The following is a 43,679-nucleotide window of genomic DNA, read 5'->3' as shown; positions in this document are numbered from 1 at the left end:
GTAGGATTGGCTGTATCTGGGGACACTATAACCGTCAAAGAAGCCGGTTTGGTGTTGGTCATTGGGGTTATCCTGTGGATCTATGGTATAATCTTAACCAAGGTCAGCAATTCCTAAGGGGGTCAAATGGACGCTTTCACATTAGGCATGTTGGGGTTGCTCATTTTTTTCACTGTCGTCACTGGCGGCAGTCTGTATCTCTACCATGAGAAACAGAAGGAAAAAAAGCATCACAACGCCTAAAGAGTAACTGCGACAATGAACGTAAAGGCCAGCAATAGCTGGCCTTTTTTTATACTTGCAGTTTGAGGTGTTACATGTCACGATAAGGTAAGTGTGACATGTAACGGAAAAGGTGATTTTTTGAAAGTATCCAATGAAGATGCTCAGGCTACGGCGATCTATCTCCTCAGAGCTGCTTCGCGCCCAGCTTTCTGGCGTGACGTCCCATTCGATAAGAAACTTGAAGCCGTGGACAGCCTGAACAGCATAGGGCGATCACCATCAGAACTCACTGAATGGATTAATAAATACCTGACAGCAGAGCAAATCAATAAACTCGGGACATCAATTAGGCAACGTCGCAGAAGGGGATATGGTGTTGGTAAAAGCATAACTATAAGCGATAAAGCCCACAGGATTTTGAAGCGGTTGTCAGAAGTCGATGGTTGCAGTTTGTCAGAAGTGATCGAGAAACGCCTAGCCCGAGCTTATAAAAATACATGGGACCATAAATAGAGTGACACTAGGGGTTGCATTTTTAAAACCCGTGATAGCATCTAAATGAACCCAAACGAATAGGGGGGCTGGCGGCGATGCCGACCATTATCCCGACAATGGAGAAATAGACCATGATGACATTGACTACCGTCTCGAAGAAAACTTCAAATAATTCAGCCCTTGTATTCTGGCGCGTTGGTACAAAACGGAAAGGCATCCTTGATGTCCATATTGATTTTGACCACGAAGAAGCGGATCTTTTGGCTGAGCTCGTAGCCATTCGCTATCTGGCGCTGGACAAACAGGTTTTTTGCAGAGAGCCAGGTGCTGGTGCTGGTTACAAGCTGGTGGTATCCAAAGGTGCAATCAAGAAGCTGGCGCTGGGCAAATCCACCAAGGCTTTTGCTTTCAAGTTTGCGGCTTGCCTCACTGGGCGTTTAAAGGGCGCTACTATTGAAGTCTCGCAGAGCATGGAGTTTATGGATGAGCCGGGAGAGGGCAACATTGAGCTCCTCGATGTGGACAAGCAAGCCTATACCCAGACCCATGACGAAATATCTACACCTGCCATTGGCCCCGTCCTGGTTACTCAACATGCCATCGATCAGTATCAGGCCCGGATAACCTCTGGAGACCCTAAAAAACCGTGGGCCTCACTTGTTGGCCGCCTCCAGCATCCAGAGTTACAGGTTCAGCCCTTTGACGAGAAAGTGGCTCGCCATAAAGCCAGAAAGTATGGCCGCGTAGATAACGTGGAAGTCTGGGGCCATAGAGATTCCAAGTTCAAGTACCTGATGGTGATCAACGACGACAACCAAAAACGTGTTCTTGTCACAGTGTTTGAGCGAAATGAGTAACCTGCTTCTCATTTGTTCTGAATACACAACCTCTCCAAATCACGTATTCATACCCTAAAAGGGCAATAACGCAGTCGTTGATAACGACTCTCCCACCTGAAAATAGCTCCAGCATAAAAACTGGAGCTGTAAATGAGATCGAGACCTTCCCTTTTACTGATGCGAAACCTGCGGTCATTGGCCGTTGTGGTGCTCGCAACTTTGCCATGCGTTGCTTTTGCACAATGGCGGGTTGTAGCCGTGAGCACCGAAGTAGACAAAATGCGCTTCAACACCATCATAGACGCGCATTCCTTCATGAAGAATTATCGCTCTGGTGAGGAGCAAGGGAAGGGAACGCCAGTTGGGGATGCGCTTTATCCGGTTGCCAGTTATGGTGATGGCCGTTATGTCTCCAGGATCTGTTTTAAGTATCTAGGTGCTACTGGCGATTATGACCCCACTACCTGCACTGGCGACCCAGCTACGGTCTACTGGCGCTCAACCTATGTTCTGCCGGGTGAGATGGATAAAACACCGTTCCTGGACAGGGATCTCGGCTTACCAACAACGACCATGTGTGTAGGGAACCCTATCCATCTTGGCACCGGCAACAAGTTCCAGGCTGAACTGGATTATCAAAGCGGAGGCTCCGACCCTTTCACATTCACCAGATACTACAATAGCCACCTTCCTGATGAAGAGCTCGGCGGCTGGCGGCATACCTACTCGCGGAGCGTCGAGGTCAACGCCTCGAAGTACGGTGAGAACATGGTTGTCCTGCACCGGCCAGAAGGGCAACAACTCGCGTTCTACAACTCGTCCTCTGTCTGGGTGCCAACATGGAAAACCGATGATACCTTGACGAAGGATGCTACCGGCTGGCGCTACACTCAATCTGACGGGGTAGTCGAGGCCTATGATGAAACCGGACGACTGACCGGCATCGAGAAGCCCAACGGCAATCACATCACCCTGAGCTATCTGAACGGAGAGCTATCCTCGATCACTGACGGCTTTGGCCGCACCATCCAGTTCCAGTATCAAGATGGCCGCATGGTCAGTGTCACCGATCCTGCTGGTGGCAGTATTCAGTACCAGTACAACAGCGCTGGCAAGCTGGCGGAAGTGATCTACCAGGACAATACGAGCCGCAGCTATCTCTACGATGACCCGAATGCACCGGGTTTGCTCTCTGGGCTGGTGGACGAGAACGGCAACCGTTTCGCCACATGGGGATATGATACTCAGGGGAGAGCGGTTCTAAGCGAACACGCCGGGGGCGCAGAGAAAACTCAGGTAAGCTACAACGCTGACGGAAGCGTCTCTGTCACCAATGCCCTCGGCCACGTTCAGCGATACACCTACAGTCGCCACAATGGGATGCTCAAGCCTGATGTGGTTGAGGGTGCGCCGTGTACCGGCTTTGTGGGCGGCAAGGAAACCTACGTCTACGACAGCAAAGGCCTCGTCTCCAGCATTACTGACCGCGCTGGGCAGAAGCGCACGTTCACCCATAACGACCGGGGATTGGAAACCACCCAGATAGACCAGGACGGGGGTAAGGTTACGACCGACTGGCTTCCTTCCAAGTCGCTCCCGGCAAAAATCACAGAACCAACCAGGATCACTGAGCTCACCTACGACACTCATCTCCGGGTGATAAGCCGCAAGGTCACTGATCGCAGCTCGGGCGCTTCCCGGACATGGACCTACACCTATGCCCCTGTTGGTACAGGAAAGCCGAGCCTGTTGGCCTCGGTTGATGGTCCGCGCACCGACGTCAGCGATGTTACGACATTTGACTACGATGACCAGGGCAACCTGATCCGGACAACGAACGCGCTGGGGCAGGTGACGCAGTTTGGTGACTACGACGCGAACGGTCGCGCCGGGACCATTCAGGGTGTCAATGGTGTAACCCAAACCCTCACCTATGACGCCAGAGGAAGACTTGTCAGCTCCACTGGGCCAGAAGGAACCACGGTCTACAACTATGATGCTGTGGGCCTCCTGAGTTCGCTGACCAAGCCAAATGGTGCAACCGTCAGCTATGAGTACGACGCTGCACATCGGCTGGTGGCGGAAACAGATGCACAGGGCAACCGGCGCGAGCTTGAGCTCAATGACCTCGGGAACCCAGTAGAAGAGCGACTGCTCGATGCGCTGGGCCAGACCCGTTGGATAGAGCGCCGGATCTTCAACGAAATCGGCTGGCTCTCCAGTGTCTCCGACGCCTATAGCAATCAGTCATCGTTTTCCTACGATGTGGTGGCAAACCTGATACAGGAGACCAGTCCCTCTGGTAACACACACTCCTACAAGTACGACGGCTTCCATCACCGGACACAAACGACCGATCCCCTCGGGAAGGTCACGCAGGTGCTCTACAAGGATACCGGCGATGTTTACCGTGTCTCCGACCCTCGTTCGCGCCTGACCTACTACAGCTACAACGGCTTTGGCGAAGTGACCCAGGTCCGGAGCCCGGACACCGGCACCACCGACATTACCTATGACGAAGCCGGTAACGTGGCAACGCGCAAAACGGCCAAGGGGCAAACCACAAGCTACAGCTATGACGCGCTGAACCGGATCATCGAAACCTCCAGCGATGTCGCTGGCGAATCGCCAATTCTGTACGGGTACGACGAAGCAACCTCACCATACGGCATAGGCCGCTTGACCTCAGTCGATGATGGCAACGGTGTCCGGAGATTTGGCTACACCCCCGAAGGATGGCTGGCTTACGAAACCTGGGAAACCCACGGGCAGAGCCTGACTACCCAGTACCAATACGATGGTGCAGGCCTCGTCACGAAGATCACGTATCCCAGTGGCCGTGAGGTCTCCTACACCCGTGACTCAGCCGGTGACGTCATCGAGGTGACAACGACACAAGCAGGCACCACAACAAACCTGGCAAGCCAGATTGAGCGAGCGCCCTTTGGCCCCGTCACCAGTATGGTCAGAGGGAACGGCATTTCAGAAAGCCGCACTCTGGATCTCGATTACCGTGTCACCGGCATCGACGCTGCTAGGGTGCATTCGCTGGTCTATCGGTACACGCCAGACTCGTTGATTTCAGCCATAGACGACAATCTCAGCTCATCAGTCAATCAGTCACTCGGTTATGACGCGGTTGGCCGCATCACCTCTGCTGAGGGGATCTATGGCGTTTTGGGCTATGGCTATGACGCCACCGGCAACAGGACCTCGATCACGACCGATGGCCTGAGCCAAAGCTACACCATCAACTACATGAACAACTGGTTGGTGAAGGCCGGGCAAACCTCCAGAAGCTATGTTAAGCAGATCCACGATATTGGCCGCAGCTTCATTTTCCTCTCCGTCATCTCGACCGGCTAATACTGATTCAACCCAAGCCTCAAGGCTCGGATGTCCCTCAGCGAGCTCTATTTGACGGCACTCGTTCTCGATCAACCCTGTGATTGCTTCGTTGAGCGTTCCGCCATAAGTCGGCATGTTGAGAACAACTCCAAATCCGGGGATTTCTTTTTGGATTGGCTTCGCATCCTTGGGAGCTGATTTCAGCCACAGGAAAAACCAGATCCCAGAGCTTATGTCTTCCGGCTTGACCTGGTTGGCCGCAAGGAATTTGGAAACCTCGTTACAGATGATGCCATCTGGCGCTGCCATCTCGTAAATACCCGCCATCAGATCTTCAAGGCTCTTATACATATTATCTCTCGCACCTGTACATGATGTTTTCACTATCGTTGTTAAGCGTTTTTTCAGCAAGTATGTTCCAGCGAGACATCTTATACCATTCCATCTAAATCTGTAAAATTACCGTATTACCGTAATTATGATAATTACGGTAAATAAATTTAAGTTCTTCTTGCTGTTGTTCTACTTATTAAAATGTACCTTTGAAAAAGTAGAGTTTTTGGAATAGGATAGGTGGTGCTGAATGCCCACTTTTTACAAGGAGCGCGACCAGTGATTTTTGATGTAAGAGCGACCTTTGAAGTGGCACTCCAGACGGACACCCACCTGGTACTTATCGATCTGGATCAGGGAGCATCAGTTACGAACGATGCTGATGCAGTGATCGCCTGGTTGGCCGCAAACCTCGAAGGTGGAATTGGAAAACGTAAGGTGTACTACCGGGACACCGATGGACGCTTTGATGAGCTCAAGGTTAATGCCGGTGCTTTTGCCGGATTTGCACCTTGTAGCGAAGGCCAGCAGACCACCTTGGCTGGGATGCTCGGCCAGTAACTTTGTGTGGAGAACTCGATGTTAAACAAAAACAAATTTGAGAAAGTTTTAAAGAGAATCCTCGATAAGAACTTTGAGCGCTGCTCTATTTGCAGGAAACCATTCCCTGGACCGTGCCATACTTTTGCTGGTTTGGATTCGGACAATAAAGTTCAGAACGTAGGTTCTTGCTGTCGGACCAGTATTGTGGACTTGCGGCATGGAGGTGTGTATACGACCGCTCCTGTAGATACTCAAGAGGGGCAAAGTCAGGCGCATGAGCTACTCGCAACACATCCTTGTAAGGGGATGATGGGGCATGCTTAGCAAAAAAGTCTTTTTCATTAGTCAAGCGGAGGCCGAAAGACTGGAGCCGGTTCCCGGTGCGGCCATGATCTCCATAACTGACCCAGACAAGTCCCCTGCCGCTCTCGGACAGTGGGGGCAGTTGTACCGCGATAGCTTCTATGACGGCGGCTATTCTGAGAACACCATCCACACGATGAAGGCAGCGTTCCGGATGAATTACGCCTCTTACATTGACTCATCCCAGGCTGAAAAGCTGTCCACCTTCCTGGATGGATTGGTTGGTAGCGGTATCGATCAGATCTTCGTTCATTGCTATTACGGAGAATCCAGAAGTGGCGCGGTAGCGCTGTACCTCCAGAACAAACATGGATTCACTCCGAATAAGCCGATCACCAAGCCCAACCGAACAGTTTACGAATTGCTGTGCAATCCAACCAAGTTTGAACCACTGATGCAAAGCTACGAAACGCAACATATGGAGGAGGAACTACCTCTTCACCTCAAAATATGGGATTTTCTTCTCGTTGCGGTCGGGCTTAGGAGGTGACTTTGCACGACACAAACAATGACAAGGAAGAGCTAGTTTCACATGCGAAAGTAAATGTTCCGGCAGAACAAAGCATTCGCGGTGAACTGTTGCCGTCATCGAGCTCGCTCCGGAACATCCAGGACAACCCCGCCGTCGCCTATCTGGTGAGCCTCGGGTCAAAGCGAAGCAGGCAGACCATGAGCTCATTCCTCAACATTGTCGCCAAGATGATCGGGTTTCAGAACCTTCGTGACTGTGCATGGAGCTCAATGAGGCGGCACCACATATTGGCGGTGCTGGAAATGCTGGGGGATGCAGGGAAGGCTCCGGCAACGATCAACACCTACCTGTCAGCGCTCAAAGGGGTGGCTCTTGAAGCCTGGACGATGAAGCAAATTGATACGGATAGCTTCCAGCACATTAAGCAAGTCCGTTCAGTACGTGGATCTCGACTTCCTAAAGGGCGGGCACTTGAACGCCATGAGATTCGCAGCCTCTTTTTCACATGTGAAAGTGATTCAAGCGCCAAAGGGCTTCGGGATGCGGCCATTCTCGGGGTGCTCCTCGGGTGTGGCTTGCGCCGCTCGGAAATCGTTGCGCTGGACATGGGAAGCATGATCTACAAGGACCGCGCTCTCAAGGTTCTTGGCAAGGGCAACAAAGAGAGAATGGCGTATGTGCCTGGTGGCGCATGGAAAAGACTGGATAAGTGGGTTGAAGAGGTTCGAGGAACGCATGAAGGGCCTTTATTCCCGAGGATCAGGCGGTTTGATGATGTGACTGGAGAGCGGATGTCGGATCAGGCCATCTACCACATCTTGGAGACCAGAAGAGTTGAAGCCGGTCTGGAGATGTTTGCGCCCCATGACCTGCGACGCACCTTTGCCTCCTCGATGCTGGATAACGGTGAGGATATTGTGACCGTGAAGGACGCAATGGGCCACTCAAGCATTGCAACTACCCAGAAATATGACAGACGCGGCGATGAGCGTTTGAAGAGAGCGAGCCAACGCCTCGATATAGCGGATTAACAGCATGAATGATGAAGAACTCGAACTTGCCAGAGCCGAAGCCATGAAAGCCGATAGGTGCTTTTCAAAAGGACGGCTCAGGGACGAATTTCGGATGAAGCCTAAGCCAGGAGTAGAGCCAGTTTCGTTCTACAAAAACGGGTATGGTGGCCAATTTGGAGTGTACCGGATAGCAGATTGCCAACCAATGCGGAGAAGGGGTTGTTCACCGGCATCACAAAAGCAAATAAGGGCGCAATCCATCCTTTCGGTCAAGGCAAGAATGCGTAGCAACCTGGCAAAGGCCTCTGTCATGGCACAAAGGTGGGTCGCTCTGGAACCTCTGGTTCTCGATACCGAGACGACCGGACTTGGTGAAAGAGACCAGGTGATCGAGCTGGCTGTTACTGACATCAGAGGCGCGGTTCTCCTCTGCACCAGATTACGGCCAACCGTGGAAATAGACCCTCAGGCAATGGGTGTTCATGGCATCACCGAGACTGAGCTGTCGAATGAGCCTACGTGGACTCAAGTTGCGCCAGCTCTCGCCCGGCTTTTGTCGGGCCGTCATCTGGTGATATTTAACTCCAGTTTCGACAGTAGGATGTTGAGGCAAACAGCCAGTGCATTTGGAGACCAACTCTCTTGGTGGCAAGAGCAGAACTGTCTGTGCGCGATGAAGCTGGCGGCTGATGCCTTTGGCTCAACCAACCGGCACGGCACAATCTCACTTGCGGATGCCACCTGCGAGGCAGGTGTGAGCTGGAAAGGTCGAGCCCATTCAGCAGCGACCGACGCTATTGCCACCGCCGACTTGGTGACAGAGATAGCCAAAGTCCAACGTGACCTCGTGGTCCAGCTCCAGGAGCTTCAAAGCAAAGGTAATTTGGAATGACAGAACAATCCTACGGCGAAAGCCTCAAATTTTTCTCAGACTGGCAGAAGGACCCCGCGAAACGCACCGGCCTGAATGTGCAACACACGCTAACCAGAGGTGAATATCCTACGGTCAGCATCGAGATTGCGCCGATCAGGGCATCGGGGTCCAGCCCAGACTGGAAAAGCAAGATCACGGTGCAGCTCACTCGCGGCGAACTGACGGCGTTTTGCAGCGTTCTCTTTGGTTTGCGTAGCAAGGCTGAGGGTTCCTATCACGGCGACGCGAAGAATAAGAGCTTTGCGGTTTACAACAACGGCAAGGCCGGTGTTGCGATCATCCTTAGTGAGCGAGGAAACCAGCTCCAGAATTTCATCAATGATGACGACCGAATGGAGCTCGCAGTCTTCGCAGTTCGCCAGCTTTCCAACGCATGGAAAGTTACCCCTTCTGATGCCATCGCGCTGCTACGCCAATCAGCGTGGATGGACCGAAATTTGTCCTAATCGAGCAAATCTAGGCACCCTAAAAGTCGTCCTATAACCACAAAGTTAGACCATCATGCAAAGTGGGGTATAGAGGGTGCCAGCCCCACCCCAGCAGTCCCCCTCAGCCACATTTCTGGCTTGCCCCGCGCTTTTCTTCTTTCTCTCTTTTTCTCTCTCTTTCTCAATCTAATCTCACACACGAAGGTCAAACAGGGCACCCGCCGACGCGAAGCGGAGGCGTATTCTTGCCCCTCCCCCTCATTGCATGATGGTCTAAATCTGTCTACTATGTAACCAATGAACTGTTAGAACAAACCCACACATAGGCGGCAGCATGGCTAAAAACTTCATATCAGAACAATTCTCGGCCATGTGCCGCGACTTAACGAACCTGTCCTCTCTTATCAAACGACTACCGCCACGGTACGCAAAAGTTGCGGCCATCCCTCCTACCGGAAAAGGAATGGAGAACGAGCCCGTCAACAAGATTGTCGTAACTGAACAAACTGGGCGCGAAGCTCTTGAGCTGGCAGCGCACAGCTACAGAGATCTTCACATCAACCCAGACTATTCGCAGAAGTCTGCCAGGCGCACCGTGGGGGTACTCTGGTTCTCCCCTTCCAGGATTGGTGTAGCTGACGAAATTGCGGCGACGGTTGAACGCATCAACGCGGCCAAAGCTGGTATCGAGGAGTTCATTATCTCGACGTACCCCACCAGGCAAGAGAGGTTTGAAGCACTTCGAGCGGACTGCCCTGGTGTCATGACTCTCCACCTTTACAGACAAATTCGGTGCTATACCAATGGCGACATCGACTCTATCCGCTTCACCTGGCAACGGAAGGACTCCTTGAAGAAGCCCGTAAAAGAGGAGCTTTTGCAACGCATCAGAGAGGAGCTGGAGCGATCTGGGCCAGACTATCAACTTCCCCTGGAGCAGCTTATCCAGAAGATCGCCAGCACCCCGGAGCCTTATCTCCGGGAGCGAAGGGAAGTAAAGGTTCAACCGGTGGCAAACGTCATGGCCGCAGGGGTACTCAAAACCGTTACCGCGCCAATGCCCCTGATCGTGCTCCAGGATAAGGATGTTCAGCTCAAATTGCTTCGTAACTTTGACGCCTCAGAACAACGCAAAACTCGATCTGATAAAGCGGCATCGGAAATCCTTGGCACCTTCGGTGGAGTCACTATCGAATCCTTCCCTGGATGAATCAGCGTGACCGCGTAACAAGGCTTTTCCGCAGCCGGAAGGGCTTTGTCCCACACAAACAATTCCAATCGACAGCAGCATGATATATAATTATGATAATTACCGTATTATCGTAATTATCGTAAACATTACAAATTAAAAGGAACGTTCTCATGGCAAGAAAATTGGTTGAGTTTGACGATGTAGCGGCTGCGGCCCAAAAGCTCAAGGACGCCGGTAAACGCCCAACGGTCATCGCTATCAGAGACATCATTGGCAAGGGGAGCTTTACCACCATTTCAACGTATCTCAAACAGTGGTCAGAGGAACACTCCCTCGATGAAGAGCTGGTAGAGGTAGTCCTTCCAGAATCGGTTATGAGCGATGCTGAGCTCTTCCTACAGAAGATCTATACGGTAGCCAAAGCAAGCGCCGATGAACAGCTTGAGCGCGAGCGTGAACTGCTACGACAGAAAGAAATTGAGTACCAGGAAGATATGCAGCAAGCCGTGGACATGGCAAATGATGCCACCGAACGGGCTGAGCTACTGGAAGAACAACTTGAAGCTCTCACCAACAAAAAATCAGAGCTCGATGCGGCCCTTGGTAAGGCAGAAAACTCGCTATCCCTCAAGTCTGCGGAGCTAGAACGCTCACTGGCTGACATTGATAAGCTGGAAAAGCGGATCGTTGAGTTGGAGGGCAAGCTGGAGGCGAAAGCCGCAGATCTGACCCGAGCACAGGATCACCTGGAGCAAGCTAAAAGCGAAAATCGCTCTTTGAGCCAAAAATTGGCAACTACAGAGGGTGAGTTGGAGGAGCAAAAAGGCAAGAGTATAGAGCAGACAGAAAAGCTCCGGGCCGCTCAGGAACAAAAAACATCGTTGAAAGAGCAGCTCGAAAATGTACAGGCCAAACTGGCCCAATCACAGGACTCCCTTGCCACAGCCAAAGCTCATGGCGAATCCGCTGAACGAGAGTGCCAGCGCCTATCTGGAGAGGTAGAAAAGCTGGACGCCAAATTATCCAGCGCCGAAGCAGAAGCTCGCGCTCTTGTTCAAGACAAAGGCATGATGGCTGGTCAGTTGCAGGAAAAAGACCAGCAGGCCAAGAGCCTCGAACAAAGACTCAATGATGCACTGACCAAAATTTCTGGGTTGGAGCAAGAGCTCGCTAAAGCTGGTAAGGGAGGGAAAAAGAAAGAGGAAAACTGATGGCGCGAAAGGCTAAATATTCAGAAGAGTGGCGACACAGAGCTGCGGCTCTTCAAACCAAGATTGAGGAGGCTATGACACTAGCCACCTCATCTATTGGCGACTATCGCTGGTTACACCGTCTCCATAGTTGGGTTACGGAGGTGGCTCAAGGTAAAGCCCCAGACTGGTGGACAGATCTGGATTGTGAAGTATCCCTCCCCCGAGAAGAAAAGCGGATCAGTACGTTCCTCTCGACACAAAAGAAGCGCATCACTCTCCAGATGTGTTTGTCGTAGGGGGCCTCATGAAACAACTTCCTCCTGACACACCAGAACAATCACTGATCACTCAGTACAAAGGGCCTCGCCTTGTCGTTAAGGCCTACGCTGGAACGGGTAAAACCACGACACTGGTGAAGTACGCCCACAACAACCTCGATTCACGTATCCTCTACTTGGCATACAACAGGGCTATCCGCGACGAGGCAAGAGAAAAGTTTCCTGCAAACGTAGACTGCAAAACGTCCCACCAGCTTGCCTACGCCACTATAGGAAGGGGCTACCAGCACAAACTCTCCGGCAACCTAAGGCTCACCGATATTGCCCAAGCGGTGAATACCAAGAACTGGACGTTTGCCAAAGATATTCTCGATACGCTCAACGCCTTTATGTGTAGTGCAGACATGCGGATTCTTTATACGCATTTTGCTCGCGCCGATACGGGTAAAGTGCTTACGTCCAAACAGGAGAGATACCAAATCCAGGTGGTCGAAGGTGCTGAGCTCATATGGAAACGGATGACAAACGTTCAAGATCCGTTCCCGACCGTACACGATTGCTACCTCAAACAGTATCAGCTCGGGATGCCGAATCTGTCTCGCCGGTACACCACCATTCTTTTTGATGAGGCACAAGACGCTAACCCCGTAACAAGTAGCATCGTCCTACAGCAGAACTGCAAGGTAATCCTGGTTGGAGATCGCCACCAGCAGATCTATAGGTTCAGAGGCGCAAACAACGCCCTTGATAGCAAAGAGCTCATGAACGCCGACCAACTCTATCTCACTCATAGCTTCCGCTTTGGCCCCAACGTTTCGCTGGTGGCAAACGCCCTTCTTGAACTCAAAGGTGAAACACGACCTGTTGTTGGCCGGGGACCAGCAGATCAGGTACTCATGTTTTTACCAGGTGACGTGGGCCACCGCGCAATACTTCACCGAACCGTCATGGGGGTTATAGAGACGGCGCTCTCTGCGACCGAATCCGGAGCGCAGGTATTCTGGGTCGGTGGAATCGACGCTTACCAGATCAATGAGCTCCAGGATTTGTACTGGTTTTCGATGGCAGAGCCAGACCGGGTAAAGAATAAGAAACTGCTTGATGAGTATGAAGACTACTTCGAGTATCAAGAAGTAGCGAAGGCGACCAAAGACCCTGAGATGATGAGGGCTGTCAAGATCATCAACAGCTACGATGAAATCCCTGAACGACTCACCACTCTACGACGCAATACAGTCAAAGAAGAGTTTGGGGCTGACATTACGGTCTCAACAGCTCATCGGTGCAAAGGGTTGGAGTGGGACTTTGTTCAGCTCTATGACGACTTTCCGGATGTCCTGGACCCAGAGCTCGACCCAATGGCCCGTGACGATGAAATAAACCTGCTCTACGTTGCATCCACCAGAGCGATGCGAATCCTTGCGTTGAACAGCGCTGTCGAGATGGTTATCCGCTACATCACCCAAAAACGCATGGTCGAGAAGCAGATGAAGATGGCCGCAGAAGCGACAGAAGTTGAAGAGGACACGACCAAATAGTTTGGTCAATTCTTTCACATGTGAAAGTTGACAAATAAAACGCTCTAAGCGCCCTAAATGGGCGCTTACACCTGCCTAATTTCACGCCTCCCACCTCTACCATATCGAGCATGGGAAAATACGTGCGTGAGACTATGAAAAAATCACCTTTGAATTTACTGCTCCTTGCAGCGCTCACGCTGGGGGCATCACACCAGGCTTGGGCTCAAGATGGCACAAGACCTGGTTTTTATGAGCGAAAGGAAGAGGGTTGGTTCTGGTACAAGGAAGAGCCCAAAGAACCAGAGAAAAAACCCGAAAAGCCCAAACCAAAGCCTGTGGCAGAAGCGAAGCCTACACAGCCTAAGCCTGCTGCTCCGCTTCCGAGCGGCCCAGAAATGTTCTCAGCGGAATGGTTCCGGGAAAACTTACCCAAGTACAAAGACCTTGCTTGGAACAATCCTACCGTTGAAAACGTCAGGACGTTTCTCTACTTGCAACGATTTGCGATAGATCGCTCTGAACAATTTTCCGATGCTACAGAGCTGGCGGTCGTAGGTGATCCTTTCTTGGATGAAATTACTCGACGTCCTGCTGCCACGTTTGCCTCACAACAAGTTGATCGTGACGCTGGTAACGCCAAAAACATGCTACTCAAAAGCGTAGCCGAACGCGTAGGGATATTCTTCTTCTACAAGTCCGACGATGACTACAGTGACTTGCAAGCACCGCTCATCAAGATGTTGGAACAAGGAGAAGGATTCTCGATCATTCCTGTATCTATGGACGGCAAACCACTCCCCAGTGGGCTTTTCCCCCATTACAAAACCGATGAAGGCCATGCCAAACAACTTGGTATCGTAACTTTCCCTGCTGTTTACCTCGCATCTCCAGACGGTCAGTTCGCTCCTATAGGACAAGGGCCAATGTCTCTTCCTGAGCTGAATCACAGGATTTTGGTCGCAGCAAAACGCAATGGTTGGGTCACAGACGAAGAGTTTAACCGTACACGTCCGGTACTCAACCTAGAAAACAACATAGCCGAACGCTTGGCCTCACCAGAGCTGGGCTCTGACCTCAAACAACTATCTCAAGCGAGCGGCGATAAAGACAACTTTGTGCCACCGGAACAACTCATGAAGTACATCCGGGACAAATTACAGGAGAACTAAGATGGTCACGCACAAGACATTAAAAAGGAGCCTGCTTGCCCTGAGTGTGGCGGCCAGTCTCGTCATGGCACCGACAGGGGCGATAGCCGCTAACGGCCTCCAATCACAGATGGACAAACTCTTCAATGAAATGAGCAACACAACACCACCTGGGGTTTATGAAAGCCAACGACGTGGCGTTTTAGCTGGTGGCCGGTTCACTGCAAAGACACGAATCTTCGACGAGAACCTGGTGAGCTTTGCCCCTCCATCATGGAAAGCTGGTTGCGGTGGTGTAGATCTGTTCGGCGGTTCGCTTTCCTTCATTAACGCGGATCAAATTGTCCAACTCCTTCGGGCTGTAGCAGCCAACGCCAAGGGCTATGCCTTCCAGCTTGCGCTCGATAACGTTTTCCCGGACGGAGCGAAGTGGATAGAGAACTTCCAGAAGAAAGTGCAAGCGCTCAACCAACATCTGGGCAACTCCTGCCAGCTCGCTCAAGGTTTCGTGAACGACCTAACCAGCGGCATGGACCTTAAACACAAAACTGATGCTTCTATAACCGCGACAACTTCCGGCCTGTATGAAGACTTCTTCGGGTCCAAGCAGGAAACCAGCGGCAAGAGTCCTCTGGAAGAACTGAAAGCCAACAAACCTGACGAATACAACAAGATGATTGGCAACATCGTCTGGAAGCAACTCAAGAGCAACAACGCCAACACCTGGTTCCAGTACGGGGATAACACCCTTCTTGAAGCGATCATGTCTTTAACCGGCACAGTCATCATTGGTGATCTGGTAAACGACCCGAACTCAACCGGCACTGGTGCGAAAACAACCCCTCTGACGACCCTACCAGGTAACAAGATCACCTTGTCAGACCTGATTTCAGGCGGTTCTGTTGAGATCTATTCCTGTGATTCTGATACGACCAACTGCCTGAGTGCTGGCTCCAGCAATAAAACTGTCGTGCTCAAAGGTATCAAGAACCAGATCACCGATATGCTGTTAGGAACAAGCTCTACACCTGGTGTGATCTACAAATACGCAACGAACTCTGGAACCTTAACCGACCCAGAAAAGGCCTTTGTTTCTAACCTCCCCGGAGGGATTGGCACCATTGTTCGTAACTTGTCTGTCCTTTCACAGGACGGCGCTAACCTGTTCGCAACAGAGTCATCAGGAGCGATAGCCCTGACCATGATGTATAGCTTCTCGGAAGAGTTCTTCCGCGCAGCTCGCATTGCGATGGCTAACAGCAAATCACCCTACAAGAAAGAGGCACTAGAGCTTCTCGCGCAATCGCAACAGCAAATCCGTGCTGAATACACAATCCTGTCCTCTCAATACGGCGATCTGGCAAGCCAAATTGAGAAATACAACAACCTACTGGACAACATCCGCAAGCAAAAATACATGCTGGCAACTTTGTCCAATCCTCCTAGCACGAACTAAGGAGCTATTGGAATGGGATCTTTTTCAATCCACTCTATCGGTGACTCTGCTTTTCTGGAGCAAATCCTGATTGCAGTATCAATGATCACCGGCACCGGGGATTTCGAGAAGATGGTCAGTATTGGCCTGCTTCTTGGGGTCTTGATGATCTGTATTCAGTCCGTCTTTCAGGGCGCAAAGCAAATCAACCTCCAGCAAGTGCTGGTAGGTTGGATTCTATATGCCTGTTTCTTCGGCCCAACCACAACTGTGACTATCGAGGACGCTTATACAGGGCAGGTTCGAGTCGTCGCCAATGTCCCTATTGGGGTAGGCTTTGCTGGAGGTGTCATATCCAACGTGGGATACACCATCACCAATTTGTTTGAAACTGGATATGGGGTAATCGTACCCAATGTCACGGAAAGCCACTTTTCCGAAACACTGAAACTGTTGAATGACGTCAGACGGCGAGCCTATGACACAGGAGTTTTTACTGCGCTTAACTCAGCAAATGGAGGCGGCTATGTTGACGTGAGGCGTTCCTGGAACAATTACATTCGGGAATGCACGTTAACCAAAGTCGATCTCAACCTAATGTCCCTTGATGAGTTGATGAACCGTTCAACTGACTCAGCTTTGCGATTCAACTCACAGCTCTACGGAACTAGGTTGTATTTGTCTACAGCAAACCCTGACGGCGCTGACTACACATGTACTGACGGATGGGTGGCTATTAGCACTGCAACCGCCAACCTAAGCAGCCCGGTTGTTGTTGATGCTCTTAACAGCCTACTGGGTATTGACACGTCAACTGGAGACAACGCTCTAACGAAGCTGACCGATTCGCTTCAAGCGATGGGTGCCACAACTACGTCATCAATCGACTATCTGAAAGCCGCCGTTCTGGAGCCCCTCTATTATGAAGCCGCAGCAGGACGTTATCAGGACCTCCAGGATTATGGCTCTGCATTGATGGTCAACCAGGCTATTCAGCAACGGAACACACAGTGGGCCGCAGAGCAGTCGATGTTCATGACCGTCGTCCGACCAATGCTGACGTTCTTTGAAGGCTTTATTTATGCTATAACCCCGATCATTGCTTTTATTATCGTGATGGGCAGCTTCGGCCTCCAGTTAGCCGGGAAATATGTACAAACCATCCTCTGGATTCAGCTATGGATGCCAGTCCTCTCAATTATAAACCTGTTTGTTCATACCGCCGCGTCAAATGAGATGTCTAGCCTCAGTGCTGGTGGTCTCAACTCCATGTACGCTCTTTCCTCAACTGGAGATGTTCTGCAACACTGGATTGCAACCGGCGGCATGTTGGCTGCGGCCACTCCGGTGATTTCCCTGTTTATCGTCACAGGTAGCACCTACGCCTTCACCAGCTTGGCATCGAGAATAAGTGGTTCTGACCACGTTGACGAAAAGATGCAAACGCCAGATCTACTCAAGCAAGGTCCGGTTATGCAAAGTCAGCCAGCGTACAATCACAACCAGTTCAGTGGTGCGATTGCAAACGGCGCAGAAAGCATGATCAGTACCTTCTCGCTTGGCTCCACCTTAGCATCAGGCGTGAGCTCCGCACAGGCATTACAAAGTCAGAAATCGGAGGCTTTCCAAAGCACTCTTGGTCGAGGTTTTTCTGATGGAGTAAGTCAGGATCAAGCCTATTCAAGACTCTCCAATGTCGGGCGCAACGTTTCGTCGCAAAACACAGCTCAAAGCCAATTGATCAACCAGCAAGCCAAGAACTTCATGGATAAGTTCCAGGTGGATGATAGCCACTCTGATGCTGTCAAAGGTGCTTTTGCCATGCAGGCTATGGGCACACTCGATGTTGACGAAGCTGCGTCCATGCTTATGCCTATGGTTGGCAAGGCCAGGGCAGCAATGAAGGCCGCTGCTGGTGTGAAATCAAACAGTACAGCCCTAGTTCCTGCTGGTGGTAATGGCGAATCAGGCGGCGGCAGTGATGTCCTGGACATCAAAGCGCAAGCGAAGGGAGCAACAGAGTCATCAACTCAAGACTCTTCAAGCTGGTCAGCGAGTGATGTGTCCCAGTTCATGAAGGGTGTGAGCTATTCGCAAACCGATAGCCAGGCGTTGACAAATCAATTAGCGCAGGGTTTCAGCCGTTCTGGAAGCGAGTCATTCAAGCAAACCTGGGGCGATAGCTTATCCCAGAACCTATCCAAGTCCGCTTCGGAACTGGTGTCTGCATCGGACACCTTCACAACAATGAGTCAGCTCCAAAACCAAATGGGCTCCATGACTAATACCGACTTTAAAACTCTCGGTGGTGCAGTAGCACAAACCCCTGCGGCCATGAACCAACTGAATGACTATTTCCGAAATGCCGCGCCGCAATCGGTTAAAGACGAGGCGGCTTCACTACAGCAAAGATACCAAGCCTACGGAATGTCTCCTCAAGTGGCCCAGGCAGCAGCGCGAATGACAGCAATGACCAACTCCAAAAATTACGAACAGGGTAAGGAGCTTGGCGGGTATCAAGCCGCACTACAGGCGATCAATACCGCGTCCGGTCGCAACGGAGCATTTAGTGGTGATGCTTACGGAAATAACGGCATTGAAGGCCCGAATGTTCAAGGCCTACCAGGTCAGGTTCAAGGGGCTGTAGGCAGTGGACCTAACATCCCAACCGGATTCCGGGAGAATGTGGCTGGGATGGCTGGAACTAATCCGGCATCAGAAGCTGGGCAGTTACCAACGAATAGCCCCCTTGTTCAAAATGAACATGCAGCCGGTACGTCAGCTCTTCATAACCAAGCACAGCAAACAGAGCGAAATGTATCTGCTCCTGAACTGAAAAAAGCCCAAGATAACCTTATGAACTCGCTTCCGGAAATGTCTTGGAGCGCTTCGGCGTGGGGAGCGTGGGACAACTCCAGTGATTGGATGGGCCGCAGAGCTGAACAAGCAGGTGGAGCTCTCATTGCTGGTGGTCAAGCTGGCGCTGATGCGTTCTCAAGAGCGATGGATCAAATGAGAACGATGACACCTGAACAACGCGACCAATTCATCGCGGCCACTCAACGCGGCGACCAGGCCGTGCAAGAGGAGTTTGGCTGGGCCGGTGATGCGATGGTCGGTATGGCTAAACTTGGCCGCAACGTCATGGGAGCTGCTGCAAGCGGCTATGATGCAGCGAAGGAGTGGTTAACTGGTAAATCTGATCTATCGGAAGCCGCTAAAGGGATGAGCATTGAGGAACGCGGCGCGTTCTATGCAGCAGCGCTATCCTCTGCCGCAGAAGCTGGTGGTGGAGCCGCGCAGCAGTTTATGAACCAGTACGGTGATGAGTTCAAAGAAACGATGCAGTCTATCGCTCAAAGCCGTTATGGGCTGACTGAATCCCAAGCCGCTGTTTATGCCGAATCGTTTGACACAAACGAAGGTCGCATGAACCAGGCTGTTCAGAATCTGAAAATGGAGTATGCAGAACGTAACCCGGATGGCTCACCGATGATGCAAGGAGGTCAGCCTGTTCTTTCTCAGCAAAACGAAGAGTTTACGGACAAGCTGGTAAACGTATTGCAGAACTCGACGGAAGCTGGAGACCGTTCAGGTAGCTATTTGACTGCCGTCAGGGGGTACAACATAGCAAATCAAAGGTTCTAAAAGACCAACCAAATAATAAGGGGGCCAGCAGGCCCCCTTATTCGTCTCCAGCTCCAATATGGAAGCGCTGGTCAAAATCATAGGAATCTTGAAACCCACCAGTTTGTTTTTTTCTGCGCCGGGTAGGTGGTGCCTCTTTATATGCTGACCGCGCAACGCGGATAAAGCACGTTAGTCCAAACAGAGCCCCGACAACCAAAGCAACTTGCCACTGGAAGTAAGCGATCCCTCCCCAAAAGATAACAGCAGCCCAAAGGCTTTTGTGAACCAGAAATAGGAAACGAGCACCCCAAACGCCGAAGGGAGCCAGCGCCACACCAAGTCCCCAAGGTGTGTCAGCCATCATGGCTATTCCCAGAAGCACCATTCCCAGCAGAAGAATATTGACCACATGTTTCATATCAACCCCCTTACTCTTTACCTCCAGTTTACCACGGCATCAAAAAATGCAACTGTGAAAATTTGACTATTTTTTGCTAAACAACCATTCCATTGGCAACTTCTTCGATTAGAATTTGCCCTCAAACTTTCACATGTGAAAGTTTGCCCTTACGGAACAAGGCGTTTATTGACAAAGCATTACATAGTTGAACATGTCAAACAAATCGCATACACTATGGAATAGGCCATTGCTAACGCTTTGGTCCCCATCTGCAACACCGCAGAGTTCTCTTTCTCAAATATCTCTTTCTGTAAACACCATCATCCTTGTGTGGTCGGGATGCGCCTTTGCCTTCCCTGCCCTCCTCAGCTCCTGCTGTATTCGCAATTTCAGCCCTCGCTGTATCCCTAAAATCACTTATACCTAAACGCTATTTAATATCACAAAATACCGCACTCCCCGTGCGCTATTTCCGCCATTCTTTTGGCGCACTTTCCATTGCTATCGCAAAAATATCCGTATCCCATTGATTACTAAAAGTATTGTAACTTTGTTCCGTCGGTACAAAGTTAAGTGTATGTTTTTAAAGGTTTTTTATTGTTGACAGCATCATTATTTGGGCTTATAAAGGCGCAAAATGTGTCAGTTTGTGACAATAGAAGAACTCTAAAAGCGTTCATCGAATAACGCACTTTTTGTATGGCTAACAACGCAGTTTAAAGGGTGGCAAACAATGGATAAATGCCAATTGATAGACATCCCAAGCGACCCAGAGAAGAAACGTGAGTGGATCAAGTACAAACTCAAGATCCAGGGGCTTTCTCTGGCCGCATTGGGCAGAAAACACAAAACATCTCGGCAGGTGGTGTCTACGGCACTCTATAAGCCCAGTCCACGCTGGGAACATGAGATAGCTACAGCTTTGGGTGTGAAGCCGTCTGAGATTTGGCCGGAGCGGTACGACGAAGAACACGAAATACCCCTCAGACATAAGGAGGCAAGCTGATGAAGAACAAAGCCAAGGCGCTAGTTCTGTCTGCGGCTCTCCTTTCATCAACAGCGAATGCTATTGACCTGAGCGGAACCATCTTCGACAAAGCAGCGAAAGCATATAACCTCGACCCTCTTCTAGTGTATTCGGTCGCATTGGCCGAATCTGCATCAGGGAGAGGTAATGGCTCTATAAGTCCTTGGCCTTGGACGCTTCGCGTTCCTGGGCTTCCTTTCTATGCTAAGTCGGAAGATCAGGCAAAGGCTAAGCTCGCTGAGTTTCAGCAGCAGTACGGTCGTGCCATTGATGTCGGGTTTATGCAAGTGAGCATCCGGTGGAATGGTCATAGAGTTTCTTCTCCAGCAGATCTTCTCGACCCAGAGACCAACGTCATGGTTGGGGCAGAGGTGCTATCAGAAGCCATTCAGTCATCTCCAAATGACTTGGAGCTTGGCGTTGGCCGCTATCACGCCTGGGAAGACGAAATCCGAGCCAGAAACTATGGTAGCCGAGTCTTGGCTATCTATCGCAACCTTCGTGATTTGTGAGGGGGGCGGAATGTTGGAACTGGATATTATTGGTGCGTGGGATGCAAGAGCCGTCAACCTCGATCAAGAAGAAGCTGATAGAAACGTCTACGAGTTCGATCTGACATTGTGGAACCTGCTATCCACTCTGGCAAAAGAACGTCCAGATGATGCGGCCTCACAATTTTCTTTGGGCATGGACACCGTTCAAAAGCTGTCACTGGCAACACCTTCCCAATTGGAAGCTCTGGCCTCTGGCGTGTTGATCTCTTTCAAACTCGAAACAGCAGAGCAGAACATCATCACGCGACTCTCTGGCGACTACGACCCTGTAGTTTTTATCAACCATAGTGTTGATGAATTTGATGCTGCCTACTGGTTGCTATTTAACCGCGTCGCATCGAGAGACCCGGAGATGGCAAAGGAAGTTTTCGGGGTTTCGAGAGAGCTTGCGGAGCTGGTGGCTAAGGCAACAGACAGCCAGTTGCGCCACATGTCTGGAACAACGGTTACGCATTTTACGCTTCGTTTTGCTCCGAGCATCATTGAAGAAATTCTCGATGACAGCCGGGAAGAGTTAACACACCCGGTATTGAAAAAACTGCAACAGTCTCTACAGGGACGTGGGAGGTGGAGATGAACATTGGCAACTCTGGTACATTGGGTCGCTGGGTTACAGCTCGACACATGGCCCTTGCTGGGTACATCACAAAAATCATCATGATCGAGACTGGCCTGACCTACAAACAGGTCAGACGGCTTTACCAGGATCTGGAGAGGGACGGATATACTCTGGAACGAAAATCCAGAACTTTCCGGGGTGGTGCGACACTGATTCATAGTCACACATCCAAGATACAGGCCTCTCTTCTAATGCAGCTCTACTTCAACATTGGTGGAGAAGCCGTGTTGCGGTCTGTGAACATCAAAGCCTTGAACAAGGCATTTAGAATGTATCACGCAATCCGCAAAGAAGTGCCCGGAATGAAAGGTGCTCGGTGGGCTCCGTTTGATATTACTGATGCCTGGTGTCTTGCTTCGGAGCTGAGAAGTGGGGACGCAATGCTGGAGGTGTGCGACAACTGCAAGTGTACGTACTTCACCTCTGTTAATCAAAGAACCTGCGTTGAATGTCCGTTCTGCAAAGAACAAGGAAGGCATGGTGGTGGGGAGAAAGAGTGTGCTTGAGTAGACTATGACATTTCGGACCAGAAGATGAGCGCCCAAACTTTGCGGCGCTCATTTTTTTACTTCTTCTGTGGGATACGGTAGCGCTCCAGCTCGACAGCTCCCAACCCCTTGAAAGCATCCGGGCGACGTCCTTGCCCACTCCACGAAACTCCGTCTTTTGAATATTTAGCATTATCAGGTTCTGATCTGCTCGTGAACATTTCGTTGAGCAAGCCGATGTCCACACCGCAGGATTCCATGTCGCTCATTATTCGCTCAGCCTGAGCTCGCTTTTCTTTTTCTTCTTCTTCTCGCTTTTTGTACTCTTCCTCCAGTTCATTGAGAACGCCCTTCATTCTGTCAATGATCTCCCGAACTTCATCTAACGGGAGTCCTCGCAACAGGGTGCGAATGCGGCTTTTACGCTTTAACTCTGCGATTATTAACTCTCTACGTTCAGCCGCTGATAGCGTAGAGAACTCCTCGTGGTCTTTCATGTCATACGGAGCCCATCAGTTTTCCTTTAAGTGAATCACGTTGAGAGTTCAGTTTTGCGTCAGTCTGCACTGGCGAATTTTGATGCTGTGCAGGTTGACTCTCTGAACTCTGTTGCTCAAAAGACCCAATGTTGCCAGAAAATCGAAGAGAATAAAGACCCAATAGAGCAAGGGCGCGGAGCCGATCACTACGCGCCTTATGCTGCATCTGGGACAGTTCACGATAGAGCTCCGGAAAGGCTTGCTCCGATATGTTCAGATTAGATATTTTTCCATCCCATTTGCTACCAGCCACAACGACCTCCTATCTATCAGCCGCAGAACCAGAAGCCCCTGGCATTGGATGCCACGGATTCGTTGGGCAGTACGATCCTGCTCTTAGGGAAAAGCTCCTTGGCCGCATCTTGGTAAGCCTCGGCACCGCCGCCAGCCAGCAGAACTACGTCAGCATCCATCCCGTCCTCACGCATTGACTTCCGCATAGGGATCAAGGCGTTTTGAGCGACTTTGGTTGAGGCTTTCTTGAAGTAGTCTTTGATCGATACCTTTTCACCGTAGAGGAAGATTTCGGCCTTACCGGCACGAATAGCTTTCTCGATCTTTTCGATGCCAGGGGCACCGCCGTGGTCTTCCTGAATTAGCCGGTCCGTTTCCTGTAGCAACACCGACATCGCCTTGAGGCTGGTGCCAGATGAGTGATAGCGGACCTCTCCCTCTTCAAGAGCTACCCAGTCTACAGAAAAGAACCCAGGGTCAATTACAACGGTTTTTCCTCCCTGGATAATCTCCAGGAGGTCTTCATCTTTGGTTGAACTTACAACATCCATGTAAGCACCGGCAGGTTGAGGTACAACCACGACAGACTTAACCGCTACCGATCGTTTTGGCGTGATCTGGTGTTCGCCCTCAAGCCGAGCTTTCAACGCCTCTCTGCGCTCTACGTCCATGTACTGACTAACAGGCAGGCCAGTCACCAGCACATCGATCTCCTTCTGCTCGGACATCAGGAGTGCAGCGTAGAAAAGAGCCTTGTATGGATTGGTCGAAGGATAGTCGCCGTGAAGCTCACGCTCCCATCCTTGCAATCGGTCAGGCTCGACGCCTGCAACCCATTTCTCTCCATCAATCACAACCTGAATGCAGGTCCCTGCACCGCCAGTTAACTGTTGTGGCATCAGTTCCAATGGACCTGCCCCCACCGGCATGACGACTGTGCGAGCTTCCTCACCTTTATACCCCATTGCCATTTTCAGGTTGGAGTAACCAATATCCAAACCCAGAACAAATTGACTCATGAAATCCTCCAAAGATTGCTTTTAGATTGCTTTTCGATTGCTTGCCGCGTGTTGGATAGAGAATAAGGCTAAAAGCGGGGACAGATGGCCTGTGTAATTGCCCAAAAGGGGCATATAGGTTGCTTTTCGGTGGCTTTTTGATCGTTGAGTAAGGGAACCTATGGGAACGCTGCACGGATAGGCTCAGATAAACAGACCTTACCCTCGCATCGAGAACCGCTTGCCCTCCAGCATCGAGAGACGGTGGTAAAGAGGCATTTGGAATCTTTGATGCCATATCCAATATATCTGGAATCTTTACATATAGATTCATATTTAAAGAGGCTGTGAAAGAATAAGAGCATCAAGATTCCAGATAGATAGAGGGAAATTTGACAAATTCCAAAGATGGGTTAGCCTAGTGACAGAACTAGATTCCAGTATTGGAATAATCAGCTTTAAATTCCAGATAGATAGTTATGTGGATAGGAATTGGATAGGAATTGGGAGGGTATTGAGGTGAGTCTACCAACAGAGCGATGGCTAGATCTGCTAGATCCGAAGCTCGAAGAAGAACGATCCGAGATAACAGAGGATCTGCTAGAGGCAGAGGGACGAGAGTTTGTTGCAGAGGTACGGAGCAAACTGGATCACGCCTTAGCGGTTCTTGCTGTCGAGGCGCAGCAGGAAGCGGACATGTACTGGAACGCGCACAAATCAGCGCGTGAAGAAGCGTCAGAGGACGAACAAGGGCGTGTCGGTACACGGGTTCGCATTCTAGGCGTATCACTCGTTGCAGAGTGGTATCGCAACAGATTTGTCGAACAAGTTCCCGGACAAAAGAAAAGGGTTCTATCGACACATATCAAGAAGGGTCGCGGTCATGCCTACAGCATGTCGCACTTCAAGAAAGAGCCTGTCTGGGCACAAGAGTTGATCCAGCAAGTTGAAACCAGGTATGCCGTGTTAAGACAACGCGCCACTGCCTTAGCAAAAATTCGCCGGGCGCTAAACGAGTACGAGCGCCAGCTAAACAAGACACATAGCGACGAGGTGTGACAACATGACAGCATCTGTAGCGGCCACTGAATTGGCGAAACTGGGGAAATGTGAAGCGATGATCAAGAAAGTCGCCAGCCATCCTCGCCCTGCCCTGTCAAAGCGCCCACAATCGCCACAGGGGACAGATAGCACCCTTCGGGGTGAGTTCGCTCATTTCCGATATGAAGCGGCAGCCCTGCGTTTTATGAGCGGCACTGCGGGGGCTAAGCGTCGCATCTACCAGCTAGTGTTTTCAGCGACGGTAGCAGCGGGAGCATTGACAATGCTGGCGGCATGGACCACCAGCTAGAAAGTATCGACGGAACAATCATGAGCAAGAGAACCAAAGACAAAGACCTGGAGAAACTCGACGTAATCAAAGACTCACCGCAAATGAGCCTGTTTGAGATCATTGAATCTCCGGCCAAGAAAGACGACTACTCCAACACCATCGAGATCTACGATGCGCTGCCGAAGTACATTTGGGACCAAAAGCGTGAGCATGAAGATTTATCCAACGCTGTAGTGACACGACAATGCACCATCAGAGGCCAGCATTTCACGGTGAAGGTGAAGCCAGCCATCATCGAGAAGGATGACGGAAGAACCGTGCTGATCTACGCGGGACAGCGAGAGGAAATCCTTGAGGATGCTCTACGCAAGCTCGCAGTGAACGGGAAAGGCCATATCATCGAGGGCAAGGCTGGAGTCATGTTCACTCTGTACGAACTCCAGAAAGAGCTCTCGAAGATGGGTCACGGTTACAACCTGAACGAAATCAAGGAAGCAATCCAGGTTTGTCGTGGCGCAACACTCGAATGTATCAGTGATGACGGCGAAGCCTTCATCAGCTCCAGCTTCTTCCCGATGGTGGGACTTACCACCAGAGGTGAGTTTCGCAAGAAAGGCGGGAACGCCAGGTGCTATGTGCAGTTCAACCCGCTGGTAAACGAATCGATCATGAATCTGTCGTTTCGTCAGTACAACTACAAAATCGGAATGCAAATCCGCTCCCCTCTTGCACGGTACATCTACAAGCGAATGAGCCACTACTGGACTCAAGCATCGCCAGATTCGCCGTACACGCCATCGCTTATCAGCTTCCTGACACAGAGCCCTCGTGAATTGAGCCCACGGATGCCGGAGAACGTCAGAGCTATGAAGCTCGCTCTGGAGGCCCTCATCAAACAAGAGGTCATAAGCGACTACGACGCGAACCAGATCAAGGATGGCCGCAGAGTCATCGACGTGCGGTACGTCATAAGGCCTCATGAGAACTTCGTGAAGCAGGTGATGGCGTCCAACAAGCGTAAGCAGCAGACAGAGCTACGGGCCATCAAGCAAGGCATGATCGACCACGACATCATTGATGAACCCCAGCGTAAGGGGAGGTAGCCACCAGAAGCTCCCAATACCCCAGGGAAAAGAAAGATAGGCGCGTCAGCGCCTTTTTTTATGCCAGAAGAAAGCGCACAAGGTACGCCCACAAGGAAAGACCGGAAACGGAATGCCTCCGCATATGGGGGAGCTGCACGGATAGAGCGAACGTGACCCCAGATGCTTCGTGGGCTGAGGCTCGATATATGGGAACGTTGCACGGTAGTTGCAAGCCGAGTCTCAGTATCGTGCAAGCGTAAGCCACGACGAAGGATAAGTGCCATGCTGCTCCAGTGGTTCCCGTAGAGTGGTTCCCGTAAGGTATTGATAGTTAAAGGGTGAGGATGTGGGGGACCTGCACGTTATGAGATTTGATATGTGGGTACGTTGCACGAAAGCAGGTTCTGAACCTCTCGATATATGGGAACTCTGCACGATTGACGAAGCAGAACAAAGATTGACAGATCAGGACAAACCTAAAAAGGCAGTCAAAATGACTCCAATAGTCCATAAAGTGATCGTGCTCACATAAAAAGAGGCCAAAAGTTATCCACATTTCCTGTGCATAAACGGGGTTTTGGTATGTGGGAGCGCTGCACGATCACATGTGGGTACGCTGCACGGAGCAAAAAACGACCAAAATTGATATATGGGAACGTTGCACGTTAAGAAGAGAATATATGGGCTGACTGCACGTATAACCTTAGACATGTGGGAACACTGCACGAACACCAGTTCTGATATGTGGGAACGCTGCACGAAAGCTCTGTTTTGTAAGGATTTTGTGGAAAAAAAAGGGGTTCCGTGTGGATAACAGTGGATAAGATCCAAGGGTATGTGGGGGCGTTGCACGGCAACCTATGGGTTCGCTGCACGGCAACCTATGGGTTCGTTGCACGGAATAAATATGAAAATGCCAGCAATATCAATGCGTTGAATGACAACTCAGAGCGCCTAACCTGTTTTTAACCGCTTTTAATCCTTTATACAAAGATCTAAAGATCTTTATATTTATCCTTTTGATCGCTGAGCAAAAAATAATCAACACTGTTTTTTAGAGAAAAGTCTCGTATGCAAGGCCGAACAGGACGAGTATCACTAACAAGATAAGCATCGACAGCACAAAGTAACCAGACTCGTACACCACAGCTTTGATCACAGAAACGACGCTGATCGATCTTCCAGAGATCCTCCCGATGATCCAGTGAAACGCAACGAACGAACCAAGCCCACAGATCAGCACCACCGCTACGGAGACAAGTGCATGTTCCCTCAGGACAGACTCACTAAGGAAACCATACTGCATCCCCATCAATACAAGCCTGCCAATGCCAAACCCCAGACCCAATGCAACAGCTCCACGAACCAGCACAACCTTCAACGACTGGAGCCATGTCAGTTCAAGATCCATCCCCTTACGGGAAGACCGACGCACCAGCACCATAGATATGCCCAGCCCCAAAAACACCAAAAAAACAAAATCCAACATTACCACCTCTGCACAAATCAATCAGAACCACAGGCCTCTCGGCCAAATGCGCCACCAGGGAGAACCCACTTCTGCCCCTCCGGCACAAAAATCGGGAGCGTGTAATCCTCTCTGGATACCTGCTCCAATGCCTCAACATCACTAATCTGTATCGGCGCAACAGCAGAACCTAAATCTATTACGTCGATTTTTTTTCTTGATACCGTCACACCAAAGGTTTGTTCATACTGAGCAATCTTCCCAGCTCGTTCAGGCCAGTAGTGACGGATAGTGGACCAGATACGCTGTGAGTTGTAGATGCAGGTCATACACGAAGACCGGCTCCAACCAAGGCGATAAGGGACTGGGGCCAGAATGCGGTGACGCTCGATTACTTCCCATACCTCTTCCTCAGTCCAATGAAGAACGGGCCTCCAGGCATCAACTAACCGTGCAGTCTTCCCATATCTTCTGTCACAGGCATGAGCCTCAAGCTGGTTGTACTTGGATCTGTTTGCACTTTCCTCCCGGCGCTCACCAGTGATGAAAAGGATCTTCTTCCCCTTGAAGCGCTCCTGGTTATTAAGAGCTCTGCGGCCAACATCGATCTTCAAGGCTGATGAACACCACCTTGTTTGGAGTGATGGCGATTGCTGAGGGAAACGAAGGCGTGTACCAGGCTTAGAGCGCTTATGGTCTCTAGGCAGCACCAGAAGCCCCTCAGGCGTCTCTACACGATGGGGGTGGCTATAGGCATTGTCTTTGAGCATTTCGCCCTCAAAGCCGCCCTCAAGCCACGAGAAGTACATTGGGACACCCAGTTCTTCCCCGAGCTGACGACAGTAATCACGCATGAAGGCCCAATCCATCAACGAACTACCTTCCTGACCATCAACATCATGGTGCCAGAACTCCACCTTTGACTTATCAACACCCATGTCCACCAGCCGCAAGTACGCAGCAATCGAGTCCTTGCCTCCAGACAGGCAAACAATGATGTGGTCGTACAAACTCAAGTCCACATCCGGCGCTGAGAAGTACGTTGTTCTATCGTCACAACGCTGACTGGAAGATATACCGGTAAGAACCGACTCCAGTGATGGCAACACCACCTGGTCATCGAACAAATCTCCTTGGTTTTCTCGTCTCAACATAAGTCGCTCTTTTTTCTTTACTGGGTTGTTTTTATGATTTACAGTATTATAAAATGATGCTGTGAAAAGTAAAGTTTTCAGAACGACCAGTCACTCAGGAGAACTTGATAAGCACCAGAAAGCAATCTAAAGGTGGTTTTTCGGTGAGGTTAGTTCAGGGGCAACCTGTCTTGCTGATTGAAAATCATCAAGAAGTGGTTTTTTGGTGTGGTTACGGTTTGAGGGGGTGAGTATGTGGGAACGTTGCACGGTTAAAGGGGGCCGCACATGAAAACGATAAAGCGGTTCATCGTATGGGTGAATTACGGTCTTGAGGGTTGGAGCATTTTCGGATCGAGCGATGACTGGGATGAAGCGGTATCCATCCGTTCGGAAGCGATAGACGAATGCAATATTGATGAGGAAGACATCATCTTGGCAGAAAACAAAAACGAGCTGGTGGTAAAACCTGCGGCCAAGCAAATGACGGAGTGGCACCGGGAACTGGAAGCCGTCCTTATGACCTTGGATGACTGCCAGATGGAATGTGACGGCATGACATGGGCAGTAAGCCACCTACTCAATGACGCGGGTGTACCTCATGACTGCATGTATGGTTTTGTGCGAAACGAACAGACCAAGGACATCGTGACACCGCATTTCTGGGTTGTCCTGGATGATGGGTGGTTGGTGGATCTGAGGCTACGCATGTGGCTTGGCGATCACGACAACATTCCTCACGGGGTATTCCATCCCGATAACGAGCCAGGATTTTTCTACAAGGGAGACCCCGTTCAAAACCATAAAGGGATGAGACTGGGCAAAGCCGTCCTGGACATCATGACCGACGGAAAAATTTCACATGTGAAAGTTCCTGAACGACAAGACGGAGAGTAATAGCGTGGAATTTGATTACGACAAGTCAGTATCAAACGCACATCTTGAGGCCGCAGGCTGGGGTATGGATGCCTTTAATCACTCCAACCCATTTGAGAGCCATGTCATCTATGTGCGTGACTACCGCAACGATCACATCCGCCTGTTCACCATCAAGAAGGCTGACTTCGACACGATAAAGCTGCCGCTTCACCTTACCTCCGACATGCTGGCTTCGGTGATCGCTGAGTTCGTATCGAAGGCAGCAAAAGGGAAGTTGAATACGAAGGAGTCCGATACGCTGGCTCCTGCCTTGGTTGGCTATGCCAAATCAACAGAAACCTACCGGAGCTGGCGGAGAGTGTCTGGAACAACAGAGCGATTGCATATGGTCATCAATATCTACGCGGGTTCTGGATTGCTGAGACCTTTCATCGCTCGGGCTCCTGAGACCGTCCTGACGACCCAAGAGCTACTGGTCTTCTCATCACAGGTTAAGAACATGGATGTATCCAATCATCCAGAGTGGTTTAGGGGCCTGAGGTAGTCATGAAGGCAGTTCTCTGGATATTCGTCCTTATCATTGCACCTTTCGTCATTGCGAAAGTGGACCAGTGGCGCAAACGCGGCATTGGAGACACCTGGGCGTGGTGGAAATCAGAGAACATGCCTTATGAGCTGCGCTCGGCCACTCTGTTTTTATCCGAACAGGACATATCAACCACACAGCCGGTGCCCATGCACGGCAGGGTTGATCAGGTGTACAAAGCCAAGAATGGGGTTCTCATTCCCTTGGACACCAAGCTGCGCCAGGTAAACCACATCTATGAGTCGGACATTATCCAGCTCTCGGTTTACCGGGTAATTCTGTCACACAAGTACAAGGCACCCGTTGCCAAGTACGGCTATGTCCGAACCGTTGTTGAGACAGCGGACGGGGATAGAGTCCGTTACATCAAGACAAACCTTCTCAGCGAAAAAGAAGTGGTCAAGTTGTGGCACCGCTATCAATCCATCCGTTCTGGTCAGGTAAAAACCTCCTGTTCCTGTGGCGGAAAGTTTCACATGTGAAAGTTCTGGATTGAATTAGGGTTGCCCGAATTGGGCAGCTAGGCGGGGTTGCATTTTTGAAAAGTCCTGTACGCTGGTTGGTATAGGAGGTGAATAGTGGCCCAGCTTAAACATAACCGCTTCGTCATGTTGGGGTCCTTGGTAGCGACGGTCGTAGCTGCTGCGAATGGCTTGAGTTTTCTCACCCTTATGGCTGGTGGAATGACCCTTATCCAGTTCATGGCTTGGAAGCAACAAGATGCTGTCCGTAGCCGGTTTAAAGCTGCGAAGGATGCGTTTGAAGCGTTGAACGTTATTGCGTTCGACAAGCACTGGGTAGGTTCAACCGCGACGGTCGCCAAAGTGTCGAACATGATCACTCCGCCCGAACGACTGGATAAGCCCTGGGCGGTGCAAGTTCTGGCCGTAACCAAAGGTGGGACGTGGTTCGCAGTGGATCTGCAAGTGACCGGCACTGACAAGGTTCAGATGCTTAGCCTCCACCAGCTTAGTGAAAAGGCGGCAAAGACCATGCTGGCCTTCGACCTCGAAGTGTATGAAAAATTTTTCGGAAAACCTGATGTTGCATGAGGACAATGTGATGGAAAAAGTCAAAAGCGTAGATGCCGTGGAGTTCACGGCAGCAGATAAGAAGGCGATGACCCATGCGGCATACGCCCAGTGTTTCTTCATTCTGGCCCAAGTGATGGCATTCCCTTCCCTAGGGGTGGCTGGCGCTATGGTTGCTGCTCTGTGCGGCATGATGCCGTGGTTGACCAAGTTCGCCAAAGAGGCTCCATCGAAAGCCTTTGGCATGGTGATGGCTTCACTCTGCCTTGCTCCTGTGTACGGGAAACTCTGTGAGCTGGTGGTCCACGCGATTCAGGGAGCTTGAGCTTATGGGGGTAGTACGAGTTCCCTACCTCTTGGCTGAGCTGAAAGAACGCGGATGTGCTGATGAATCTGCTCTGGCGCAGGTTATGCAGCCTGGATGCCGAATTGGAGAGGAAGACCTACGGAAGTTGGCCGCAAATTTAGGGCTTGAAGTTTCTGAGCTGGCACCAGCGCCAGAGAACGCGGCCAACACCCGGTTCAAAGCAAAGCTGAGAGGAGGTTTGGCCTCCTTTCTTTTTGAGTACGACGGCTGTTTCCGACATGCCGAAGGCTCCAGCCATGCAGAAATGTTGGGTATCGAGCAAGAAGACGATATTGGTCTTCCGAGTCGAGCTGCTGACGCCATGCTCCTGGAAAAGATGCTTTACCAGGTAATCGCTCGGGCTAAGTACATGCTCGGCAAAATCGACAGCAAGTTTGTCAGGTCAGAACAAGCAATCGAGTTCCGTGAGCAACTTGCTCCTGGGATCTTCAGGCCAGGGTACAGAGGTTTCCGATTCAAGGAGGCTGCCGCTGGTGATTTGCCTACAGTCATGATTGACGGTCGGAAGTTCAATTGCGTTGCCAGTATAGCCAGAGCGCATGGACTTGATCCGGTAACGGTGCGTAGGCGCATTGCGGACACAAGGAAGGCCGCAGACAAACTCTCCAATGATGAGTGGAAACTCATCCTCGCCAAGAAAAAAGGTAAAGGGAAACCCTTCACCTATCTGGACAGGACCTACAGCAACATTGCCCAGTTCTGTCGTGAGCATCAGCTCAACACCAACCTTGTTTACCAGAAAGTCAAAGACCGGGCTGATAGCGCTGATGAAGAGTTCTGGGGACAGATAATCGAAACATGCAAAAGGAAAGACTAATGGCAGAAAACAAAGAGATCCCCTGGGAGAAAGAGCTCATTGAGAAGTACATGTTCACCCTGCATAAAGAGCAGGTGAAAGACCGGCGCTGGCGGACCATGTTGCGTGTGCTTCGCGCATCAGGTTTCGTGCTTCTCATGATCGGCTTCATCATTTTGGCATCTAATCCGGGTGGGATGCCGTGGCAAAGCGCCAAGGCTGGAGCCCCTCACACCGCGTATATCAACATCCGTGGTGAAATTGCTGCTGGCACACTGGCCGATGCTGATCACCTTATCCCGTCCATCCAAGCAGCATTCGACAACCCGAATTCACAAGCTGTCGTGCTTCGCATAAACAGCCCTGGCGGTAGCCCGGTTCAAGCAGGACGGATTTATGAAGAAGTGAAGGCGCAGCGAGCCCTTCATCCGGAGAAAAAGGTCTACGCCATCATTGATGACATCGGTGCCTCTGGCGGTTATTACATCGCCTCTGCTGCGGATGAAATCTATGCTGACCGCGCCAGTCTTGTCGGTTCTATCGGCGTCATTAGCTCAGGGTTTGGATTCACCGGCTTGATGGACAGGCTCGGCATCGAGCGCCGGGCAATCACTTCCGGAGAGCACAAAGCGCTTCTCGACCCATTCTCCCCTCTTACCTCTGATATGAAGAAATTCTGGGAGGGCGTTCTATCGAAAACCCACCAGCAGTTCATCGAACGAGTGAAGGCTGGGCGGGGTGATCGACTGAAAGACGCCCCAGAGGTGTTTTCTGGATTGCTCTGGAACGGGGAGCAGGCCAAAGAAATTGGGCTGATTGATGGCCTGGGGAGTTTGAACTCCGTGGCGCGAGACGTCATCCACCAGAGCAACTTGGTGGACTACACACCAACCGAAGACATCATCCGGCGACTGACCCAACGAGCGAAGCTCGAAGCCAGTTCCTTCGTGCAAGAACTCAGCGCTGTGAAAGTTTACTGATAGGAGCAGTTTGACATGACAGAACAAAGTACCAAATCACTACGTCTCGGGGTTTTTGCCGCCATTATTTTGGGGCTCGTAGGAACCGGGTTCGGAATCTACCAGCTCGTGAAAGAGAAGGATCTGGCGCAAGAGATCGCCAACGTGAAGTCCACGGTCAACCAGGTGAAAGATGCCGAAGGCGTCACCTTCAAAAGCAAGGCAGAGTTTGAGGCTGCTGTGGCCGAAAGCATCAATAAGTTTGTCGCGCAGAAACAACAAGCCGACATCGATCAGAAGTATGCCCAGTTCGAGGCGGCACCTGAAAAGGTCGAAGACGGCAAACACATCTATGGGGACCTTGGTGCCCGATTCACGCTGGTGGAGTTCTCTGATATGGAGTGCCCCTTCTGTAAGCAATTCCACGACACGCCCAAGCAAATTGTGGATGCCAGTAAAGGCAATGTGAATTGGCAGTGGAAGCACATGCCTCTCGACTTCCATAACCCGGCAGCTCACAAGGAAGCGTTGGCCGCTGAATGTATTGCTGAACAGAAGGGCAACCGTGGCTTCTGGGTCTTCGTGAATGAGATTTTCCATCACAGCAAAGGCAACGGTGCCGGTGTTTCTGACTTGGCCTCTGTTGTCACGGGTGTTGGTGCTGATCTGGATGCTTTCCGTGAGTGTCTCAGCTCTGGCAAGCACGAAGATAAAGTTCAAGCTGACATCCAGAAAGCCAAGAGTTACGGCGTTAATGGTACTCCAGCAACCTTTGTTGTAGACAACCAGACAGGCAAGAGTCAGCTACTCGGTGGTGCTCAACCGGCACAAGCCATCATGGCGGTGATGCGAAAAATGATGATTGAGTCGCAACAAGACGACTCAGCGAACCAATAAAAACTTTCACATGTGAAAGTGGAGTGAGAACTGATGATCAAGATTACAACTAAATTGGGGTGCCTTCTGGCGGGGCTGCTTGTCCTGTCGGCTTGCTCAAGCGTCCCTCAGACAAGCAACGAATACACGAAAGCCCTGGATGATACCAAACAGGTATGTGCTGCCTGTGCTCTGGTTGGTAATGACCTGCTGGTTGCCCTCAACAAGTCATGCGACAAACCCATAACCCCGGAGACTCTAACCAGCGTCATGAACAGTAACTCGATGTTTGCCGCCATGATGGCAATTAACTCCATTGGTGGAACCGACCTTTATCAGGTTTACCGTGATGCGGCTATCGACACCCTGCGATGCAATGAGATGGACACTTGGCCTGAACGGACCAAGGTGCGTTTCCAGCAGCCCGACATGCAAAAGGCGCTGGCCTTGAGGGTTTCTGTCAGACAGCAGAATGCAAATTAACTTTCACATGTGAAAGTCAGGTCCCTCAGGGGCCTGATTTCACTATGAGGTGTACCAATGGAGTTACAAGAAGCAAAAAATGCTCTCGATAGCCTTCACCCCCACAAGGCCTCAGCCCCTTTGAGGCTTGTCATCCACCAGCCTGGAGGGATTGGTGGAACCCCTACCGTAGGGGTGAAAGCAATTCATGCTGGGTTTGATTGGGACAGCAACACCATCCTGATCTACCCGGAAGAGCAGCTCACCCGGTTGACGCCGGATGAGGTCGCCGCCATCACGAAGTCAGTATCGAAGGGACAGTCCTGGCATTCATATCAGCAGTTCAAGAAGTATCGGGAGCAGTTGGCCGAAGCCACGGAGGAAATTAATAGGCTCAGGGCTGAGCTGGGCAGGTATCAGAATAACGGGAGGGGGTAATGCTAAAACGCGGAATTATCAATCTCGCTGCTAGTTACATCATTGTTGATGCCCTACTCCGGAATGCAGCAATTTGGATCTTTGGCTTGTCCTTCTCCATTGGTGGCACTTACGTCGCTGGCGAGGCCAGTACATGGGGCGTTTACCTAGCCACTTCTGGTGCAATGACACTCTGTTCTGTCGTAACAGCCTACCTGCTCGTGACCTATCACCGCTGGGGGCTGATGACGGCCAGGGTCTGGCTGCTATTGAGTGCCTGCCTAAACGGCTATGCCGTCTATTTGAGCAGCCACAACATCCAGTTGGTGGTGGCACTGCTTTCCAGCCTGTTTATTGCTTTGTGGATGCTCAAGACCCTTGAGCAACCAGCAGTGAAGGGGACGTACAAGGTAATCGCTGATCTTCACCGTCAGCTATGGGGAATGTTGAAGGGACAAACACAATGACGACGAATACTCAAAACGCGAACGCCAACCAGGTTCGGTCTTTACGCGACATGCTTGTCCCCGCCCTGTTGTTCTATGTGGTGATGACGGCCATGTTTGTGGGTCTTGACGCATTCATGGATAAACCCACCAGCATGAACCTGCCATTTATGCCGTTCCTTGTCTCGATGGTGAGTTTTACCAGTGACGCACGTCGAGCGTGGGACTGGCGGAACGGGACCAAGGTTGTGGCCGTATTGACTGCGGTAGCCATGCTGTTGGCATTCATCTATCAACTCGCGGTCGGAGAGGTAAATCTCTTAGGGGTTGGTATATACCCGGCCACAGCCATCCTTCTGTTGGCAATCACCTGGGTGATTCGCGCTATCGGAAAGACGGCTCCTTTCCAGTTCCTGGGGAGACACCTGGCGCGGTTTGGTGCATCGAAGTGGGTCCAGCGTACCGCCGCAGTCATTGTGCTCGCGGGTGGCCTTGCCATCACTGTCTATGCCTACTGGCTTAACCACGGGAGCTGATGATGATCATTGCAACGAAGAGCGGCTTGCTGGTGGCCGCAGAACTAATCAAGGAAGAGGCCGGGTACTGGCTACTACAGCCTCGTGACCAAAAGACGCCGGTCAGAGTGAATAAGCAAGATGACAATAAACGCGCTTTCACGCATATGGGAGACGCCCTTCGCTGGGCAGGTGATCCTGAGCTTGCAAAGCAGTTCGATGCCGAGGGGGAAGAACATGCAAATTCGTGACTACATGACAAAGTTGTTTGAAGCATTTGGTGATGTAGAAGAAGTCACCCGAGAAATGCTTCTGGAGCAGGCGGAGCTCATTCATACGATCAGCGATAAGTGTCAGAGCACAGGCCTGTTTCTGGATAGTCAGGTTCGTTTCAACCAGTTCGTTCAAGAGATTGAGGCTGACGACAATGTAGAGGATCGGTTGCTTCATGCTTGGTGCTGGGTAATGGACCGAATAGTGAAGGCACCAACATCCTTTCACATGGATGGGGCTGTGATTTTGACAATGCCTCTGGTCGCCAGATACCTGCCACCAGTTGAACGGGAGCCGGAAACCATCGTGGTGAATCTCGATGAGGACTACAAGGCTCCTGTAGGCAACCAAACACTCTGCGAGCTCATTATGGAACGGAGGCATTGGCCGCAAGGTGCAACGTGCGCGACCCAAGAAGCGGATGGTGAAATCCTCTACTGGGACGCCCCGGTTCAGGTAGTAGAGGAAGGCAGAAAGGCCGCTGGCAAGCATGGCATGATGGCTGAAATAGGATTAAAGCATCAAGTAGACTTTTGGTTTTCTGACATGGCCGAAACTCGGCTCGCAACCGATTGGAACACCGCCGTCATCACACCTCACTGCTTGCTACTTTCCTATCTTGATGTGCTCCAAAAGAACAAAGTGCCGTTTGATGAGGGGGTGCGGCTCGCTGCCGAATGGGTAACGCAACTTGGTGGGGAGTCTCGTAAAGATACCGAGGAAGAGCCGGAAGCTGATGCTACGGTGCTTTCCCTTGGGCGAGCCACAGCTCATTGCTTTAAACCTTATCCGGACACACAAAATTTCTATTACGAGGCCTAAGCCTCACCCAAACAGGAGGATCAACATGCGATACCAGGTATTTAAAACGAAGGAAGGGGGCCTGCCGGTGTTTACTGCACCGTGGTACTGGTTGGCCTCTGCCATTGCTCACTGGTCATCTCTTAACTGGGATGCCTGTCGAATCGTAGACAGCAAGGCGGATAAAACAATGCTCTGCTGGGCCAAGGCTCTACCGGCTGCAAAAAAGATGGAGTGATTATGAGGTTCGGTTTTGCAAAAAAGACGGGGATTTCAGCGTTCCTATCAGCAATGCTGGTGCTGGCTCCTCATGTGTGGGCAGAGACCTTCACTGCAAAGGTTGTGGGGGTGTCTGATGGTGATACGGTCAAAGTGCTAACGGAACAAAGCTGCGATACCGGAAAAGACTGCCGGAGTGGCAAGATCCAGTACCGAGTAAGGCTCGCGGAGATCGATACTCCAGAGAAAAAGCAGCCATACGGCTCAAAGGCGAAGCAGGCCTTATCAGATCTGGTGTTTGGTCGAATGATCAAAGTGGAGCAAATCGACAAAGACCGTTATAGCCGCCTGGTTGCCAATCTCTATGTCGATGGCAAATGGGTCAATGCCGAAATGGTCCGTTCTGGGAGTGCGTGGGTGTACCGGCAGTACGCCAAAACACCGGAGCTGTTCAAGCTGGAGACCGAGGCCAAAGCCGATAAGCGAGGTCTCTGGGCATTACCGGAATCGGAGAGAACTCCCCCTTGGGAGTGGCGAAGAAAGCACTAACCACACCCCAGAGTATGCAGGTGTAAACAGTAACCAAGAAAACAAACAGGAATAACGATGAACAAAAGCGAACTGATTATGAAAGTGGCCGAAGACGCTGATATTAGCAAAGCAAAGGCCGAAGCTGCGGTAAATGCGCTGATCAACTCAGTGAAAGAGGTGCTTAAAGCGGGTGGGACAGTAGCGCTTACTGGGTTTGGTACTTTCCACGTTAAGGAACGCGCAGCGCGAACCGGACGGAATCCCCAGACTGGAGAGAACATCCAGATCGCGGCGGCCAACATTCCTGGGTTCAAAGCTGGTAAGGGGTTGAAAGACTCCGTGAACTAGATCTTAATCATGTGACACATGAATAAGGTTTACATAAGGCTCCTTTCGTGGGAGCCTTATTCATATCAGACATGAATAAGGGGGCGGAATGAGGTTGTCGTCAACTCAAAAGGACGTTTTGTTCATTCTATACGCAATTGAGGCCGGTGGAAAAGCCGAGCCTGTACCAGGTGTAAAAATACTGGAGATGATCAACTCAGCTCGCCAGAGCGGTATTCATGGAACGAACTTCCGAACGTCATGCCACACGCTGGTGGAGAATGGCCTGTTGAACAAGTACCGGAATGCTTCTCTAAAGCTGGCCTTTAGGCTGACCGACGATGGCAGGGAACGTGCAGGAGAGATATACCGCAAACGGCTGGAGGAAGTGCAAGATAAGTAATACGCCCCATAACGGGGCGTATCGAGTTAAACGGCAAAGCCGTAGTGGGTGCCGTCCGGAAGTTCAACATCGAGGCGTAGCTTGCCACCGGAGGCCTCAACGTACCGCTTAATGGACGACAGCTTGAGATCTCGTCCAGGTTTTTCCATCTCGGAGACTGTCGGCTGTCTCACACCCAGAGATGCAGCAATTTCCCCCTGGGTAAGGTTCATGCGATCACGAAGCTCTGCCAAGTGGATGTTCAGTAACATCTCAGTGGCCGCTTTCTGTGCTTTGGCAACAACCTCAGGCTTTTCTGTTGCCAGCATTTGGTCAAGAGTTCTTGCCATAACGTCACTCCTTCTTCAATTTATCCAAGTGCGCCGCAAACTCGCGGTCTGCAATTGGGATCATTACTTCATAAAACCTTTTCTCGTCCCCGGTCTTGTTACCGGCGCAGAGAAGAATCCCCTTACGCTTTGGATCGAACGCAAAGAATGCCCTGATAGGATCTCCTTTGCTTTGGACCCGCAGCTCTTTCATGTTGCTGTAGGATGAACCGTTAACAGTATCCGCGTATGGTCTCGACAGCATGGGACCTCTATCTCGCAGCACCATCATCGAAGCCAGCACGTTGGCTCTATCGGTATCATCCAGTGCATCGAACCACTCATCAAAGGTGTCAGTTGTCTCGATGACCCACATGGTTTCTCCTTACTTAATATAGGTGCAATCCTATATAGATTCAAACCTATAATCAAGAAAAATCGGCGGCTATGGGGGACGAAATGCCGGTAAGTAGTCATGTGACTAAAATAGGGGGTAGAATAGGCCTCAATATAGTCATGTGACTAAAAGGTGTACTGAATGAACAACCTGCCCCTACTGCTCGACGCAAGAGAAGCCATTGACTACTACCACCAGCATCCAGACATGACTGATGCAGAAAAGGCCTATGTGGTCGCGTTCCTAAGCGGAGAGGGGCGCTCAAACAGTCAGATCAGAGAGGAACTGGGGATTGAGAAGGTATACACGGTTACACACCTGAAACGCGCCGGTACGCTGTCGGAGGAAGAGCTCACACTCTGGCTCAGAAATCCACGCAAGATCACCCTGGGACATGTGAGAGCCGTGGCTAAGTTACCTATCAGCAAGAGAGAAAAGCTCCTGAGGGATCTCCTGCATACCAGGACACCGGTTCATACATATGAGGCGATAGCGAAGGGCAAAGAAGTGGATAGGGATGCTGACATTAAGCGTCTGGAAACCCTGATGAGCGATGCGACGGGTAGGCCCATCAAAATTCGCTATAACCCCGCGAAGCGCTCCGGGGAGCTGACGCTGGGATTCTTCACGCTCGATGACCTGGATGACGTGTGCAAGGCTCTGGGGTTTGATCCAAGCGAGCAGATGTAAACCAGAAAACTTTCACATGTGAAAGTCTTGCAAGGTGTCTTTTTATTGTTTACAGTATCATAAAATGAATCTGTAAAGGTGCGCGATGAATGTGCTTCCAACGAAAAGCTGGCCTTGGGCGTTATAACTCAACCAGACCTGAGTGGCTGGCGGCGTACCGAAACGCAAGATGTATGAGAAGCTCAGGTAAAGAACCTGATGCTTCTCTTTCCGGGATAGCTTGGAAGGCGCAACTCATTGTTGCCCATGAAAGAGGCAGAATTGACAGCCTGGCTGTCCCTTTGGATGCCAGATTGATAGCAAAGAACCTCATCGACGAGATCCTTGCTGAGGAGAACTGATGGACGAAAAAATTACCTACGAAGAAATGCTTGAACAACTCGACCAGAAAGGCATCCGCGTCACCAACGGGGCGAGACGGCTTTATGTCGCGTTGAACAACGGAGTCAAAGCTGAGGTGCTGGGTAACTGCGGTCCCGCCACAATCAGCTTGGTTGACGGGATGATTGTTGTGGAAGAGCAGACTCTCCACTAAGGGCAGCAGCATGGGCAAAAAAGTACACATCATTTGTGGAAAGTGCGGCAGTGACGAGATGAACTTTGTCATCAATGGACACTGTCCAGACGATCCCCAGAATGTTGCCAGTATGTCCTGCTCAAATTGTTGCGAACTGACAGGCATAGCCGAGTGGTCGGAATTTAATGGACGTGAGCTGAAAGGTGAAGCCGTCGCCCTATCAACACCGGCAAACGTGAATGCTCTTCTAGGATTGCTTCGCCAGGCGATGGACAGCGTTGAGTATCGCCTCTATGGCGGGGGCATGTCATTGAGCGGTAATGATGCTGCCGAACTCATAGACCTCCAGGAGCGAGCTGAGAAGGTCTTGTCTGTTCTTCGGAGTGATCAGCATGAGTGATTTATACGAACCGCTTGAGTTTGTGTTCTGCGGCTTTAGGAAAGGGGACGCTGGGCTCTTTATCTCGGTAGCCACTTTGCGCGATGGTGTTTTAGGCCGTGAGATGTATTTCTCAAAGGGAAAAAGCAAAAGGCGCTGGGTTGTCGGTGGCATTTACTCAGGGGCCTCGTTTTCGGACAACGGAGCAAAAGGTCTGGATGATGCTCATTACGTTAAAGCATGGGAAGTGCAAGGCGACAAGATAGAGTGGCAAGCAAAAAGCGAGCAAGCCGAAGCCTTGGCGCGAAGCGAGAAACTTGAAGCCGACGATAGGAAGCGCAATGAACTCGAAGAGCTGATGCTACCCATCAGGAAGCAATATGGGGCATTAACAAAGCGACGTGATAGGGCAGGGGCCGCAGCTCTTGAAGAAGCTGTCCTGAGAGCGCTGAGAGCGCCCATCAGGAAGGCTGAGGAGAAATAACCGTGGAGCCAGTCTTAGCTAAAGCATTCGCCGGTTTTAAAGTCGTAGCTGTAAGTGCCCATCAGATTGGCTTTTCGGCTTTTTTTGCCATTGGTGTTTGCTGGCGCTTTAGGGGTCGCAAGTACGCCATAGAACAGGATACCAACAAGTGCCGCTTGCCACGCGAAAACAGCAACCAGAATCCAAAAAGCAGCAGCCAGAACCGGCAGTTTGTGCAGAAGGTTGAGCACCGGCTTGGCCCAAATCACTGCCGGGATAGCCAGCACTGCGTAACCCCAGTTGGTTGCCTCAAGCATAGCCAGGCCAAGAACAACAACAGCCATCAGCGCGATATTCAGTACATGTTTCATGGTCATCTCTCCTTTTCAACTTACACTTTTATCCTATCACAGCATTAAAAAATGCAACTGTGAAAGGGCGTTTTTCATTCAAAAAGAGGTGACACTTTGAGTGCAATTATCAGCAAGTGCGGCATGTACAGATACCGTCTGGAAAGGGATGTGCAACCCGAAGGCCTTGTGTTCGGTTATTTTGGTGTAAACGGCTCTACGGCCACGGCCACCGAGGACGATCACACGGTCAGAAAGTGGATAGGGTTTACCAAGGTCAACGGAGGGAGGCGATTCATAGTCGGTAATGCTTTTGCTTTTCGGGCGACCGACGTTCGAGAGCTGGCTACGGCGGTTGATCCTGTCGGGCCTGAAAATGAAATCCACTTGGAAAGGATTATTCGGGATGCTGATGTCTTGGTGCCCTGCTGGGGGAGCCGAACTAAGCTGCCTAAGTCTTTGCATGTTCATTTGGACAGGCTTTTAGAGCAGCTCGTTGCATCTGGGAAGCCGGTATTGGCATTTGGCGTGACTGGTTCGGGGGACCCGAAGCACCCACTAATGCTTGGATATTCGACAAAACTTGTGCCCTGGGGAGGAAAATAATTATGTCGATGCTTGAAGCACGTTACTTCGTGGCAAAGATAAGCGATGCACAGGCCGTGCTCTGCGATGAGGAGCTGGCGACACTGGAAAGGCTGATCCGGAAGGTTGATGATGGCCGCAGAGCAAATGGCAAGAGCTCGCTTACTTGCGTTGTTGTCGAAGAAGATTGGCCGAACTGGCAGCAAACGGTTGACTCTGTACTTTCACTTGCTGACGGGAAAGACAACGATTGGACCAATGCCACACCAGAACAAATCAAGGCCTTTTGGGTCGATGACTCAGTTTGGAAAACTCTGGATGGCCGGGATAAATGGATTGAAGATCTCGACCTGCTGGTGGACGGTTCCCCGGTGGCTTCTGAGTGGGAACCTTTTGGCTTGGAATCAGGGCAGTCTGTCGTCATACGAGGCGGATGGATAGAAGGGAATGCCTTGAGTGATGATGGCGTACCGCTAGTGCAGGCATTCGTCGCTTGGAAACAGGGCCAAGACAACCACTAAAGGAAAATTACTTCGGAAGGGCGGCTATGGCCGCTTTCTTTTTAATATTTACAGTATCACATAATGATACTATGATGTTGTTAATTTACTTGGGGAGGCGCTTATGCTCACTGCTAAATGTATAGGGTGCGGATGCACCGATGATCACGCTTGTGTTGAAAACGGTCAACCGTGTCACTGGCTTCGCGTGAATAGAGTGGAAGGTATCGGGGTCTGCTCTTCGTGCCCGGATGCTCTCAATCAATTCGCATCGACCAGCCAGGAACAAGCAACTGGACAGGATGACTACCGGAACAGTCCAGAATGGAAGGATT

At 50.9% G+C, this 43,679-nt stretch carries 56 protein-coding genes; 47 read left to right on the top strand and 9 right to left on the bottom strand.

All coding sequences use genetic code 11. The features are described 5' to 3' along the window. The first annotated feature begins 363 nt into the window (after nucleotides 1-363). The 14 genes from PSF11_RS16470 (at nucleotide 364) to PSF11_RS16400 (ending at nucleotide 19,407) form a co-directional block, all read left to right on the top strand. A complete protein-coding gene (locus PSF11_RS16470; RefSeq protein WP_000868820.1) occupies nucleotides 364-738 on the top strand; it encodes a hypothetical protein in 375 nt (124 codons plus the stop codon). A gap of 113 nt (nucleotides 739-851) precedes the next feature. Then, nucleotides 852-1,577, top strand: coding sequence for a hypothetical protein (locus tag PSF11_RS16465; protein WP_000988731.1), 726 nt, complete (start codon nucleotides 852-854; stop codon nucleotides 1,575-1,577). Nucleotides 1,578-1,817: 240 nt separating this feature from the next. Next, nucleotides 1,818-4,925: a DUF6531 domain-containing protein gene (locus tag PSF11_RS16460; RefSeq protein WP_425267656.1), complete on the top strand. Its 3,108-nt coding sequence runs from the start codon at nucleotides 1,818-1,820 to the stop codon at nucleotides 4,923-4,925. A 594-nt stretch (nucleotides 4,926-5,519) separates the two neighbouring features. Beyond that, nucleotides 5,520-5,801: a hypothetical protein gene (locus PSF11_RS16450; protein WP_000575657.1), complete on the top strand. Its 282-nt coding sequence runs from the start codon at nucleotides 5,520-5,522 to the stop codon at nucleotides 5,799-5,801. 298 nt (nucleotides 5,802-6,099) lie between these two features. Beyond that, nucleotides 6,100-6,636, top strand: a complete 537-nt coding sequence (locus tag PSF11_RS16445; RefSeq protein WP_000949433.1) for a hypothetical protein — start codon at nucleotides 6,100-6,102, stop codon at nucleotides 6,634-6,636. A gap of 2 nt (nucleotides 6,637-6,638) precedes the next feature. After that, a complete protein-coding gene (locus PSF11_RS16440; protein ID WP_000543934.1) occupies nucleotides 6,639-7,649 on the top strand; it encodes a tyrosine-type recombinase/integrase in 1,011 nt (336 codons plus the stop codon). Between the two features lie 4 nt (nucleotides 7,650-7,653). After that, nucleotides 7,654-8,523: a 3'-5' exonuclease gene (locus tag PSF11_RS16435; protein WP_000997323.1), complete on the top strand. Its 870-nt coding sequence runs from the start codon at nucleotides 7,654-7,656 to the stop codon at nucleotides 8,521-8,523. Next, entirely contained in the window at nucleotides 8,520-9,011 is a 492-nt protein-coding gene (locus PSF11_RS16430) for a hypothetical protein (RefSeq protein ID WP_000139717.1), read from the top strand. The genes PSF11_RS16435 and PSF11_RS16430 overlap by 4 nt, the downstream gene beginning before the upstream one ends. Before the next feature lie 316 nt (nucleotides 9,012-9,327). Then, a complete protein-coding gene (locus PSF11_RS16425) occupies nucleotides 9,328-10,203 on the top strand; it encodes a DNA replication terminus site-binding protein (protein ID WP_001097010.1) in 876 nt (291 codons plus the stop codon). A 152-nt stretch (nucleotides 10,204-10,355) separates the two neighbouring features. Next, nucleotides 10,356-11,396 (top strand): DNA-binding protein, encoded by a 1,041-nt coding sequence (locus PSF11_RS16420; RefSeq protein ID WP_000101568.1) that lies wholly within the window; start codon nucleotides 10,356-10,358, stop codon nucleotides 11,394-11,396. Nucleotides 11,397-11,682: 286 nt separating this feature from the next. After that, nucleotides 11,683-13,194: a UvrD-helicase domain-containing protein gene (locus PSF11_RS16415; RefSeq protein WP_000811656.1), complete on the top strand. Its 1,512-nt coding sequence runs from the start codon at nucleotides 11,683-11,685 to the stop codon at nucleotides 13,192-13,194. Nucleotides 13,195-13,328: 134 nt separating this feature from the next. Beyond that, complete coding sequence (gene traF / locus PSF11_RS16410) at nucleotides 13,329-14,345, top strand: conjugal transfer protein TraF (protein ID WP_000749520.1); 1,017 nt, start codon at nucleotides 13,329-13,331, stop codon at nucleotides 14,343-14,345. A gap of 1 nt (nucleotide 14,346) precedes the next feature. Continuing rightward, nucleotides 14,347-15,780 (top strand): conjugal transfer protein TraH, encoded by a 1,434-nt coding sequence (locus PSF11_RS16405; protein WP_000256129.1) that lies wholly within the window; start codon nucleotides 14,347-14,349, stop codon nucleotides 15,778-15,780. A gap of 12 nt (nucleotides 15,781-15,792) precedes the next feature. Beyond that, complete coding sequence (locus PSF11_RS16400) at nucleotides 15,793-19,407, top strand: conjugal transfer protein TraG N-terminal domain-containing protein (RefSeq protein ID WP_000534551.1); 3,615 nt, start codon at nucleotides 15,793-15,795, stop codon at nucleotides 19,405-19,407. A gap of 37 nt (nucleotides 19,408-19,444) precedes the next feature. On the opposite strand, the gene PSF11_RS16395 is transcribed toward PSF11_RS16400, so the two are convergent. Further along, nucleotides 19,445-19,807, bottom strand: a complete 363-nt coding sequence (locus tag PSF11_RS16395) for a hypothetical protein (protein WP_000683483.1) — start codon at nucleotides 19,805-19,807, stop codon at nucleotides 19,445-19,447. Between the two features lie 715 nt (nucleotides 19,808-20,522). Between PSF11_RS16395 and PSF11_RS16390 the strand changes: the two genes are divergently transcribed. From PSF11_RS16390 to PSF11_RS16375, 4 genes are read left to right on the top strand one after another with little or no spacing between them, the layout of a single operon-like run. Then, nucleotides 20,523-20,795, top strand: a complete 273-nt coding sequence (locus PSF11_RS16390) for a helix-turn-helix domain-containing protein (protein ID WP_000356489.1) — start codon at nucleotides 20,523-20,525, stop codon at nucleotides 20,793-20,795. Beyond that, entirely contained in the window at nucleotides 20,795-21,328 is a 534-nt protein-coding gene (locus PSF11_RS16385; protein ID WP_000790610.1) for a transglycosylase SLT domain-containing protein, read from the top strand. Before PSF11_RS16390 ends, PSF11_RS16385 begins: the two co-directional genes overlap by 1 nt. 10 nt (nucleotides 21,329-21,338) lie before the next feature. Further along, nucleotides 21,339-21,947, top strand: a complete 609-nt coding sequence (locus tag PSF11_RS16380) for a hypothetical protein (protein WP_000891157.1) — start codon at nucleotides 21,339-21,341, stop codon at nucleotides 21,945-21,947. Next, nucleotides 21,944-22,495 (top strand): FlhC family transcriptional regulator, encoded by a 552-nt coding sequence (locus PSF11_RS16375; RefSeq protein ID WP_001020646.1) that lies wholly within the window; start codon nucleotides 21,944-21,946, stop codon nucleotides 22,493-22,495. Before PSF11_RS16380 ends, PSF11_RS16375 begins: the two co-directional genes overlap by 4 nt. 59 nt (nucleotides 22,496-22,554) lie before the next feature. Here the strand turns inward: PSF11_RS16375 and PSF11_RS16370 are convergent, their stop codons facing one another. Next, complete coding sequence (locus PSF11_RS16370) at nucleotides 22,555-22,974, bottom strand: H-NS family histone-like protein (RefSeq protein WP_000651490.1); 420 nt, start codon at nucleotides 22,972-22,974, stop codon at nucleotides 22,555-22,557. 54 nt (nucleotides 22,975-23,028) lie between these two features. Between PSF11_RS16370 and PSF11_RS21380 the strand changes: the two genes are divergently transcribed. Next, complete coding sequence (locus PSF11_RS21380) at nucleotides 23,029-23,238, top strand: hypothetical protein (protein ID WP_024126942.1); 210 nt, start codon at nucleotides 23,029-23,031, stop codon at nucleotides 23,236-23,238. Between the two features lie 47 nt (nucleotides 23,239-23,285). On the opposite strand, the gene PSF11_RS16360 is transcribed toward PSF11_RS21380, so the two are convergent. Both PSF11_RS16360 and PSF11_RS16355 read right to left on the bottom strand, forming a co-directional pair. Further along, complete coding sequence (locus PSF11_RS16360; protein ID WP_000077457.1) at nucleotides 23,286-24,269, bottom strand: ParM/StbA family protein; 984 nt, start codon at nucleotides 24,267-24,269, stop codon at nucleotides 23,286-23,288. Then, nucleotides 24,205-24,546 (bottom strand): hypothetical protein, encoded by a 342-nt coding sequence (locus PSF11_RS16355; RefSeq protein ID WP_131728116.1) that lies wholly within the window; start codon nucleotides 24,544-24,546, stop codon nucleotides 24,205-24,207. The genes PSF11_RS16360 and PSF11_RS16355 overlap by 65 nt, the downstream gene beginning before the upstream one ends. 221 nt (nucleotides 24,547-24,767) lie before the next feature. Here PSF11_RS16355 and mobI point away from each other — a divergent pair, with 221 nt between their 5' ends. The 4 genes from mobI to PSF11_RS16335 all read left to right on the top strand — a co-directional run bounded on the left by mobI (nucleotide 24,768) and on the right by PSF11_RS16335 (nucleotide 27,635). Continuing rightward, nucleotides 24,768-25,307 carry a conjugative transfer protein MobI(A/C) gene (gene mobI, locus PSF11_RS16350; protein WP_001447712.1) on the top strand — a complete coding sequence of 180 codons (540 nt, stop codon included), beginning with the start codon at nucleotides 24,768-24,770 and terminating at the stop codon, nucleotides 25,305-25,307. A gap of 4 nt (nucleotides 25,308-25,311) precedes the next feature. Then, complete coding sequence (locus PSF11_RS16345; RefSeq protein ID WP_000127321.1) at nucleotides 25,312-25,599, top strand: hypothetical protein; 288 nt, start codon at nucleotides 25,312-25,314, stop codon at nucleotides 25,597-25,599. A 20-nt stretch (nucleotides 25,600-25,619) separates the two neighbouring features. Continuing rightward, nucleotides 25,620-26,684 carry a RepB family plasmid replication initiator protein gene (locus PSF11_RS16340; protein ID WP_000044788.1) on the top strand — a complete coding sequence of 355 codons (1,065 nt, stop codon included), beginning with the start codon at nucleotides 25,620-25,622 and terminating at the stop codon, nucleotides 26,682-26,684. A gap of 786 nt (nucleotides 26,685-27,470) precedes the next feature. Continuing rightward, nucleotides 27,471-27,635 carry a hypothetical protein gene (locus PSF11_RS16335; RefSeq protein ID WP_032427622.1) on the top strand — a complete coding sequence of 55 codons (165 nt, stop codon included), beginning with the start codon at nucleotides 27,471-27,473 and terminating at the stop codon, nucleotides 27,633-27,635. An 85-nt stretch (nucleotides 27,636-27,720) separates the two neighbouring features. Here the strand turns inward: PSF11_RS16335 and PSF11_RS16330 are convergent, their stop codons facing one another. Continuing rightward, nucleotides 27,721-28,155, bottom strand: a complete 435-nt coding sequence (locus PSF11_RS16330; RefSeq protein WP_004201092.1) for a hypothetical protein — start codon at nucleotides 28,153-28,155, stop codon at nucleotides 27,721-27,723. 17 nt (nucleotides 28,156-28,172) lie between these two features. Then, nucleotides 28,173-29,288, bottom strand: a complete 1,116-nt coding sequence (locus PSF11_RS16325) for a phosphoadenosine phosphosulfate reductase domain-containing protein (protein WP_000946104.1) — start codon at nucleotides 29,286-29,288, stop codon at nucleotides 28,173-28,175. A 267-nt stretch (nucleotides 29,289-29,555) separates the two neighbouring features. Between PSF11_RS16325 and PSF11_RS16320 the strand changes: the two genes are divergently transcribed. The 18 genes from PSF11_RS16320 to PSF11_RS16235 all read left to right on the top strand — a co-directional run bounded on the left by PSF11_RS16320 (nucleotide 29,556) and on the right by PSF11_RS16235 (nucleotide 39,155). Then, entirely contained in the window at nucleotides 29,556-30,164 is a 609-nt protein-coding gene (locus PSF11_RS16320) for a hypothetical protein (RefSeq protein ID WP_000849069.1), read from the top strand. A 4-nt stretch (nucleotides 30,165-30,168) separates the two neighbouring features. Further along, a complete protein-coding gene (locus tag PSF11_RS16315) occupies nucleotides 30,169-30,690 on the top strand; it encodes a hypothetical protein (RefSeq protein ID WP_000393783.1) in 522 nt (173 codons plus the stop codon). A gap of 2 nt (nucleotides 30,691-30,692) precedes the next feature. Further along, nucleotides 30,693-31,214: a hypothetical protein gene (locus PSF11_RS16310; protein WP_000648873.1), complete on the top strand. Its 522-nt coding sequence runs from the start codon at nucleotides 30,693-30,695 to the stop codon at nucleotides 31,212-31,214. 96 nt (nucleotides 31,215-31,310) lie between these two features. Further along, nucleotides 31,311-31,784, top strand: a complete 474-nt coding sequence (locus PSF11_RS16305) for a hypothetical protein (protein ID WP_000057876.1) — start codon at nucleotides 31,311-31,313, stop codon at nucleotides 31,782-31,784. Then, nucleotides 31,750-32,088, top strand: coding sequence for a hypothetical protein (locus tag PSF11_RS16300; protein ID WP_342761341.1), 339 nt, complete (start codon nucleotides 31,750-31,752; stop codon nucleotides 32,086-32,088). The genes PSF11_RS16305 and PSF11_RS16300 overlap by 35 nt, the downstream gene beginning before the upstream one ends. A gap of 31 nt (nucleotides 32,089-32,119) precedes the next feature. Then, complete coding sequence (locus PSF11_RS16295; RefSeq protein ID WP_347880239.1) at nucleotides 32,120-32,947, top strand: hypothetical protein; 828 nt, start codon at nucleotides 32,120-32,122, stop codon at nucleotides 32,945-32,947. After that, nucleotides 32,947-33,906, top strand: coding sequence for a S49 family peptidase (locus PSF11_RS16290; protein ID WP_000829617.1), 960 nt, complete (start codon nucleotides 32,947-32,949; stop codon nucleotides 33,904-33,906). The genes PSF11_RS16295 and PSF11_RS16290 overlap by 1 nt, the downstream gene beginning before the upstream one ends. Before the next feature lie 15 nt (nucleotides 33,907-33,921). Further along, nucleotides 33,922-34,782 carry a DsbA family protein gene (locus PSF11_RS16285; protein WP_000139696.1) on the top strand — a complete coding sequence of 287 codons (861 nt, stop codon included), beginning with the start codon at nucleotides 33,922-33,924 and terminating at the stop codon, nucleotides 34,780-34,782. Nucleotides 34,783-34,815: 33 nt separating this feature from the next. After that, nucleotides 34,816-35,244: a hypothetical protein gene (locus tag PSF11_RS16280; RefSeq protein WP_000591076.1), complete on the top strand. Its 429-nt coding sequence runs from the start codon at nucleotides 34,816-34,818 to the stop codon at nucleotides 35,242-35,244. A 57-nt stretch (nucleotides 35,245-35,301) separates the two neighbouring features. Next, on the top strand, nucleotides 35,302-35,661 hold the full coding sequence (locus tag PSF11_RS16275) for a hypothetical protein (protein ID WP_000422769.1): 360 nt from the start codon (nucleotides 35,302-35,304) through the stop codon (nucleotides 35,659-35,661). A 73-nt stretch (nucleotides 35,662-35,734) separates the two neighbouring features. After that, nucleotides 35,735-36,022: a hypothetical protein gene (locus tag PSF11_RS21375; RefSeq protein WP_157849586.1), complete on the top strand. Its 288-nt coding sequence runs from the start codon at nucleotides 35,735-35,737 to the stop codon at nucleotides 36,020-36,022. An 81-nt stretch (nucleotides 36,023-36,103) separates the two neighbouring features. After that, nucleotides 36,104-36,622: a nitrite reductase gene (locus tag PSF11_RS16265; RefSeq protein WP_000210757.1), complete on the top strand. Its 519-nt coding sequence runs from the start codon at nucleotides 36,104-36,106 to the stop codon at nucleotides 36,620-36,622. Beyond that, the gene (locus PSF11_RS16260) at nucleotides 36,622-36,852 is read left to right on the top strand and encodes a hypothetical protein (RefSeq protein WP_000972665.1); all 231 of its coding nucleotides are present in this window, start codon (nucleotides 36,622-36,624) and stop codon (nucleotides 36,850-36,852) included. The genes PSF11_RS16265 and PSF11_RS16260 overlap by 1 nt, the downstream gene beginning before the upstream one ends. Beyond that, complete coding sequence (locus PSF11_RS16255) at nucleotides 36,839-37,696, top strand: hypothetical protein (protein WP_001167036.1); 858 nt, start codon at nucleotides 36,839-36,841, stop codon at nucleotides 37,694-37,696. Before PSF11_RS16260 ends, PSF11_RS16255 begins: the two co-directional genes overlap by 14 nt. A 25-nt stretch (nucleotides 37,697-37,721) precedes the next feature. Further along, on the top strand, nucleotides 37,722-37,913 hold the full coding sequence (locus PSF11_RS16250; RefSeq protein WP_001270409.1) for a hypothetical protein: 192 nt from the start codon (nucleotides 37,722-37,724) through the stop codon (nucleotides 37,911-37,913). A gap of 2 nt (nucleotides 37,914-37,915) precedes the next feature. Beyond that, complete coding sequence (locus tag PSF11_RS16245; RefSeq protein WP_004201083.1) at nucleotides 37,916-38,443, top strand: thermonuclease family protein; 528 nt, start codon at nucleotides 37,916-37,918, stop codon at nucleotides 38,441-38,443. Between the two features lie 57 nt (nucleotides 38,444-38,500). Beyond that, nucleotides 38,501-38,773 carry an HU family DNA-binding protein gene (locus PSF11_RS16240; RefSeq protein ID WP_001043046.1) on the top strand — a complete coding sequence of 91 codons (273 nt, stop codon included), beginning with the start codon at nucleotides 38,501-38,503 and terminating at the stop codon, nucleotides 38,771-38,773. An 88-nt stretch (nucleotides 38,774-38,861) separates the two neighbouring features. Then, entirely contained in the window at nucleotides 38,862-39,155 is a 294-nt protein-coding gene (locus tag PSF11_RS16235; RefSeq protein WP_001239998.1) for a hypothetical protein, read from the top strand. A gap of 26 nt (nucleotides 39,156-39,181) precedes the next feature. On the opposite strand, the gene PSF11_RS16230 is transcribed toward PSF11_RS16235, so the two are convergent. Together PSF11_RS16230 and PSF11_RS16225 are read right to left on the bottom strand one after the other, a co-directional pair. Then, complete coding sequence (locus PSF11_RS16230; RefSeq protein WP_000124640.1) at nucleotides 39,182-39,484, bottom strand: XRE family transcriptional regulator; 303 nt, start codon at nucleotides 39,482-39,484, stop codon at nucleotides 39,182-39,184. Nucleotides 39,485-39,488: 4 nt separating this feature from the next. Continuing rightward, the gene (locus PSF11_RS16225; RefSeq protein WP_000270043.1) at nucleotides 39,489-39,839 is read right to left on the bottom strand and encodes a type II toxin-antitoxin system RelE/ParE family toxin; all 351 of its coding nucleotides are present in this window, start codon (nucleotides 39,837-39,839) and stop codon (nucleotides 39,489-39,491) included. A gap of 162 nt (nucleotides 39,840-40,001) precedes the next feature. On the opposite strand from PSF11_RS16225, the gene PSF11_RS16220 reads away from it, so the two are divergent. The 4 genes from PSF11_RS16220 to PSF11_RS16205 all read left to right on the top strand — a co-directional run bounded on the left by PSF11_RS16220 (nucleotide 40,002) and on the right by PSF11_RS16205 (nucleotide 41,930). Beyond that, nucleotides 40,002-40,550, top strand: a complete 549-nt coding sequence (locus tag PSF11_RS16220; protein ID WP_001061573.1) for a hypothetical protein — start codon at nucleotides 40,002-40,004, stop codon at nucleotides 40,548-40,550. A gap of 340 nt (nucleotides 40,551-40,890) precedes the next feature. Next, complete coding sequence (locus PSF11_RS16215; RefSeq protein WP_000343597.1) at nucleotides 40,891-41,085, top strand: hypothetical protein; 195 nt, start codon at nucleotides 40,891-40,893, stop codon at nucleotides 41,083-41,085. A 10-nt stretch (nucleotides 41,086-41,095) separates the two neighbouring features. Further along, on the top strand, nucleotides 41,096-41,467 hold the full coding sequence (locus PSF11_RS16210) for a hypothetical protein (protein WP_000516918.1): 372 nt from the start codon (nucleotides 41,096-41,098) through the stop codon (nucleotides 41,465-41,467). Next, nucleotides 41,460-41,930 (top strand): hypothetical protein, encoded by a 471-nt coding sequence (locus tag PSF11_RS16205; RefSeq protein WP_001281821.1) that lies wholly within the window; start codon nucleotides 41,460-41,462, stop codon nucleotides 41,928-41,930. Before PSF11_RS16210 ends, PSF11_RS16205 begins: the two co-directional genes overlap by 8 nt. Nucleotides 41,931-41,944: 14 nt before the next feature. Here PSF11_RS16205 and PSF11_RS16200 read toward each other — a convergent pair whose 3' ends face one another. Continuing rightward, entirely contained in the window at nucleotides 41,945-42,280 is a 336-nt protein-coding gene (locus PSF11_RS16200; RefSeq protein ID WP_000683477.1) for a hypothetical protein, read from the bottom strand. 96 nt (nucleotides 42,281-42,376) lie between these two features. Here PSF11_RS16200 and PSF11_RS16195 point away from each other — a divergent pair, with 96 nt between their 5' ends. Together PSF11_RS16195 and PSF11_RS16190 are read left to right on the top strand one after the other, a co-directional pair. After that, nucleotides 42,377-42,865: a DUF1643 domain-containing protein gene (locus PSF11_RS16195; RefSeq protein WP_001273096.1), complete on the top strand. Its 489-nt coding sequence runs from the start codon at nucleotides 42,377-42,379 to the stop codon at nucleotides 42,863-42,865. Nucleotides 42,866-42,867: 2 nt separating this feature from the next. Next, complete coding sequence (locus tag PSF11_RS16190) at nucleotides 42,868-43,365, top strand: hypothetical protein (protein ID WP_000062185.1); 498 nt, start codon at nucleotides 42,868-42,870, stop codon at nucleotides 43,363-43,365. Nucleotides 43,366-43,679 lie beyond the last annotated feature (314 nt).

This window comes from Providencia sp. PROV119, from assembly GCF_028482435.1.
In the GTDB taxonomy this organism is placed as follows: domain Bacteria; phylum Pseudomonadota; class Gammaproteobacteria; order Enterobacterales; family Enterobacteriaceae; genus Providencia; species Providencia stuartii.
The sequence above is the reverse complement of the archived record's forward strand: the minus strand, read 5'-3'. Positions and strand labels throughout refer to the sequence as shown.

What these genes read in the sequence shown, in the direction of transcription:
- PSF11_RS16465 (WP_000988731.1), top strand. Translation starts at nt 852, where the DNA reads ATGATGACATTGACTACCGTCTCGAAGAAAACTTCAAATAATTCAGCC.
- PSF11_RS16310 (WP_000648873.1), top strand. Translation starts at nt 30,693, where the DNA reads ATGAAGGCAGTTCTCTGGATATTCGTCCTTATCATTGCACCTTTCGTC.
- PSF11_RS16415 (WP_000811656.1), top strand. Translation starts at nt 11,683, where the DNA reads ATGAAACAACTTCCTCCTGACACACCAGAACAATCACTGATCACTCAG.
- PSF11_RS16240 (WP_001043046.1), top strand. Translation starts at nt 38,501, where the DNA reads ATGAACAAAAGCGAACTGATTATGAAAGTGGCCGAAGACGCTGATATT.
- PSF11_RS16380 (WP_000891157.1), top strand. Translation starts at nt 21,339, where the DNA reads ATGTTGGAACTGGATATTATTGGTGCGTGGGATGCAAGAGCCGTCAAC.
- PSF11_RS16425 (WP_001097010.1), top strand. Translation starts at nt 9,328, where the DNA reads ATGGCTAAAAACTTCATATCAGAACAATTCTCGGCCATGTGCCGCGAC.
- PSF11_RS16330 (WP_004201092.1), bottom strand. Translation starts at nt 28,155, where the DNA reads ATGTTGGATTTTGTTTTTTTGGTGTTTTTGGGGCTGGGCATATCTATG.
- PSF11_RS16265 (WP_000210757.1), top strand. Translation starts at nt 36,104, where the DNA reads ATGACGACGAATACTCAAAACGCGAACGCCAACCAGGTTCGGTCTTTA.
- PSF11_RS16355 (WP_131728116.1), bottom strand. Translation starts at nt 24,546, where the DNA reads ATGGCATCAAAGATTCCAAATGCCTCTTTACCACCGTCTCTCGATGCT.
- PSF11_RS16430 (WP_000139717.1), top strand. Translation starts at nt 8,520, where the DNA reads ATGACAGAACAATCCTACGGCGAAAGCCTCAAATTTTTCTCAGACTGG.
- PSF11_RS16245 (WP_004201083.1), top strand. Translation starts at nt 37,916, where the DNA reads ATGAGGTTCGGTTTTGCAAAAAAGACGGGGATTTCAGCGTTCCTATCA.
- PSF11_RS16405 (WP_000256129.1), top strand. Translation starts at nt 14,347, where the DNA reads ATGGTCACGCACAAGACATTAAAAAGGAGCCTGCTTGCCCTGAGTGTG.
- PSF11_RS16235 (WP_001239998.1), top strand. Translation starts at nt 38,862, where the DNA reads ATGAGGTTGTCGTCAACTCAAAAGGACGTTTTGTTCATTCTATACGCA.
- PSF11_RS16250 (WP_001270409.1), top strand. Translation starts at nt 37,722, where the DNA reads ATGCGATACCAGGTATTTAAAACGAAGGAAGGGGGCCTGCCGGTGTTT.
- PSF11_RS16285 (WP_000139696.1), top strand. Translation starts at nt 33,922, where the DNA reads ATGACAGAACAAAGTACCAAATCACTACGTCTCGGGGTTTTTGCCGCC.
- PSF11_RS16260 (WP_000972665.1), top strand. Translation starts at nt 36,622, where the DNA reads ATGATGATCATTGCAACGAAGAGCGGCTTGCTGGTGGCCGCAGAACTA.
- PSF11_RS16370 (WP_000651490.1), bottom strand. Translation starts at nt 22,974, where the DNA reads ATGAAAGACCACGAGGAGTTCTCTACGCTATCAGCGGCTGAACGTAGA.
- PSF11_RS16445 (WP_000949433.1), top strand. Translation starts at nt 6,100, where the DNA reads ATGCTTAGCAAAAAAGTCTTTTTCATTAGTCAAGCGGAGGCCGAAAGA.
- traF (WP_000749520.1), top strand. Translation starts at nt 13,329, where the DNA reads ATGAAAAAATCACCTTTGAATTTACTGCTCCTTGCAGCGCTCACGCTG.
- PSF11_RS16255 (WP_001167036.1), top strand. Translation starts at nt 36,839, where the DNA reads ATGCAAATTCGTGACTACATGACAAAGTTGTTTGAAGCATTTGGTGAT.
- PSF11_RS16230 (WP_000124640.1), bottom strand. Translation starts at nt 39,484, where the DNA reads ATGGCAAGAACTCTTGACCAAATGCTGGCAACAGAAAAGCCTGAGGTT.
- PSF11_RS16200 (WP_000683477.1), bottom strand. Translation starts at nt 42,280, where the DNA reads ATGAAACATGTACTGAATATCGCGCTGATGGCTGTTGTTGTTCTTGGC.
- PSF11_RS16290 (WP_000829617.1), top strand. Translation starts at nt 32,947, where the DNA reads ATGGCAGAAAACAAAGAGATCCCCTGGGAGAAAGAGCTCATTGAGAAG.
- PSF11_RS16205 (WP_001281821.1), top strand. Translation starts at nt 41,460, where the DNA reads ATGAGTGATTTATACGAACCGCTTGAGTTTGTGTTCTGCGGCTTTAGG.
- PSF11_RS16220 (WP_001061573.1), top strand. Translation starts at nt 40,002, where the DNA reads ATGAACAACCTGCCCCTACTGCTCGACGCAAGAGAAGCCATTGACTAC.
- PSF11_RS16275 (WP_000422769.1), top strand. Translation starts at nt 35,302, where the DNA reads ATGGAGTTACAAGAAGCAAAAAATGCTCTCGATAGCCTTCACCCCCAC.
- PSF11_RS16400 (WP_000534551.1), top strand. Translation starts at nt 15,793, where the DNA reads ATGGGATCTTTTTCAATCCACTCTATCGGTGACTCTGCTTTTCTGGAG.
- PSF11_RS16300 (WP_342761341.1), top strand. Translation starts at nt 31,750, where the DNA reads ATGAAAAATTTTTCGGAAAACCTGATGTTGCATGAGGACAATGTGATG.
- PSF11_RS16395 (WP_000683483.1), bottom strand. Translation starts at nt 19,807, where the DNA reads ATGAAACATGTGGTCAATATTCTTCTGCTGGGAATGGTGCTTCTGGGA.
- PSF11_RS16190 (WP_000062185.1), top strand. Translation starts at nt 42,868, where the DNA reads ATGTCGATGCTTGAAGCACGTTACTTCGTGGCAAAGATAAGCGATGCA.
- PSF11_RS16215 (WP_000343597.1), top strand. Translation starts at nt 40,891, where the DNA reads ATGGACGAAAAAATTACCTACGAAGAAATGCTTGAACAACTCGACCAG.
- PSF11_RS16435 (WP_000997323.1), top strand. Translation starts at nt 7,654, where the DNA reads ATGAATGATGAAGAACTCGAACTTGCCAGAGCCGAAGCCATGAAAGCC.
- PSF11_RS16225 (WP_000270043.1), bottom strand. Translation starts at nt 39,839, where the DNA reads ATGTGGGTCATCGAGACAACTGACACCTTTGATGAGTGGTTCGATGCA.
- PSF11_RS16210 (WP_000516918.1), top strand. Translation starts at nt 41,096, where the DNA reads ATGGGCAAAAAAGTACACATCATTTGTGGAAAGTGCGGCAGTGACGAG.
- PSF11_RS16375 (WP_001020646.1), top strand. Translation starts at nt 21,944, where the DNA reads ATGAACATTGGCAACTCTGGTACATTGGGTCGCTGGGTTACAGCTCGA.
- PSF11_RS16390 (WP_000356489.1), top strand. Translation starts at nt 20,523, where the DNA reads ATGGATAAATGCCAATTGATAGACATCCCAAGCGACCCAGAGAAGAAA.
- PSF11_RS16345 (WP_000127321.1), top strand. Translation starts at nt 25,312, where the DNA reads ATGACAGCATCTGTAGCGGCCACTGAATTGGCGAAACTGGGGAAATGT.
- PSF11_RS16420 (WP_000101568.1), top strand. Translation starts at nt 10,356, where the DNA reads ATGGCAAGAAAATTGGTTGAGTTTGACGATGTAGCGGCTGCGGCCCAA.
- PSF11_RS16280 (WP_000591076.1), top strand. Translation starts at nt 34,816, where the DNA reads ATGATCAAGATTACAACTAAATTGGGGTGCCTTCTGGCGGGGCTGCTT.
- PSF11_RS16340 (WP_000044788.1), top strand. Translation starts at nt 25,620, where the DNA reads ATGAGCAAGAGAACCAAAGACAAAGACCTGGAGAAACTCGACGTAATC.
- PSF11_RS16360 (WP_000077457.1), bottom strand. Translation starts at nt 24,269, where the DNA reads ATGAGTCAATTTGTTCTGGGTTTGGATATTGGTTACTCCAACCTGAAA.
- PSF11_RS16320 (WP_000849069.1), top strand. Translation starts at nt 29,556, where the DNA reads ATGAAAACGATAAAGCGGTTCATCGTATGGGTGAATTACGGTCTTGAG.
- PSF11_RS16325 (WP_000946104.1), bottom strand. Translation starts at nt 29,288, where the DNA reads ATGTTGAGACGAGAAAACCAAGGAGATTTGTTCGATGACCAGGTGGTG.
- PSF11_RS16385 (WP_000790610.1), top strand. Translation starts at nt 20,795, where the DNA reads ATGAAGAACAAAGCCAAGGCGCTAGTTCTGTCTGCGGCTCTCCTTTCA.